51 protein-coding genes and 1 pseudogene (1 of these 52 running past the window's edge) are annotated in these 57,671 nt (G+C 40.8%); 10 read left to right on the top strand and 42 right to left on the bottom strand.

Features of this window, described 5'->3' with window-relative positions; all coding sequences use genetic code 11:
- From mmsB to GF867_RS04335, 18 genes and pseudogenes are all read right to left on the bottom strand, one after another.
- Nucleotides 1-214: the 5' portion of a multiple monosaccharide ABC transporter permease gene (gene mmsB, locus GF867_RS04420; RefSeq protein WP_153831910.1), read on the bottom strand. It extends 962 nt beyond the left edge of the window; only the first 214 of its 1,176 coding nucleotides appear in the window; the start codon lies at nt 212-214; its stop codon lies beyond the left edge, outside the window.
- Complete coding sequence (gene mmsA, locus GF867_RS04415; protein ID WP_153831909.1) at nt 207-1,748, bottom strand: multiple monosaccharide ABC transporter ATP-binding protein; 1,542 nt, start codon at nt 1,746-1,748, stop codon at nt 207-209. The genes mmsB and mmsA overlap by 8 nt, the downstream gene beginning before the upstream one ends.
- 67 nt (nt 1,749-1,815) lie before the next feature.
- The gene (gene chvE, locus GF867_RS04410) at nt 1,816-2,910 is read right to left on the bottom strand and encodes a multiple monosaccharide ABC transporter substrate-binding protein (protein ID WP_153831908.1); all 1,095 of its coding nucleotides are present in this window, start codon (nt 2,908-2,910) and stop codon (nt 1,816-1,818) included.
- Between the two features lie 193 nt (nt 2,911-3,103).
- Nucleotides 3,104-4,519 carry an L-arabinose isomerase gene (gene araA / locus GF867_RS04405; protein ID WP_153831907.1) on the bottom strand — a complete coding sequence of 472 codons (1,416 nt, stop codon included), beginning with the start codon at nt 4,517-4,519 and terminating at the stop codon, nt 3,104-3,106.
- A gap of 9 nt (nt 4,520-4,528) precedes the next feature.
- Nucleotides 4,529-5,227 (bottom strand): L-ribulose-5-phosphate 4-epimerase, encoded by a 699-nt coding sequence (locus tag GF867_RS04400; RefSeq protein ID WP_153831906.1) that lies wholly within the window; start codon nt 5,225-5,227, stop codon nt 4,529-4,531.
- A gap of 12 nt (nt 5,228-5,239) precedes the next feature.
- Nucleotides 5,240-6,838 carry a xylulokinase gene (locus GF867_RS04395; protein ID WP_153831905.1) on the bottom strand — a complete coding sequence of 533 codons (1,599 nt, stop codon included), beginning with the start codon at nt 6,836-6,838 and terminating at the stop codon, nt 5,240-5,242.
- 509 nt (nt 6,839-7,347) lie between these two features.
- Nucleotides 7,348-8,445, bottom strand: a complete 1,098-nt coding sequence (locus tag GF867_RS04390) for a GntR family transcriptional regulator (RefSeq protein WP_153831904.1) — start codon at nt 8,443-8,445, stop codon at nt 7,348-7,350.
- 959 nt (nt 8,446-9,404) lie between these two features.
- The gene (locus GF867_RS04385; RefSeq protein ID WP_153831903.1) at nt 9,405-9,608 is read right to left on the bottom strand and encodes a hypothetical protein; all 204 of its coding nucleotides are present in this window, start codon (nt 9,606-9,608) and stop codon (nt 9,405-9,407) included.
- Nucleotides 9,609-10,371: 763 nt separating this feature from the next.
- A complete protein-coding gene (locus GF867_RS04380) occupies nt 10,372-11,718 on the bottom strand; it encodes an FGGY family carbohydrate kinase (protein WP_366927751.1) in 1,347 nt (448 codons plus the stop codon).
- A gap of 17 nt (nt 11,719-11,735) precedes the next feature.
- Nucleotides 11,736-13,139, bottom strand: a complete 1,404-nt coding sequence (locus tag GF867_RS04375) for a 6-phospho-beta-glucosidase (RefSeq protein ID WP_153831901.1) — start codon at nt 13,137-13,139, stop codon at nt 11,736-11,738.
- Between the two features lie 3 nt (nt 13,140-13,142).
- Entirely contained in the window at nt 13,143-13,478 is a 336-nt protein-coding gene (locus tag GF867_RS04370) for a PTS sugar transporter subunit IIA (RefSeq protein WP_153831900.1), read from the bottom strand.
- 10 nt (nt 13,479-13,488) lie between these two features.
- Nucleotides 13,489-13,803 (bottom strand): PTS sugar transporter subunit IIB, encoded by a 315-nt coding sequence (locus GF867_RS04365; protein WP_153831899.1) that lies wholly within the window; start codon nt 13,801-13,803, stop codon nt 13,489-13,491.
- Nucleotides 13,804-13,808: 5 nt separating this feature from the next.
- Entirely contained in the window at nt 13,809-16,043 is a 2,235-nt protein-coding gene (locus GF867_RS04360; protein ID WP_153831898.1) for a BglG family transcription antiterminator, read from the bottom strand.
- A gap of 265 nt (nt 16,044-16,308) precedes the next feature.
- Nucleotides 16,309-17,010: pseudogene (locus GF867_RS04355) on the bottom strand (IS30 family transposase); the annotation flags it as partial.
- Nucleotides 17,011-17,240: 230 nt separating this feature from the next.
- Nucleotides 17,241-17,552 (bottom strand): PTS sugar transporter subunit IIB, encoded by a 312-nt coding sequence (locus GF867_RS04350; protein WP_153831896.1) that lies wholly within the window; start codon nt 17,550-17,552, stop codon nt 17,241-17,243.
- Nucleotides 17,553-17,571: 19 nt separating this feature from the next.
- Nucleotides 17,572-18,993: a glycoside hydrolase family 1 protein gene (locus GF867_RS04345; RefSeq protein WP_153831895.1), complete on the bottom strand. Its 1,422-nt coding sequence runs from the start codon at nt 18,991-18,993 to the stop codon at nt 17,572-17,574.
- An 85-nt stretch (nt 18,994-19,078) separates the two neighbouring features.
- Complete coding sequence (locus GF867_RS04340; protein WP_153831894.1) at nt 19,079-20,386, bottom strand: PTS sugar transporter subunit IIC; 1,308 nt, start codon at nt 20,384-20,386, stop codon at nt 19,079-19,081.
- Nucleotides 20,387-20,737: 351 nt separating this feature from the next.
- Nucleotides 20,738-21,193 (bottom strand): SixA phosphatase family protein, encoded by a 456-nt coding sequence (locus GF867_RS04335; protein ID WP_172973954.1) that lies wholly within the window; start codon nt 21,191-21,193, stop codon nt 20,738-20,740.
- A 188-nt stretch (nt 21,194-21,381) separates the two neighbouring features.
- Between GF867_RS04335 and GF867_RS04330 the strand changes: the two genes are divergently transcribed.
- Both GF867_RS04330 and GF867_RS13960 read left to right on the top strand, forming a co-directional pair.
- Entirely contained in the window at nt 21,382-22,068 is a 687-nt protein-coding gene (locus GF867_RS04330; protein WP_153831892.1) for a hypothetical protein, read from the top strand.
- Between the two features lie 20 nt (nt 22,069-22,088).
- Complete coding sequence (locus GF867_RS13960; RefSeq protein WP_253940729.1) at nt 22,089-22,286, top strand: hypothetical protein; 198 nt, start codon at nt 22,089-22,091, stop codon at nt 22,284-22,286.
- Between the two features lie 215 nt (nt 22,287-22,501).
- Here GF867_RS13960 and GF867_RS04320 read toward each other — a convergent pair whose 3' ends face one another.
- Nucleotides 22,502-23,260: an SDR family NAD(P)-dependent oxidoreductase gene (locus GF867_RS04320; protein ID WP_153831891.1), complete on the bottom strand. Its 759-nt coding sequence runs from the start codon at nt 23,258-23,260 to the stop codon at nt 22,502-22,504.
- Nucleotides 23,261-23,294: 34 nt separating this feature from the next.
- The gene (allD, locus tag GF867_RS04315; protein WP_153831890.1) at nt 23,295-24,362 is read right to left on the bottom strand and encodes an ureidoglycolate dehydrogenase; all 1,068 of its coding nucleotides are present in this window, start codon (nt 24,360-24,362) and stop codon (nt 23,295-23,297) included.
- A gap of 980 nt (nt 24,363-25,342) precedes the next feature.
- Between allD and GF867_RS04310 the strand changes: the two genes are divergently transcribed.
- Nucleotides 25,343-26,515 (top strand): IS110 family RNA-guided transposase, encoded by a 1,173-nt coding sequence (locus GF867_RS04310; protein ID WP_253940728.1) that lies wholly within the window; start codon nt 25,343-25,345, stop codon nt 26,513-26,515.
- 159 nt (nt 26,516-26,674) lie between these two features.
- On the opposite strand, the gene GF867_RS04305 is transcribed toward GF867_RS04310, so the two are convergent.
- The 8 genes from GF867_RS04305 to GF867_RS04270 form a co-directional block, all read right to left on the bottom strand.
- Nucleotides 26,675-28,135 carry a glycoside hydrolase family 32 protein gene (locus GF867_RS04305; RefSeq protein ID WP_253940727.1) on the bottom strand — a complete coding sequence of 487 codons (1,461 nt, stop codon included), beginning with the start codon at nt 28,133-28,135 and terminating at the stop codon, nt 26,675-26,677.
- Nucleotides 28,136-28,180: 45 nt separating this feature from the next.
- A complete protein-coding gene (locus tag GF867_RS04300) occupies nt 28,181-29,551 on the bottom strand; it encodes a PTS transporter subunit EIIC (RefSeq protein WP_153831889.1) in 1,371 nt (456 codons plus the stop codon).
- A 99-nt stretch (nt 29,552-29,650) separates the two neighbouring features.
- Entirely contained in the window at nt 29,651-30,640 is a 990-nt protein-coding gene (locus GF867_RS04295; RefSeq protein ID WP_366927746.1) for a LacI family DNA-binding transcriptional regulator, read from the bottom strand.
- Nucleotides 30,641-31,071: 431 nt separating this feature from the next.
- Entirely contained in the window at nt 31,072-31,953 is an 882-nt protein-coding gene (locus tag GF867_RS04290) for an Rgg family transcriptional regulator (protein WP_172973953.1), read from the bottom strand.
- Complete coding sequence (locus GF867_RS04285; protein WP_153831886.1) at nt 31,950-32,855, bottom strand: helix-turn-helix domain-containing protein; 906 nt, start codon at nt 32,853-32,855, stop codon at nt 31,950-31,952. Before GF867_RS04285 ends, GF867_RS04290 begins: the two co-directional genes overlap by 4 nt.
- Nucleotides 32,856-33,437: 582 nt before the next feature.
- Complete coding sequence (locus tag GF867_RS04280) at nt 33,438-33,773, bottom strand: four-helix bundle copper-binding protein (protein WP_153831885.1); 336 nt, start codon at nt 33,771-33,773, stop codon at nt 33,438-33,440.
- A gap of 250 nt (nt 33,774-34,023) precedes the next feature.
- The gene (locus GF867_RS04275) at nt 34,024-35,526 is read right to left on the bottom strand and encodes a LysM peptidoglycan-binding domain-containing protein (protein WP_153831884.1); all 1,503 of its coding nucleotides are present in this window, start codon (nt 35,524-35,526) and stop codon (nt 34,024-34,026) included.
- A 440-nt stretch (nt 35,527-35,966) separates the two neighbouring features.
- Nucleotides 35,967-36,467 (bottom strand): DNA-deoxyinosine glycosylase, encoded by a 501-nt coding sequence (locus GF867_RS04270; protein ID WP_153831883.1) that lies wholly within the window; start codon nt 36,465-36,467, stop codon nt 35,967-35,969.
- 428 nt (nt 36,468-36,895) lie between these two features.
- On the opposite strand from GF867_RS04270, the gene GF867_RS04265 reads away from it, so the two are divergent.
- The 3 genes from GF867_RS04265 (at nt 36,896) to fabV (ending at nt 39,720) form a co-directional block, all read left to right on the top strand.
- Nucleotides 36,896-37,741, top strand: a complete 846-nt coding sequence (locus GF867_RS04265) for a MetQ/NlpA family ABC transporter substrate-binding protein (RefSeq protein WP_153831882.1) — start codon at nt 36,896-36,898, stop codon at nt 37,739-37,741.
- Between the two features lie 90 nt (nt 37,742-37,831).
- Nucleotides 37,832-38,413, top strand: a complete 582-nt coding sequence (locus GF867_RS04260; protein ID WP_153831881.1) for a rhodanese-like domain-containing protein — start codon at nt 37,832-37,834, stop codon at nt 38,411-38,413.
- A 110-nt stretch (nt 38,414-38,523) separates the two neighbouring features.
- Nucleotides 38,524-39,720: an enoyl-ACP reductase FabV gene (gene fabV / locus GF867_RS04255; RefSeq protein ID WP_436718597.1), complete on the top strand. Its 1,197-nt coding sequence runs from the start codon at nt 38,524-38,526 to the stop codon at nt 39,718-39,720.
- A gap of 93 nt (nt 39,721-39,813) precedes the next feature.
- Here the strand turns inward: fabV and GF867_RS04250 are convergent, their stop codons facing one another.
- The 6 genes from GF867_RS04250 to GF867_RS04225 all read right to left on the bottom strand — a co-directional run bounded on the left by GF867_RS04250 (nt 39,814) and on the right by GF867_RS04225 (nt 45,290).
- Nucleotides 39,814-40,173 carry a hypothetical protein gene (locus GF867_RS04250; protein ID WP_153831880.1) on the bottom strand — a complete coding sequence of 120 codons (360 nt, stop codon included), beginning with the start codon at nt 40,171-40,173 and terminating at the stop codon, nt 39,814-39,816.
- A 202-nt stretch (nt 40,174-40,375) separates the two neighbouring features.
- The gene (locus tag GF867_RS04245; protein WP_153831879.1) at nt 40,376-40,900 is read right to left on the bottom strand and encodes a hypothetical protein; all 525 of its coding nucleotides are present in this window, start codon (nt 40,898-40,900) and stop codon (nt 40,376-40,378) included.
- Nucleotides 40,901-41,270: 370 nt separating this feature from the next.
- Nucleotides 41,271-41,498: a hypothetical protein gene (locus tag GF867_RS04240; protein WP_153831878.1), complete on the bottom strand. Its 228-nt coding sequence runs from the start codon at nt 41,496-41,498 to the stop codon at nt 41,271-41,273.
- A gap of 177 nt (nt 41,499-41,675) precedes the next feature.
- Nucleotides 41,676-42,689, bottom strand: a complete 1,014-nt coding sequence (locus GF867_RS04235) for a hypothetical protein (RefSeq protein WP_153831877.1) — start codon at nt 42,687-42,689, stop codon at nt 41,676-41,678.
- 24 nt (nt 42,690-42,713) lie between these two features.
- Nucleotides 42,714-43,421 carry a hypothetical protein gene (locus GF867_RS04230; protein WP_153831876.1) on the bottom strand — a complete coding sequence of 236 codons (708 nt, stop codon included), beginning with the start codon at nt 43,419-43,421 and terminating at the stop codon, nt 42,714-42,716.
- A gap of 126 nt (nt 43,422-43,547) precedes the next feature.
- Complete coding sequence (locus tag GF867_RS04225) at nt 43,548-45,290, bottom strand: alkaline phosphatase (protein ID WP_153831875.1); 1,743 nt, start codon at nt 45,288-45,290, stop codon at nt 43,548-43,550.
- Between the two features lie 331 nt (nt 45,291-45,621).
- On the opposite strand from GF867_RS04225, the gene GF867_RS04220 reads away from it, so the two are divergent.
- Both GF867_RS04220 and GF867_RS04215 read left to right on the top strand, forming a co-directional pair.
- Nucleotides 45,622-46,809, top strand: a complete 1,188-nt coding sequence (locus GF867_RS04220; protein WP_436718598.1) for an IS256 family transposase — start codon at nt 45,622-45,624, stop codon at nt 46,807-46,809.
- Between the two features lie 93 nt (nt 46,810-46,902).
- A complete protein-coding gene (locus GF867_RS04215) occupies nt 46,903-47,538 on the top strand; it encodes a hypothetical protein (RefSeq protein ID WP_153831874.1) in 636 nt (211 codons plus the stop codon).
- Between the two features lie 432 nt (nt 47,539-47,970).
- Here GF867_RS04215 and GF867_RS04210 read toward each other — a convergent pair whose 3' ends face one another.
- Nucleotides 47,971-48,843 (bottom strand): Rgg family transcriptional regulator, encoded by an 873-nt coding sequence (locus GF867_RS04210; RefSeq protein WP_153831873.1) that lies wholly within the window; start codon nt 48,841-48,843, stop codon nt 47,971-47,973.
- The gene (locus GF867_RS04205) at nt 48,840-49,715 is read right to left on the bottom strand and encodes a helix-turn-helix domain-containing protein (RefSeq protein ID WP_153831872.1); all 876 of its coding nucleotides are present in this window, start codon (nt 49,713-49,715) and stop codon (nt 48,840-48,842) included. Before GF867_RS04205 ends, GF867_RS04210 begins: the two co-directional genes overlap by 4 nt.
- Nucleotides 49,716-50,045: 330 nt before the next feature.
- Here GF867_RS04205 and GF867_RS04200 point away from each other — a divergent pair, with 330 nt between their 5' ends.
- Nucleotides 50,046-50,792, top strand: coding sequence for a hypothetical protein (locus GF867_RS04200; RefSeq protein WP_153831871.1), 747 nt, complete (start codon nt 50,046-50,048; stop codon nt 50,790-50,792).
- Between the two features lie 265 nt (nt 50,793-51,057).
- Complete coding sequence (locus GF867_RS04195; RefSeq protein ID WP_153831870.1) at nt 51,058-51,672, top strand: hypothetical protein; 615 nt, start codon at nt 51,058-51,060, stop codon at nt 51,670-51,672.
- A gap of 302 nt (nt 51,673-51,974) precedes the next feature.
- Here the strand turns inward: GF867_RS04195 and GF867_RS04190 are convergent, their stop codons facing one another.
- The 6 genes from GF867_RS04190 to GF867_RS04165 form a co-directional block, all read right to left on the bottom strand.
- Nucleotides 51,975-52,814 (bottom strand): cysteine ABC transporter substrate-binding protein, encoded by an 840-nt coding sequence (locus tag GF867_RS04190; protein ID WP_153831869.1) that lies wholly within the window; start codon nt 52,812-52,814, stop codon nt 51,975-51,977.
- A gap of 29 nt (nt 52,815-52,843) precedes the next feature.
- Entirely contained in the window at nt 52,844-53,599 is a 756-nt protein-coding gene (locus GF867_RS04185; protein WP_153831868.1) for an amino acid ABC transporter ATP-binding protein, read from the bottom strand.
- Between the two features lie 34 nt (nt 53,600-53,633).
- Complete coding sequence (locus GF867_RS04180) at nt 53,634-54,311, bottom strand: amino acid ABC transporter permease (RefSeq protein WP_153831867.1); 678 nt, start codon at nt 54,309-54,311, stop codon at nt 53,634-53,636.
- Nucleotides 54,292-54,951, bottom strand: a complete 660-nt coding sequence (locus GF867_RS04175) for an amino acid ABC transporter permease (RefSeq protein ID WP_153831866.1) — start codon at nt 54,949-54,951, stop codon at nt 54,292-54,294. The genes GF867_RS04180 and GF867_RS04175 overlap by 20 nt, the downstream gene beginning before the upstream one ends.
- Before the next feature lie 286 nt (nt 54,952-55,237).
- A complete protein-coding gene (locus GF867_RS04170; RefSeq protein ID WP_153831865.1) occupies nt 55,238-56,188 on the bottom strand; it encodes a LysR family transcriptional regulator in 951 nt (316 codons plus the stop codon).
- 860 nt (nt 56,189-57,048) lie between these two features.
- Nucleotides 57,049-57,671, bottom strand: a 623-nt coding sequence (locus GF867_RS04165; RefSeq protein WP_153831864.1) for an IS3 family transposase, incomplete at its 5' end; no start/stop codon positions are given.

Genomic DNA, 57,671 nt, shown 5'->3' with positions numbered 1-57,671 from the left:
GTCCTAATAATACAACCATCAACATCCCAATAGCCAATACTAGAATATGACTATTCTGAAGAACTAAGTTAGTCACGTTAACTGGTCTCAGTAGAATACCATTTGTTAAAAATTGGAAAATCAATAGTGTAACGATCAAAATAATGATCATACTATATTTCTCAAATATTTTTCTTAAAATTTCACCAAAGTTGCGTTCGTTTTTATCATTCATTATTTACACCTCTTAAACTAGTCATCTTAGACATTAATACTTCTTGGTCAGCATCTGCTCTTAAAATTTCTCCGGTCATCTTACCTTCATTCATTGTATAGATTCGATCACACATTCCAAGAATTTCTGGTAACTCAGAAGAAATAATACAAACGGCTTTTCCTTCTTGAGACATTTCTTCAATAATAGAATAAATCTCGTATTTGGCACCAACATCAATACCACGTGTCGGTTCATCCAAGAAAAGAACTTCTGGTTCAGTATATAACCATTTACTAATAACAACTTTTTGTTGGTTCCCACCACTTAAGCTTGTTACTTTATTTTCGATATCATTTGTCTTAATATTCATTCGTTTACGATAGTCTTCTGCTACCTGTACCTCTTGATCAAAATCAACCACACCTTTGTTTGATGCTGCATGTAAATTTGATAAAGTAATGTTATTTTTGATAGACATTAATAAATCTAAGCCGAGATCTTTACGGTCTTCTGATACATAAGCTAAACCATTTTCTATCGCTTCGCTTACGTCGTTTGATGTTACTTCTTTACCGTGAATATGCATTGAGCCCGAAATATTTGTTCCGTAACTCTTACCAAACATACTCATTGCAAATTCTGTTCGTCCAGCACCCATCAAACCAGCAATCCCAACAATTTCACCTTTGCGAATGTTGAAATTCACCTTATCAATAACCACTTTATTTTTATCGTTAGGGTGGTGAACAGTCCAGTCTTTCACCTCATATAAGATTTCTCCAATGTTAGGATTTCTCTCAGGGTAACGGTTCGTTAACTCGCGCCCTACCATGCCTTTAACGATAATATTCTCATCAATTTTCTTGTCTGCGTTGTCCAAGGTTTGAATCGTTTTACCATCACGAAGAATAGTAATCGAGTCCGCAATTTGAGTAACTTCATTTAATTTATGCGAGATGATAATTGAAGTAATTCCTTGGTGTCTGAATTCTTCTAATAAATCTAGCAAGTTTTGACTTTCTTGTTCATTAAGTGATGCGGTTGGTTCATCCAGGATCAAAAGCTTAACTGTTTTAGAGAAAGCTTTAGCAATTTCAACTAATTGCTGTTGACCCACACTGATCTCAGAGATAATGGTATTAGGATCTAAGTTTAAACCGACTGTTTTCAACAAGTTCATTGCCTTTAAGTCTGTTGCATTCCAATCAATAATACCTCGTGTTGCTTGTTCATTTCCTAAAAAAATATTTTCTTTGATTGATAAATAAGGGCTTAGTGCTAATTCTTGGTGAATAATTACGATACCTTCTGCCTCGCTATCATTCATATTCTTAAATTTCATTTCTTCATTGTTGTAAATAATTTTGCCATCATATTGACCAAATGGATATAAACCACTTAAAACTTTCATTAGTGTCGATTTTCCAGCTCCGTTTTCACCACAGATACTGTGAATCTCACCACGTTTAACTTTAAGATTGACATCATTAAGTGCCTTAACACCAGAGAAGTCTTTGGTAATATTCTCCATTTCTAAAATGTAATCTGCCATAACTGCCTCCTTTAAAAAAAAGAGGTATCCTAATAAAAGAGTTCCATTAGGATACCTGGTAATAAAATTAACGTGCTTCAATACCTAAATCTTCAGGTGTGTAGTAACCAGTTTGTTCAATTAATATTTCGTAGAAGTTATTAATATCAATAGAAATTGGTTCTGCCATGTAAGTTGGTACTACTTTTGAGCCGTTGTCGTAAGTTTCAGTATCATTTACTTCAACTTCTTCGCCAGCTTCTAAAGCTTTGATCATACCAGCAGTGATAATTCCCAATTCTTGCGTATTCTTAAAGATTGTTTGTGTTTGTTCACCTTTAATAATTGATTGTAAACCTGCAACTGTTGCATCTTGTCCAGTAATTACTGGTAATGGTTGCTCTTCAGAACCGTAACCGATACCTTTCAATGATGAAATAACACCTAAACTAATTGGATCATATGGTGATAATACTGCGTCTAATTTTTGGTCTGTATAGTTCGCACTTAGTAAGTTATCCATACGTGATTGAGCTGTAGAACCATCCCAACGTAATGTTGCAATTTGGTTAAACTCTGTTTGTCCTGAAGGAACAACTAATTGACCATTATCAAAATATTGTTGGAAGACAGACATTACACCTTCAAAGTTGATAACAGCATTGTTGTCGTCTGGTGAACCACCAAATAATTCAATGTTAAATGGACCATTACCATCTTGAAGTCCTAATGCTTCTTCAATATAAGTAGCTCCGATAACCCCAACTTGGAAGTTGTCAAATGTAACATAGTAGTCTACGTGCTCAGTATTCATTAATAAACGGTCATAAGCAATTACTGTAATACCTTGTTCCCCTGCTTGTTTTAACACTTCTGTTAAAGCAGATCCGTCAATTGATGCAATAACTAAATAATCCACACCTAAAGTAATCATGTTCTCGATTTGTGCCACTTGGTTCGATACGTTATCTTCACCATATTGTAGTGATGATTCATAACCTAGTTCATCTAATTGTTCTACTAAAAAGTTACCATCTGCAATCCAACGCTCTGCTGATTGAGTTGGCATTGAAATCCCTACGAATGGTACATCATCTTGTGCGAATGCTGTAGGTAAAGCAATAGTTGTAGCTGTTAATGCTGCTAAAGTAAACGTAACTAATTTTTTCATAGTCTTTTTCATGATTTTCCTCCTGGTTTAGCCCTCTAAGGCTAATGCTCAATTTTATTTTTATTAGCTTTAAGTCTTGACAACGCTTGCATAATTGCGAAAGCATAACGATTTATTATCGTCTGTTTACTTTGACTTTAACTCACTCGCATCACTTGTTGAGACAAGTGATGCTGAGTTATTGTCAAATCGATTAGTAATGAATCTAGTTAATCAGCACATAGTCTAAGTTGAACATTTTTGCTAAATCAATGATTTGATCACTGTCTGCATCCAATGAAACTACCGTGTGGTGTCCACCGCCTTCCTGAATCCATTTTGTCACTCCTGAGTGGAAGTCTGGTTTTACTTTCCACATTACGCGCGCTACGGGTAACTTAGGCGCTGCCACTTCTGGCGTAAATAATTCCACATCGTTAATTAATAATTTGTAGTGTGTACCGAAGTCAGCCATTGAAATAACTACCCCATCGCCGGCTTTTCCATCAAAGACAAGACGTGCTGGATCTTCTTTACCACCAATACCTAAAGGCTCTACTTTAACAACTGGCTTATTAGCTGCTAAACACGGGTCTACTTCTAACATGTGTGATTGCAAAATTGCTTCTTGGCCTGTCGCTAATTCGTAAGTATAATCTTCCATGAAACCAGTATTTTGGTTCAATGTCATTACTTTCAACAAGCGGTCAAGGGCAGCTGTTTTCCAGTCACCTTCTCCAGCAAAACCATAACCTTTAGCCATTAAACGTTGAACAGCTAAACCTGGCAATTGTTTCATGCCGTGTAAGTCTTCAAAGTTCGATGTAAAGGCATTGTAGCCACCTGCATCCATAAATCTTTCGAGAGCAATTTCAATTTTCAATTGTTCTTTAACGCTTGCATCAAAAGCTTCTTGTGTATTAGCACCTAAATCGAAGTCATATAAGTCTTTGATTTCTGAGTATAACGCCTCAACATCTGCTTCTGATACTTGATTCATTTCAGCAACTAAATCACCAATTCCGAAGTAGTCTACTGTCCAACCGAATTGGATGGCTGCTTCAACTTTGTCACCTTCAGTTACTGCAACATTACGCATGTTGTCACCGAAACGCGCTACTTTAATTGAATGGCTTGCAATATAGGCATTCGCAACTTTCATCCACTTAGCTAAATCAGCCTGAACTTTTTCAGAACCCCAGTAACCAACGATAATTTTATTGTTTTTCTTCAAACGAGCATTGATAAAACCATATTCACGGTCACCATGCGCTGCTTGGTTCAAGTTCATAAAGTCCATATCAATTGTTTCCCAAGGAATACTCTCGTTAAATTGAGTCGCTAAATGTAGTAAAGGTTTTTGTAATAATTTCATCCCTTGGATCCACATCTTAGCTGGTGAGAATGTATGCATCCAAGTAATAATACCTGCGACATTATCTTGGTAGTTTGCTTCTTTCACAACGGCTGTAATTTCATCCGCTGTCTTCACGATATCTTTTAACACGATTTCGAAAGGTGCTTTTTCATTTAATCCTGCGACAATTTCCTTCGCATGGTCACTTACTTGTTGTAATACTTCTTCTCCATATAAATGTTGACTTCCCACGACGAACCAGAATACTTTTTTATCTGCTTGCATAGTTTCCTCCTAATTTCCTTGCCCATAATAGGCGTTTTTTCCATGTTTACGTAAATAATGTTTATCCAAGACCGCTTGTGGTAACACACTCGATAATGGATTAATTGATTTAGCATAGTAGTTCATACGACACACTTCTTCAAGTACAACTGAGTTCATCACAGCTGCTTCAGGCGTTTTACCCCAAGTAAACGGCCCGTGTCCTTTTAAGAGAACGGCCGGCACTGCCATTGGATCAATCCCACGCTCTTTAAACGTTTCGATAATCGCATAACCCGTTTCTTTTTCATAAGCGCGATCAATTTCGGCTTCAGTTAAGAATCTTGCACAGGGAACATCTCCGTAGAAAGTATCCGCATGCGTCGTACCTAGTGCTGGCACATCAACGCCTGCTTGTGCCCAACTTGTCGCCCAAGGCGAATGCGTATGAACAATGCCACCAATTTCTTCAAAGGCATTGTACAGTACCACGTGAGTTGCTGTATCAGATGAAGGATTTAATTTACCTTCAACAAGATTCCCCTCGAAGTCGACAACTACCATGTCATCTGCTGTCATATTCTCATAGGCAACACCACTCGGTTTGATGACGATCAGTTTTTGTTCACGATCGACTGCACTGACGTTTCCCCAAGTGAATTTAACGAGCCCATGTTTCGGCAGTTCTAAATTCGCTTCATAAACCTGTTGCTTTAATGCTTCTAACATTCTTTCAACTCCTTAAATATACTTGGCTGCTTCTTGTTGTAACGGTAAAGCTTTTTCAAAACCTTCAATATATTGTTGGTAAGCTGCCGAATCTTCAGCATCCACTTCAACCGTCACAGACTCTGCCGCTTTAAACACTTCGTTTGCTAAGTACTCAGCTAAAGGTTGTGTTGCATGCGTTTGGATATAAGCAGCTAGAACTGCCATCCCCCAAGCACCACCCTCGCCCGCTGTCTCCATGACAGTAACGGAAGACTGCATCACCGAAGCTAAAACTTGTTGAGCAATCAATGGCGTTTTAAAAATTCCGCCGTGAGCCACAGTATTTGAAATTTCAATACCTTCCTCTTTTAATAAAATATTAATGCCAAACTTCATGCTGGCAAAAGCTGAATTTAAATTCGCTTGCATAAAGTTCGCTAAATTGAAGCGACCATTTGGATTTCGAACTAACATTGGGCGCCCATGTTCCACATTGACACTGTTTTCTCCTGAATGGAAACCATACATTAGGATTTGTCCTGTATCCGAATCAGCTTCCTGTGATTTATTAAAGAGCTTTGTATATAAATCGTTCGTCGAAACTTCCACACCCATCGTGTCGAACACTTCTTCAAAGAGCGACAACCAATAATTGATTTCGGATGTACAGTTATTAATATGAACCATTGCAACATCTTCACCGTCTGGTGTCGTCACAATGTCGATTTCTGGATAAACACCTTTAAGGGCTTTATCTAAGACCACCATCGCAAAAGCGGATGTTCCAGCGGATACGTTAGCTGTACCAGGCTTCACTGAATTCGTTGCGACCATTCCAGTTCCCGCGTCACCTTCAGGAGGCGCTAAAGGAATGCCAGCAACTAATTGACCTGATGGATCCAATAAGCTGGCACCAGCTTCTGTTAACTTACCTGCGACTTGACCTGCTAACAAGACTTGCGGAAGAAGGTCTGCAATTTGAACGTCATACCCCAACTCACGTGTCGCTTGATCAAACGCTTGCAACATTGATTGGTGATAATTTTTCGTTTGACTATCAATCGGGAACATTCCAGAAGCATCGCCAATTCCTAGTACGTGTTCGCCGGTTAATTTTTCATGAACATAACCTGCTAACGTTGTGATTTGTTTAAGTTCATCTAAATGTGCTTCTTGATTTAACATCGCTTGGTAAAGATGTGCGACACTCCAACGATGTGGAACATTAAATTTAAATAATTCCGATAAAACTTTTGTCGCTTCATCTGTGTTACCATTGCGCCATGTTCTAAATGGCACTAATAGTTCACCCACTTGATTCAAAGCAATATAGCCGTGCATCATGGCACTAAATCCGATTGAACCAAAAGAAGTTAACTCGTGATCATAAGTTGCTTTCACATTTGCTTTGAGTTGTCCATATGCCTCTTGTAACTTTTCCCAAATAAGCTCTTCTTGATATGTCCAAAAACCCGCTTCGTTCAATTCGTTTTCCCATTGCGAATCTCCACTCGCAATCACGTTAAATGCATCATCAATTAAGACTGCCTTCACTCGCGTTGACCCTAATTCAATCCCTAAACTAGTCTCATTTTGCGCAAGTTTTTGTTTGATGACTTCAATTGTCATTTCCTCACCTCTTAATAAGCGCTTTCATTTACAAACAAAATATACCATACAGATTTTTAAATAGCAACAATGATTATACGGACAAGTTGTGTGTTGTAGTATTTTGACCAAATCTTTCTTTCAAACAAAAAGCCGCAAAACACTTATCAAACAAGCTTTTATTCTGATAAAAACCTAAAATTTAAAGTTTTTATCTTTTACATTTTTATTATTTGTTAGCAATTATAACCGTACAACTATGGACTTTCCACATATCACATAACCATACAACTTGACTTTTTTAAATTCTAGTTAACAGTTTTTATTTGAGTATATCGCTTTACTTTTGTTGGAATACTTAACGTAGCTCAGCGACTTGTTTTCCAAAGCGGTACAAAGGGCAACCCTTCGTTATTAATAAAACAGCTTGCTCTGACTATGAGCGTAGTACAAAGCTTGATAAATCAACATAAAACTTATAAATTCTTATATAAAAAAAGCCTACCGCATCTGCAGTAGACTGAATATTCTTAATCATTATCCGTCAATTGCTTAACGGATGCTTTTTCCACAATGTGTGGCGCAAATAACATTTGATTGCTTTCTTTAACTTGTCCGCGAATAGCTGCGACAATCCAACGCGCAGCCTCTATTCCGAGGCGCTCTTTTGGATGACTGACACTCGTAATGGGTGGAATAAAATTATCACTTAAGATCGAATCATCATGGCTGACAATTGAAATATCTTCTGGAATACGGATGCCTTTCGCATTGAAATAATTGCCCACTTGTAAGGCGACTTCATCGTTATAACAAATAACTGCCGTATACTGGCTTAAATCGATTGCTTCAAGTTTTGCTTGAATGTCAAACTTATCTTCGGTTTCATAAGTGACAATCGCATCATTCGCAAAAGATAATTGGTGATCCGCAAATGCTCTCACATAACCTTTCAAACGGTACTTACCTTGTTTATCATCAATTTTCATAATGGCGAGTATCTTCGAATGACCTTTTTTGATTAGATATTCTGTGGCGATAAAACCTGCGCGTTCGTCATTGGAGCCGACGGAGTTTGTATCAAATTCGCTGTAGGTTGAATTCAACATCACAAAAGGAATACCTTTGGCGTTTAGGTCAAGGTAAAGATTGGTATTCGGATTGAAATAACTCGATTTAGTTGGCTCAATAATTAAACCATCGACGTTATTACTAATCATTTTACGCAAGGCGTTTTCTTCGTCTTCATAATTGTTATGGGTACTGGCAATCAACAAACCAATATTTTCTTTATTTAACTCTTTTTCAATCCCGCGAATAATCGATGGGAAAATATAGTCTGACAAATAAGTTGTAATAACGCCCACTAATAGTGGCTTCTCGTTTTGAAGCGACATATCTGCAGCATCAAAACACACGTAGGTGCCTGACCCTTTTTCTTTACGAACATAGCGATCTTTCACTAATAAAGAAATCGCTTCGCGGATTGTATGGCGACTAACGTCATATAGCTTCGTCAATTCATTCTCGGATGGAATCGTTTCGCCATACTTATACTCGCCATCTTCGATTTGTTTTTTTAGATTGTTTGCTATATAAACATATTTTACAACTCCATCTTCAAACATAGTAAACCTCCTAGCACTCAAAATATATGGGATTGTGTAAATGAGTTTGCTTCTAAGATGTTAAGGGAAGATAGAAAATATTCAAATTTTATATAGAAATACTAGCCCTATATGCACAACATCATAGCACATGCTTTTGACACACGCCAGAAAAAGATTCTAACTTAAACTTAACTTCCATTACTTACACAGCCTCAAAGATATTAGTTTTATTGACTTTTGATAGATTGGTTGCCTTTAAAACTATTCGTGCTATAATCAAGTTAATTAGAATCATTCTAAATAAAAAACGTGTGGCCGCTCATCCAATTAATTACTAGTTTAAACTAAAAACACAATTGAAGCTAGTTATTAATGGCGATAAAGCTTGAATTAACGTGCTTTCAGCTATACATTTGTGAATCATATCTCAAATGAGGGGGGTATGTTACAATATTTACTCAAAAACCGCCAAGGACAATTCCTATTGGTCGGTATCGTTCTGTTGTTAAGTGGCTTCGGTTTACTCTCTATGGGTCACCCGTTCAATCGCTATCTTTTTGTAGTCTGAGCCTAGACGATTGAGCTGGTAAAGTACGAGCGTCAGTGAAGACTTTGAAATTGGCCACCGCCTAGGAAAACAACAGGCTGAGCGAAGCACAAAGTTTGCCAAATTAATATAAAGCTTATATTATAATCCCTTGTACTAAAGAAAAAACCAAGGCAGTGTCGTGTCCATGGGTCACGACGATTAGATTAGATCAACAGGGCATTTATATCGTGTCGGCCTATTGGTCGACACTCCTTTTGCTCTTCGCTTTTCTTTTATTGAAGCAATGAATAGTGTTAATGATGTAAATAGACATCTTGAAAACCGGTTAGAATCTAGGCAATTGAACTGCCCCTGTCTACTTGACAAGGGCAGTTCAAAACTTGGTAAATCAACATAAAATTTACAAATTCTCAGACTAAAAAAACCTTCAACCACTACTAACCACCTTCACTTTCAAAGCTTGATAAGCTTGTATCGCAATCGGTGCCACCCCCAAGATGGACGCTAGCATAAACGCCAACGTGAATAGCCACTCATTCCCCAGTACTAACCGCGCGAAAAATCCTAACACAATTAAACTTCCACTCATTATCGCGATTCTATTCTTCTGACTTAAAATTGCCTTTTGCATCTTTATCGCCTCCATATTTTCTCTACACTCTTAGTATAGGGCGCCTCTCAGTAAAGCAACTTGATTTCCATCAACTTCAGCCACAATATTTATCTAAATCCAGCAACGTGGTGATTTAGATAAATAAATGCAGCTCATTTTAGCATAGTGTGTATTCACATATGATTGATAAACTCACCGCTTTCGTAAAGCATTATGTTAGTCAATCAAGGCGAAACTGATGATTGCTTTTAGAATCATGTCTCAGTTTCAAAAAGTGGAGCACGATAGCGTGCGAGTCGTGTCCCAGTTTTCAAAAGTCAAACACGATTTATTGAGAATCGTGTCTTAGTTTCAAATTCTCGCATATGATTAGGATTAGAACACCACGAACTCTTCCGAGACCCTGAAATTCTATTTAGCAATTTCAGGATGATAATACAGCGATACTTTTTTGGAACACTAAGTGCAACTCCGCGACTTGTTTTCCAAAGTGGTACCGAGACAGATAATGGACAATCGGCACAGCTGCTCTGATTTTTGAGAAAACAAAATTGACAGAGCTTAGCCGATTGAGCTGGAAAAGCACGAACGTCAGTGAGGCTTTGAAAGCGACCTCCGCATTGGAAAACAATTAGCTGAACGTAGTATAAAGCTTGATAAATCAACATAAAACTTATAAAACCTTAAATTATAAAAGAAAACCTTAAACCACTTACGTAGTCTAAGGCTTTGGATAGGATCTTATAATTGTTAACACGTCTTAGTATTCAATCTGCTTAAGTTAATTGTCACGGTTAGCTTTTTCCAAGTAACGCGCATAGTGTTCCTTGAAATCGCTAGTTGGATTGGGTTGGAGTACGCGATACTCATTCTGAAAGAGTTGATGGTGGGCGACCGAGATACTGCCCAGCGTTTCCGCATTTTCCAAGGTAGGTATATAGAGCGGGTAACCTAAAATATCACAGAGTAATTGGCTGAAATGCGGTAACTTCATCACGCCACCGACCACGCCAAGTGCAGAAAAATCGGCTAATTCAGCGAGTGCTTCGACGTTTTGCTTAATATTAAACATCATCCCCAGAATGATGGCATACAGAACACTTTCGCGACTACTGGTGCGACTCAAGGCGAAAAACTCAGCTAAAAGTGACTCGTCCCATTTCGGGGCGCGTTCGCCGTTGATATAAGGCAGAAAGATTTCCCGACCTTTAGGGCGTTGCGATGCCACTTGATCTAGCTCCTCAAAGCTACAATTAAAGATACGCTGGGCCCAAGCTAAAACATCGGCTCCATTATTGCTCGGCAAGCCTAATAAATAAGCGTCTTCCTTAATATAGTAGGCAAAGTTTTGATAGGCAGGATTAACGTTTGGTTTTTCAGCAATCACACGCACCGCATGACTCGTGCCAATCGATAATACGGCGACATCGCTTAAGTCCGCAAAGACATAATTAGATGAGATGCCATCCGATGTCCCAATCGTCACGCGCGCAGGTAAATCCGTAAGTTGTGATGCAGCACTGTAGTCGATTTCCACCAAACGCGGCAATTGAGCTGGCGCCAAGCCTAAGCGTACTAATGATTCCCAATCCCAATCAAGACTGGCTAAGTTCAGCAAGCCACTTGCAGCGGCATTGCTGCGGTCCAAAGCCCACTCACCTGTTAAGCGGTAGAAGATAACGTCTTTAAGCGAACCGATGAAGGTCGCTTCTGACAAATCCAAATCACGTAATTTATAGAATGGATTCATCGTATGGCTCGGCGTTCCGGTACGCATGTATTGCGCTTGGCGTTCGGCTAAAGAAGCCGAATTCAGGCTTACAGCTCCGCGTTGGTCCGCCCAAGTTACTAAGCCACCAATCGGCGCATAGTCTGCCGTCAATAATTGAACACTGTGCATTGCGGTAGTTAAGACTATTTCTAATTCGTCCAGGCCAAAGCGTTTTTTGAGTTTCAACAAGCCTTTGGTCAAATTGGTGTAGATTTCGTCAACGGACAGCTCGAATAGGGTCGTATTTTGGCTGATTTCAGAATGGGCATAGGTGACGGCGGCCAATAATTCATTAGTTGGCGTAAATAAGTTGATTTTCAAATTGGTTGTGCCGATATCGACACTCGCTAAATATATTACGATAATCTTCTCCCTTATCTCGTGGCGATATACTCTTTGAACCAGTCAAAAGAAGCTTTTTTCAAACGTTTTTGAGTTCCTTTTCCTGCATCATCACGGTCAACATAAACAAGGCCGTAGCGTTTAGACATTTCACCCGTTGAAGACGACACCAGGTCAATGAACGACCACATTGTGAAGCCAATTAACGGAATGCCATCTTCTTGCATCGCGATTTCCATCTCGTTTAAATGCGCTTTGAGGTAAGCAATGCGGTAATCATCCTGAATATGACCATCTGCTGTAACTTCATCCTTTGCGCCCAGGCCATTCTCAACCAACATCAGAGGTTTCTGGTAGCGATCCCAGATGGTGTTCATTACAATTCGTAAACCGAGTGGATCAATCATCCAACCCCATTCAGATTTGTCTAAATAAGGGTTCACCACCCCACCGGCCGCATTCCCAGTATTGAGTTCAACATCACTGGTATCGGCTTTAGACGTGCGTGAGGCATAATAAGAAAAAGAAATAAAGTCACACGGATATGCCGCTAAAGTAGCTAAATCTTCCTCTGTCATGTCTATGTCTAAACCTTCGCGTTCAAAGGTTCTCAGCGCCCATTGCGGGTAAGCACCACGTCCTTGGACATCTAAAAAGAAGAAGTTCTTTTGATTATTTTCTTGCGCAAGGCGCACATCGGCGGGATTCGCACTATAAGGATAGTAGTCACCGGCTGCCAACATCGCACCCAATTGTGCAGCTGGGTCAATTTCACGTAAACGTTTGGTGACTAAGGCACTTGCGACCATTTCATAGTGAGCCGCTTGATAAATAATTTCTTGGCGCTTTTCATCAGGTCCAATCGTGATGCCTGCCCCTGTAAAGGGTTTGTGTAGAATCATATTGATTTCATTAAAGCTTATCCAGTATTTGACTTTACCTTTAAAGTGTTCAAATAGTGTGACCGCATATTTCTCATAGTGAGCGATCATTTCACGACTGCGCCAAGAACCGCAAGCGTCTATCAAACCTTTAGGAACATCAAAATGACAAATCGTCACAATGGGTTCGATACCGTTTCGTAGTAGTTCGTCAATCACTTGTTCGTAAAATTGTAGACCCGCTTCATTTGGTGTCGCTTCAAGTCCCGTTGGGTAAATACGTGACCAGGCAATCGAGAAGCGGTAGGCATTCAGACCCGCTTCTGCCATTAAGGCGATATCTTCTTGATAATGATGATAAAAATCGACTGCTTCGTGTGAAGGGTAAAACGCGTCCGCATCCGCTTTATCATAAGCTAGATGGCCTTGGGCGATGGCTAGACGGTCTTTACCATGCGGTAACAAATCAATATTGGATAAGCCACGCCCATCTTTAAGATGAGCACCTTCAACTTGATTAGCAGCTGTAGCGCCACCCCAGAGAAATTTCGTCATGGATTAATTCGCCTCACTTTGTTGGGTCATATTCTGAATGGTATCATAAACGTCGACTAATTCTTTGGCCAAGTCTAGAAATGTGAGTGCAGTCATCAGGTGGTCTTGAGCATGAATCATCAAGAGCGTGATTTCCGCGTGGTTGCCATTGGCTTCAGCGGTCAAGAGGTCCGTTTGCGAGTTGTGCGCTTTATTGATTTTAAGATTGGCTTCCTTGATTTTCTCACGGGCACCAGTAATATCTTGTTTCTTGGCGGCATAAATTGCCTCCATTGCGCTACTCTTGGCATCCCCTGCGTTAATAATTAAGTTCATCACTGCTAAATTGTTATCTTCCATACTATTTCACCTATCCTTTGAGTAAATTAAATGCTTGTTGCAAGACGCTAGCGCCATTCATCCTACCGTAATCGAGCGGGTTAATGACCGCCATCGGAATGTTCTTTTCGGCAAGTGGCACGCGAAAGGTTTCTTCAAAAAATCGAACATGAGGGCCAATCAACACCACGTCAATCGTCGCTTGTTCCAAATAGTCCATCGCTTCAGTTGACGGTTTAGCCAAAACTGTCGCCTCAATGCCACTAATGCGTATCGCATCATTCATGGCACTCACTAACATACTGGTGCTCATGCCTGCTGAGCATACTAACATGATATTTATCATGGCGCTTAATCCCTCACAATCTCCATAAATATTTGTTTAAAATTATCGAACGTCGGTTGTTCCAGAATCGCGGTGACTTTCTCTTCGTGTTTAATTAGTTCGGCTAGACCACTATTGATTACGTCCAAGCCTTTGTTTTCAATTTTCGAATGCGACATGAGAATAACCATTTGGATCTCTCTGTGCTCCGCATCCCATTGCATGCCACCTGGAATTAGGCCGACCACGATTTCACTCGTTAAACCAACCGGTTGAGCTGGGTGCGGAAAAGCCACACGTTTTGTGAAGGCAACCGAACCAAAGCGTTCACGAATTTCAATCTGATTCAACAAATCCGTCACGAACGTTAAGTTATGTCGCGGGTCACTCAGTTTCTCAATCAGTTGAGCCAGAACCGTTTGGCGAGTAGGCTCACTTATTGGCTGCTTGTTGTTTGCGGTGTTTGTCTCAGCCACTTCATTCGTCTCACTTAGTTCAACAACTCCACTCGTTGCATCCGTATCGCCGATTATAATAAACCGTTCTGGACTTAAGTAGCGGTTAAAAATATTCTCCAATTCATCTTGTGTAGATGGGGTATGTTTACTTATGGCTGACAGTGATTGAGTTGTCTCAGGTCCTCGTTTCATTCCACTGCTCTCAATACCTCGTCCTTGTCTTTCAATATGTAAATTCAATGCTTCAATGTCTTGTTTATTTAGAAAGACACTCACTTTCACGACGGGAATGTTGTAAAAGCTCGTTGAGATATCGATAGTTGAAATAATCAAATCAATATCCGTCAACATTTCATCCTTTAATTGATAGTAAGAAATGACATCAACAATCACTAAGTTGGCTGCGAATTCATGTTCAAGACGACTTTTTAACATTTGCGCACTCCCTAGTCCTGTTGCACAAATCACTATCGCATTCACTTTATGGTCATTTTTATACCGTTCACATGCGGCCAACATATGCAGGGAAATATATGCCCATTCATGATTGTTGACCTCGTAGTCCTGTAAGACCTGTAGATTCTGCATGCCTTTTTTAGTAGCCGTTAACACTTCTGGGTATTTAGTCGTTAGCTCATCATACAATGGGTTCTGTAAAGAAATCCCCGTTTTCAATCGAGTCAACAAAGGTTCAAAGTGAACCATCAAACCCATCAACAACTGTTGATCTAGATTAAACTGAATGTCACCTTGTTCTTGCATGACCATCAAAGCTAATGTCAGTTGCTTTTCGAGTGTCAAACTAGTTTGATTCAATGCCTGCGTCGGGCTTGCCACGCTCGAAGCTGGCTGATTGGTTCCAATCTCAGCACCCGCTACCGAATCAGTTCCAGAATCAGTTTTCGCTACTGAGGTGTCCAAGCGATTGGCCTTGGATTTCAAATGCAAGGCGATATATTTCGCTTCATCTTCTGGAAACTTGATATCTATGAGACTTTCAATACTATTAACGATTTTCTCCGCTACAAATAACTCTTTACTGTATTCAAGTTGCTGGTCATCAAACGTTTTATTGATAACAAAACCTTTCTCATTACGTTTAATCGCTAACGCAATATGCAGCACCAAATTCTGTAAGACATAATCCGATAACCGCACTTCAAACTCACGGCATTTTTCTAACACGATAATAAAGATGGTTTCTGTCGAAAAACCGTCAAATTTATAATCAATTAAATCCGCATTCAACGAATCCACTGACTTCGGCGCGAAAAAATAATTCAAGATAAACCGTCGTTTATCAACTTCCTGCCCGACAACTTGAATATAACCGTCGGCATCATAAGCAATATTCAGCGCATATTTTCGAATTCGATTTTTAATAATTTGCACGACCGTCGAAACAGTCGACTTACTAATGTATAATTGCTCTGCTAAGTCTTCAATGGTCACTTGACGATTCTCCAATAGAATCGCATTTAACAAATAACGCTCACGGTCCTGATTATCTGCCAATAAAGAAGAATCCTCAAATTGGTGCCTTTGATCACGAATTGCCTCAATCAATTGATAGAATACTTGATTATCCTCAACAATCAAACGATAGCCGCTACCCTTTTTCATCTCAATGCTCGCACCATAAGCCGCTAATACCGATTCCAACTCGCGAATATACTTGCGCACCGTCTTATCCGACACTGCCATCTGACTCGCCAACACCTTACTCGACTGATAATCATGAGCATGTTCAAACAAAAACTGAACAATCGCTAATTCCGTTGGATTCAATTGTACATTTGCCACGTTGAAACACCTCCTAATGGCCTCTTTCTACTTAAATTGTATTGCTTCCCAAGCCAAGAGTAAAGGTTTTCAAAAACGAACTTCTTCCTCTTCAAAGCGGAACCCCATAGGAAAAATATGATTCACCACGCTACGCTCAAAGGTTGTGATAGTAGCTGAGGCACGTGCAATCAATCATTCAATGTTCAAACTCAAACTCCGAATTTGAACATTGAATCCCTTTTTTATAAGACGAATTGCAATAATTATTGCGACAATTTTTTATTTACTCAATCAATGAAGTTTCGTGCATGAATTTTTCTAAAGGTGTTTGATAATTCAGACATTTTCTTGGTCGATTATTCATTATCCATAAAGCCGTGAATAATTCAGTTTCACTCACTTTAGCTAAATCAGTTTTCTTCGGAAAGAATTCGCGCATTAAGCCATTCGAATTTTCGTTTGTCCCTCTTTGCCAAGCGCTGTAGGCATCCGCAAAGTAGAAATCAATGCCTGATGCCTCTACTTCTGGATAGCAAGCGAATTCTTTCCCGCGATCGGAAGTAAATGATTTTAAGGCGTGCTCAGGCAGATTACTTGTTAACTGCTCAATTACATTGTGCATCGCATCTTTAGTGCGGTTAGGTATCAGAAAAGCAAGGAATAAACGACTTTTACGCTCTGCAAAAGTCGCTAAACAGCCTTTACTCTTTCCACGTGAAGAAACCATTGTATCCAATTCCCAATGTCCAAACTCTTGTCTGTTTCTAACTGACTTAGGTCGTTTGGAGATAGGCCGACCAATATTGAACTTACCACGTGTTTCTTGAGGTTGGCGACGTTTACCTTTGTGTCTTAGAACTTGTAAGGAAACATTTAAGATGCCTTCATAAATCCAGTTATAGATTGTTTTAAAGGATAGTTTCTCTTGATAATCGCGACCCACAATCTGTTCGGGTGACCAGGTCAGTGCTAATTTATATTGAATATCCTCTCATCATAAATATAATTACAAAATAGAGTTAATATCTTGATACCCTACACAACTACATTCGATTTCTTCCGAGCTTTTAATTTTCCTCACTAACTTCCCACTCTTTGATCCGCCTTGATTAAATCATCAACATTAGATACCCTAATCGTGTCGGTCTGGAGACCGACACTCCTTTTATACTACAAGAAAAGCCCCTCTCCTATTAAAAGAAAGGGACTTGACTATTAACCGATTAAGCTAAGTGCTTGATCTAATACTTTTTCGCCGTTCATCATGCCATAGTCTTGAGGACTAATCATCGCAACTTCAATTTCATTGAAACGTTTTTTGTAATCAGCTTCTAGAAAACGGACTTGTGGGCCTAACAATAAAACATCTGCGGGTGTATCTTTCAATGTATCCACCGCAACTGAAGAAGCGATCGCTTCGATATGGGCATCTAAGCCACGCGCTTCGGCAGCTTTCTGCATCTTAGTTACAAGCAAACTCGTACTCATACCTGCAGAACATACTAAAATAATATTTACTTTACTCATTTCCTTCATCTTCTTTCTTTTATTTCGGCTCGTCAGATAAGTCAGCTACTTGTAATTGGCGCTCACGTATTAAAGTTGCGTACCAATTTGCAGATGCTTTCTTAGAACGAGCACGTTGATTTTCTAAATCAATAGACACTAAGCCATAGCGATTTTTGAAAGCATTCATGGGTGACACACAATCGGTAAAGGCCCATAACATGTAGCCTTCACAGCGAGCACCTGCTTCAACAGCTTTCAACAAATAGCGTAAATGTTCACGAATAAACTCTATGCGATAAGTATCTTGAATGACGCCCGTTTCATCTGTAAAACGTTGTTCATCCATTTGACCCATTCCGTTTTCAGCGACAAACCAATCTAAATCAGGATAGTTTTCCGTTAAATACATTGCCATGTCGTACATAATACTTGGATAAATTTCCCATCCACGAGAGTTATTCATCTGTTTACCTGGCAAATCAAACTCTTCATAATATTTCGTCGGATGGAAAGGCTGACCTTCCGCCCAAGCAAACCGCTGTGCTTTGACCCGCTTAGGATAGTATTGATTAACGCCTAGAAAATCGACGGTATTCTCTCGAATCAGCGCCAACTCTTCTGATGTTGGCTCAAACCAAATATCATTTTCACGACACAATGCAAGTAACTCTTCCGGATACTGACCTAACACCAACGGGTCAAAGAATACGCGATTATACAATAAGTCATAGTAATGTGCAGCTGCTTGATCTTCTTTCGAACTAGAACGTGGGTAAACCATTTCTGGATTCAAGATACACCCAATGCGCCCTGCATAACCACCAGCTTTATACACTTCAACGACGCGCGCTGTTGCCAGTACTTTATGGTAATTCCATAACATCCATTTCTTGGAATTCTGTTCATGCGGCCAACGAATCGCATCTAAGTAAACTCGAGTTTGCACCACAATCGGTTCATTAAATGTAAACCAATGTTTCACACGGTCGCCATATCTTTCAAAAACAATCCGTGCATACTCCACAAATAAATCAATCACGTGCTTAGAGGACCAGCCATCATAGCGATCCATCAAAGCTTTCGGTAATTCATAATGTTCCAAGCAAAACATCGGCTCTACACCGGCTTCTAATAATTCGTTAATCACATCACTAATATGTTGGGCGTAAGCTTCATCGACAACCAAATTTTCATAATCAGTAAAGAAGCGTGACCAGTTAATGGACGTTCGATAATGCGTCAAACCGATTTCTGCCATCAAGCGAACGTCTGTCTTATATTGATTCATAAAATCGGTGGCAACTGCTGGGCCATAGCCTTGATGCCAAACAAAGGGTTCGGCTTCATACCAGGCATCCAAATAGGAATCTTGCCCCGCTTGCTTGCCAGACCAACCTTCCGTTTGCCAAGCAGATGCCGCAGCACCTAAGATAAAATTTTCCGGTATCGAATAATTCATGTTGCCTCCTTCTCTCCACTGCCAGAATACGTCCTATTATCATCATGTATTTTAATGCGAGAAGTGTCTAAATTAGTATTTTGGCTTAGGCTTCTTCTTTAACCATACGGTCTGCAACTTTTACGAATGGTAAGTAAATTAAAACTGCGACAACGATACAAATAATTTGCGTAATCACAGCACCAATATTCCCAGCGGTTGCGATGTAGGCGTTAATAATCGGTGGTGTTGGCCAAGGAACCATCACAACGGCCTTGCCTGCAAAACCAACGGCAGTCGCGAAGTAACCAATCGCGCCAGTTACCATTGGGGTTAAAATAAATGGAATCGCTAAAATTGGGTTCAACATAATCGGTAGGCCGAAGATTAAAGGCTCGTTGATATTGAAAATACCTGGTGCTGCAGAAATTTTCGCAATTTGTAAGTAATCTTTACGTTTCGTTACAAGGAAGATGGCGATTAGTAAACCAATCGTTACACCTGAACCTCCGATACTCATGTACATGTCCCAGAATGGCATTGTAATAATATTTGGTAATTCTTTACCTGCATTGAATGCGTCCGTATTGATCGCAATTGCGCCTAGTAAAAGTGGTTCGCGAATTGGTTTGACCATTTGGTTTCCGTGAATCCCGATTACCCAGAATAACTGTGCAATAAAGATTAAGAAGAGGATTCCTGGTAAACCTTGAATGATGCCTTCAAGCGGTTCTTGAATCATCTTGTACATAATGTCATAGGCGTATAAACCTGTGGTAGCTTTGATTGCAAAACCTAATGCAGCCATCGCCGAAACGGTTAAAACAGTTGGTAATAATGCTGAGAACGATGCAGACACGTTAGACGGCACATTGTCAGGCATTTTAATATTCAAGCGATCTTGGTTTTCTAACCAGCTATATAATTCAATCGAAATAATTGCGACAAACATCCCTAAGAATAAGCCTTTAGTATCCGTATATTGTTTACCTAGGACATTCTCTACAATATGCATGGTGTCGCCATCCGCAAACTCTACGAATGTTGGGTTAATCGCCAAGTAAGACATAACCGCAACAATCCCTGGGAAGACCCCTTTGACATTGTTCAATTTAGCTAATTCAATCCCAATCAGGAATACGGCATAAATGGTTAAGAAACTTAAAGTGACATAACTGATCGATGCGGAAATTGGCTTCAATTGTTCTAACCAACTTAAGAAGCCGATACGTGCTAAACCATTGGTTGAATCGAAGACCATCGCTGAGAATAGCGTTCCAAAGGCTCCAGCGATAATCACCGGTAGTAAAGCCGCAAATGCATTTTTAATTACTTTGATGTAACGCCAATTGTTAATACGATTCGCTACAGCCCCGAGCGAATTTGATAATTTATCCAGAAAATTGTTTTCCATCTTTTTTCCTCCTAAACAAACCTGTTAACTGCTGACCACCTATTTTACTTTGCGTCTCCTCCTCATAATACTTCTGAGCTTTCAGTATAGTTAAAATCAGTTCTCTTTGTAAACGCACTCAGAAATCGTCTTTTTCCTCTTCGAAGTGGAAGTCCACTTAGGTAAATCTATTACCCTTTGGCTGACCTAATCATATTGCCAAAGTTTACCCGTGTAAAGGTTTTCATAAACAGTCATTTTCCACTTTGAAGTGGAAGCCTAGGAATATAAGACCTCGAAAAGCCCCTAAACCAACTACTTAGTCTAGAGGCTTTAGCCAAAATATGATTTTATATCGCGTGCTATGTGGGGTCATATTTTGCCGGAATAATTGGCAGTGAATGGTGATTCTGAGGTGAGGTAGAGGCTGGCCATATCGCCTTTCTTCATCTTGACGTGTTCGCCGGTCAGCTTGTGAATCCAGTCGGATAGCGTCGGTTCGTGACCGAATATTAAGAGTTTCGCATCATCTGAAACATCTAAATCAACAAGAGCTGCTTCAAATTTCGCAAATTCTCCTGTATAAATAAAGTCGTGTTCCGTTGCCGGTTCTAAGTCGAGTGCTTCTATAATAACCGTTGCCGTTTCGCGCGCTCTGACTGCTGGGCTCGTCCACAGCAAGACAGGCGCTGTGCCTAAGTGAGCTTTCAGAGCTGGAACTACCGCCTGCATCGCTAGAACACCGCTATCTGTCAGGTGGCGTTCGCGGTCCGTCTTTCCTTCTTGAAGTGCTTCCGCTTTCTCATGACGTATCAAAATAATTTCCATCTTCCTCTTCCTTTCCATAGTGTTGCTAGTATGTACGCTAGTTTAAGTTTACTGGTTATGGCGCCAAAAAGCTTGTCTGAGCTCGTTGTTTGGTGAAATTTAGGATAAGTTTAAATTTTTATTGATTTGAAACAAACTAGCAGGAAGGAGGTATAATGAAGAAAAGAGATAAAGTGAGGTGCAGTGTGATGAAAAAAGTTTTAATTTTCGTGTGCTTATTGCTCGGTTTCGCTTGGTCAGCTCCTATAATGGTGAATGCTCAAGCAGATGACATAGCTACTTTGACAGAGGACATCGCGAGTCTTGAAGCATCGCTTAAGGAAAAGCGTGCTGAATTAAAGGTATTACGTGCGAACACAGAAGGTTTATACACACTTGAAACGACCAATGCGACACTCGTATTCAGTAATTTACGTATTGAAGACAATCGTCTGTTGATTGATTTGGATTATACCAATGATTCGAAAGGTCCTTTGGATATTTACAACGAAATGTGGATGATTACCTTTGCGCGCGAAGATGAAAGGACGATTAAGCAACTGTGGTTGGACAGCGAGCGTGCTTTTGAAGTAGAAGGTCGCGAGACTTTCTTAAACAACATTCGCTTAAAGAGTGGCGCAACGATTCCGTTGACGTTGGCTTTAACCGAGAATGCTTACTATTATTACGCTGAATATGCGATGGAAAACTATCCGACTGATGAAATGATGGAAGCAGAAAACCTTGAAGAAACGTCGGGTGAGGCGGTGGAAGAAGTGACTTCCGTGAAGGAGCCGATTATTGAAGATACTGAGTCTCCTTTGATTATTCGCATTGACGCTTACTATACGCCAAGTGGCTTGTCTGAAGAAATCGTCGTACCTTTTGCACAATAAAGATAGCGGTGTCGTTCACTGTGGAAGATAACGGCACACACGAAACGCCGATTATGCATCAAGACCGCATTTATCGCGACATGTTATATGGCGACAAGCCAGAGTATGACGAACAAGGCCGCTTGCGTCCAGATAATTGGGAGTTGGATCCCCAAACACAAGCTGCAACGGAAGCTCTCATCAATACCATTACAGCTGAAAATTTCAACACCCAGTGACAGGTTACGATACTTTTATTAAGGAGTTCAATGTTAACTCTGGTTTCGACGTGGATGGCTATCAGGCCGAAGCCGTGACACTTGAAGAGTTAATCGCGCTTAAACCTTAATCCCTTCACCCTCCAGACAAAATAGGCAAAATAAACAATAGACAAACAGACAGACCGGCCCTCATTTACAAAGGACCGGTCTGTTTAAATCGCTAGTTAGACTGATTATTTAGTTGCTGACCAACCACCATCAACTGGTAAAGTCACAGCTGTGACATAAGCTGCTTCTTCTGAACCGAGGAAAATAGCTGCGGCATTCAATTCGCCTTCTTTTCCATAACGTCTCATTGGTACCGTGACATCCATATAACCTTGAAATTCTTGTGTATCTAACGTTCCAGAGGTTAATTCTGTTTCAAAGTAACCTGGGCAAATTGTGTTACATGTAATATTGTAAGGAGCTAATTCAGCCGCTACAGCTCTCGAGAAGTTGATGACGGCAGCTTTTGATGCATGATAAGCGGTTTGCAATTGGTTCGTTCCAACCAAACCATACATTGACGAAATATTGATAATTCGGCCATAATTCGCTTCTTTCATTACTCTCGCATAAGCACGTGTCATTTTAAAAACGCTGGTTAAATCTAAATCCATCGTGAAGTTCCAAGCATCGTTAGTCATTTCAGTGATGGCGCCACCTTCACTAGCACCGGCATTGTTAACTAATACATCGACTTTACCGTACGTATCTAGAATGGTTTGCAATGACTGATCGATTTGCGCTTCATCTGTCACATCTAAAGCAACTGCTAAAGCGTCGGCACCGGCTACTTTTAATTCATTTGCTAATCCTTCTAAACGTTCCACACGTCTAGCCATTAACACTACTTTTGCCCCTTGAGCGGCGAAACCTTTGGCCATTTGCACACCTAACCCACTTGATGCACCTGTAATAGCGACTACTTTCCCTGCGTAATTAAACATAATATTTTCCTCACATTCCTTAGATTTAAATAGCTTAGTCAGCAAAAGCCCCTAGGCCTTCATAATTGTTATAGTGAATATCGTCTGATTTTAGATAGTTGATGATACTTTCTGGAATCTCAATGCCGTTCTTCAAATGCTTCTCATAACGTTGGTTAGACCCTTGACCAGGGTAGCGAACGCTTGAGTAACCTGTTGCTGGTTTGATGTCATTTAATTCTTGCATGGTTTGTGTGATATGTTCTTTGAACATCTCTGCATTACCGAAACGAGCTGGGTCCAAGATAATGTATAATTGACCCAAATTACGGCCGGCATGTAAATCATGATACATTGAACTAACGTGCTTGCCGAAGGGTAAGTTCATTATCATACCTGAGAAAATATCTACCATCATCATCAAGCCATAACCTTTTGGTCCAGCAATTGGCATTAAACCTCTCACCGCATTAGGATCCGTCGTCGGCTCCCCTTTGTCATTAACTGCCCAGTCCGAAGGAATGTCACGGCCTTTAGAACGTGCATCTAAAATTTTACCCCATGCTTGAACCGTTGTGGCCATGTCGAACACTAATGGCGTTTCAGTCGAACTTGGTGCACCGAAACCGATAGGGTTGGTTCCATAGTAAACTTCCGCTCCACCGAAGGGCACTGCCATTGGATCCGATTGTGTCATCGCCATACCGACTAAACCAGCTTCAGCAATTTTACGTAAGTAATAGGATAAAGTACCCGTATGTCCACACTTAGATACGCCCACAACTGCCACACCTGATGCCTTTGCCATTTCAATGGCAGGCTCTAAAGCTAAATTGGCTGCATATTGCCCTTGCGAGTTGTCAGCATGCAAGACAGCTGAACTTTCGCCAGTTTTTTCAAATTTAATTTCCGGCTCACGTGTAATACCGCCTTTATTGATGCGTTCAGAATAATATTCCACCCGGACCGCACCATGTGAATGCACGCCGCATAAATCGGCATAAACTAAATGCTTGGCTGTTTCAACCGCTTGAACTTCCGGCAAACCTGCCAACTCCAACTTAGCCTGAATCAAATCCTCTAATTCCTTTGCACTGACATTGATTAATTTTTCTTCTGACATATCGCTCGCTCCTTTTTAATTTAAACTGACTATCTGTTTCTTCTTTACATGTTCATAATATCACGTATGCCCACAAGCTCAATTAGTCATTTCTGCTAAAATTACGACGAAAATTAGTTCTTTTATCCAAAATATAACATATGAAAAATCAGCTTACGGATACCTATTAATATAAGCAACTAAACGCTTTCACAAAACAGTGATATCATCCAATTGTCTGGAAGCCTTACATTGTGAATAATATTCATAAACGAGCGTAAACCCTCTAAAAGCACTTGTCATCTGATGACACTGGTATTTAGAATTCTATCTGCACCTGTCACTGGACGACACTGGTAGATAGAACAGTCCGCTGCCGTCCAGAAGAACAAATCGTCCGTAAGGAAACCTCGGACAAAACCCGAGGTCTCTTTAGATTTGCTTGTTTTCTTTAACCCCCACACGACTGTCATACTATCCCCGTATGACTTCTAAAATATTGCGCAACCATTTGGGTTTGACAGTTTTGAAAACAAAGTTTTGGTGGATCCAGGGGATCCCTGCCATCTAATAAATCAAAATGTTCCACTACATTCTACGGAATCAGCTCTTCTTCTTTACAAGAGTGACAGATATAGTTCACACTCCCGTTCGTTAAGGCTTCGGTAGAGCGCCTCCCAATCGAAGCGACTTGTTTCAACTAATATAAAAATAAGTTCTACAAAGCTTGACGAATCAACAGTAAACTTCTCATCCCTTATAGCATAAAAAATCATGAGATTGCTTCGCAATCCGAATGACATTTAAAACACTGTGCACCATTTTCTTGTTATAATTTAAGTGAAAGCAGACAAGTGCGTGCGTTTAGTGGTGTTACCGCACCCGGATAAAAAAATGGACGAAACATTCTTTGAGATGAATGGACTATGCTTCGAGCATTTAAATAAAAATACACTTTACCAGAATGTTTCCCTGCTTTTAATTCATTTTTAGGAGGAATTATGATGGAAGTGATGGTTAAAAGATGTGCTGGAATTGATGTGCACAAGAAGACAATTACCGTCTGTACGTTAGTTGGTTCCCTTAATCGATCTAAACCGAAGAAACAAACTAAAGAGTTCGATACCACGACAAGAGATTTACAAGCCTGTGCGCAGTGGCTTGAGTCGCTAAATATTACCACCGTGCTGATGGAAAGCACGGGACAATATTGGCGACCGGTGTGGAATATTCTGGAACCTTATGGGTTTAAGATGATTCTCGCGAATGCCCAACATATTAAGCAAGTCCCTGGGCGGAAAACCGATATGAGAGATGCCCAATGGATCGCGGAGTTAGGCCGTTGTGGACTCGTGAGTGGCTCGTATGTGCCTGAGCGAGACATTCAAGATTTAAGACAACTTACGCGCCACCGCTCATCGTTGAAAGAAGATTTGACGCGTCGTAAAAATCAAGTGCATGATATTTTACAACGCTCAAATATTAAGTTGAGTAGTTATTTATCGGATATATTTGGAGCGACGGGTCAGCGGTTATTAAGCCTATTTATTAATGGTGAAGTCATTAATGAGCAGTTAATTGAAGAGACGATTTCCAAAAGAGTTCACGCGAGTCCTCGGCAATTATTTGAGGCGATGAATGGCTCCTTAACCACGATTAACCGGCAACTTCTCCAGCTTGAATTAGCGACCATTCGACGTTTGACTGATGAAATTAAGGAATGTGAGCAACTCATTGAAGAACATCTTCAACCTTATGAAGACCTGTATCTTCGGCTCCTAGAAATTTCTGGCATCAGTCAAACAACGGCTCAAGTGGTCATCGCAGAAGTTGGACCGACCGTGGAGGCCTTCGAAACCGTTGAGCGACTCGCTTCGTGGGCGGGCTTATGTCCAGGGAGTTATGAATCAGCTGGCATTCAATATGGGTCAAAAACGACGCGAGGTAATCGCTATCTCAAAGCGGCTCTTTGTCGAGCGGGACTGACAGCTGGTCGATCGAATCACCAAGAATTCCGAGCGATTTATTTTAAGTTTAGTGAGCGCAAACAGAAAGGCAAAGGAGTGGTGGCTTTGGCCCATAAATTACTCAGAATAGTCTACATGCTCATCAAAACGGGAGAAACTTACACCCCATGGCAACAAAAAAAGACTCCAGCTACGGCAATAGCATAGGAGTCCCCAAAAATTAAAAATTTTCCACCTTCATTATAACATGAGGTAGACTTTTTTTTTTGTCTTTTTTTGAGAATTTGTTTTAAATAAAAGAATCCTATGTAAAATAGGATTCCTCTTTCATACATCTGTTCCACTCATGAATCATGACTGTGGCGCCTAAAGTTTTAAGTCCCAATAAGTAATTTGACCTTGAGCATCGCCCTTGACGTGAATTAGCTGCTGATCTTGTTTTGGGTAAACTCGGCTCGTCATAACGTATTCACCATCGTTGATGAAAATTTCCAATGATGATGTATCCGAAAAGATTTGTAGTTGTGATAAGTCAGCCAATGGGATCATTCGCTTGCGTCTTCCGAAGCCACTCTCTCCATGTTTTAAAGTTAATAGGCCATCTTGATAAGTCAGTTGGGTATCTTGACGTAAGGTTAATTCAAAAGAGCTAGGCGTTTCATCAAACTCTAATATCAATTCGTATACTTCGCCTTTTAAGGTTGACTCGTCGATTTCAGACAAGCGGTGCGTTTTAATATTGTGTCTCAAACACTGGTACTCCGGTAGAGGACGTTGTAACAAACGCCCATTTTCCAAGGTCAACTGACGAGGTAAAGCCATCGCATGTTGCCAACCTCTCGCAACCGTAGGATTACTATACTCAGGTTCTGTATCGCCAATGCCCATCCATGCCCATAAGATACGTCGCCCACTTTCGTCTTCAAATGTTTGGGGAGCATAAAAATCAAAACCATGATCCAATTCAATAAATTTTGTTTTGGGTTCAAAGGTGTAGTCATCCCAATTAACTGCTCCAGTCAAATAGCCAACTGTATGTGGGTTATGATAGTGATAAGTCGTCGGTAAGAGCCCTTGCGGTGAAAATAGTAATACCTCACGATCACCCAACTCGAAATAATCGGGACATTCCCACATAAATCCTTGATCTTCATTACCGGCTAAAAAGACCCCTTGGTATGACCACTCATGTAAATCATCTGAACGATATAAAAGAATATGTCCTAAGTTATTCCGTGTACGAGCACCTAAAATCATATAATAAACACCTTCATGCTCAAAGACTTTAGGGTCACGTATATGATCCGTGTAACCGGAAGGATAGTCAGCATGTGCAATGACTACCTCGCGTGATTCCACTGTGAACCCGTCAGGCGAGACAACATGAATCGTATTCTGTTCACGTCCACTGTAGGTGTAGTCGTGGTCTCCTTCATGTTTAACATTGCCTGTATAAAAGAAGTGAATCTTGTCATCATGGACAAAGGCGCTTCCAGAATAGACACCGTCTTCGTCAAACAGTTGGTCAGGCGATAGAAAAATCGCTTCTTCTTTAAAGTGCACCATATCCTTAGAAGTTTTATGCCCCCAATGTGTCGCTCCACCATTGGGCGTTTCGGGTACATACTGGTGATATAAATGGTAAGTTCCATTAAATTGAACGGCACCATTGGGATCATTCAACCATCCAGTTACTGGCATTTGATGGTAAGTAAAACGCCAAGGATCGGCGGTAACTTTCTCCTTTAAAACTGATTGAACTTCTGGCAAAGACTCCCAGTAAGCTTGCATATCTTTCTTCATCTTCACATTCTTCGTCATATTCATTACCTGCTCCTTTATTATCGCTGTTCTTCCACCTAGAAAAATTGTCTAAATTTCAGAACGAATTTGTTTAGCTTGAAGGCGAACGCATAAGAAACCAACACCGAAAGCTACTAGAATAACTACAATATATTGGATTAACGCTGCGATACTTCCTGTATACAATAATAAACCTGGAATGAATGTAATGCCCATTCCCGTCGCTTTTAGGCCGAAGAAGTAAGTTAAGAAGCCACCTGCAGCTCCTCCCACAATACCTGCAGCAAAAATTCTTAGCGAACGTAAGTTAACACCAAATAATAAAGGTTCTGTAATACCGAATAAAGTCGGTACAGCTGCACTAATCATGTTTGAACGTTTTAATTGGTCACGCATTAAGAATGCAGTCCCAATAGCTGCTCCAAATTGGCCTGCCATACTTGCGGTTCCTAGTGGTTGAAGCACATTATAACCGGTGTCACTCAATAAACTAATTTCGATTAAACTTAAAGAATGATGTAAGCCAGTTACCACGATTAATTGTTGGAGTCCAGCATAAACAATATAGCCGATCCCTAATGGCGCATTAATCAAACCAATAATACTGTTGATTACAGAACTCTCAGCGATTTGAATAATAGGACCTAATAGGAATAATATAATAGAAATCGAAATAGTGATTGTTAAGAAAGGCGTCAAAATTAAATCGACGACTTGAGGCACCCAAGTACGCAACCAGCTTTCTAACTTACTAACTAACCAACCGGCGATAATCGCTGGGAATATTGATCCTTGGTAGCCATAAACATCAATTCCGAATATCGATAATGGATCGGCCGTCTCACCGCGCACCGCATAGGCATTCGGTAATTGAGGAGCCACCATCATTAAACCAACTACTATCCCGATTAAAGGATTCCCACCGAATTTACGTGTGGCACTATAAGCAATCAGAACAGGTAAGAAAGCAAAGGCCGTATCCGTCAACATCGCAAATAAAGCCGTTACATCATCTGTCATGGTCATACCTAATTCCACCAATAAACCACGGATTCCCATTAATAAACCGGTCGTGACTAATGCTGGTATTAGAGGTACTAAGATGTCTGCAAGAATTCGCACAAATTTCTGAACAGGATTTAAGTTCGCGTAGACATCGTCTTTCATACTAGTATCTGTTGTGGTTCCTTCGCCTAAATAATCACGTAACTCTGCAGTAACTTCATTGACCTTGCCTGTCCCAAAAATAAATTGGTGCTGCCCTGTTGAAAAGAAATAACCTTTACTTTCTGGAATGGCTTCTGCTTTTGCTTTATCTACTTTGCTGTCGTCTTTGAGAATCATCCGTAAACGTGTTGCACAATGCTCAAAATTCTTAATATTGTCTCTACCACCAATAACTTCCAATAATTGCTCAAGTGTTTGATCGTATTTACCCATTTTTACAACCTCCATTTTTAGAATTAAACCGCTCAGAAGGAACCGGTTCCATTACAGTTTAAGACAAACGCTTGCGAAATGCAAGCGTTTTATTTAATTTTATTCTTTTGCTTTCATATTCTGAGTGGATCGCTTAACGTGTAACTTATTGGCCATCGTATGGACCATGGGTATAGGGGTCTCACGAATTAATTCTTCTAATAATTCTAAAGACCGCTGACCCATCTCGTAAAATGGATAATCGACCGTCGTAATCCTTGGATAGGCATACTCAGTCTCACTATAACCACCAAATCCTGATAGCGAAAAATCAGCCGGAATCGAAAGCCCCAGTTCCTGTGCGGCATTCGCAATTCCTATCGCAATCTGATCCGTCGCCGCTGCAATATAAGAGGCTCTAAGCTCTGGTAAATAATTTAATGCCTGCTCATAAGCCACCTTACGCGAAAAGTCCGTTTCGATTACTGTTACCCTTGCTCTAGCTTGACTGGCCGTTTCGATAAATCCATCACGACGTAAGACCCCTACCGCATTATCGTCTTGGGTGACCCCAACATATAATAAATCGCGGTGCCCCAAAGCTAAGGCATGTTCGGCAATCTGTACTCCCGCTTCATAATCTTGATGAACCAAACAAGGCACCCCCTCTATTTTCTGACCAATTATCAGAATCGGTACCTGCAAGTTCTTCACCTGCTCCATCATCGCATCATCAAAAAAACTCGCAATCCAAATAATCCCGCTAACCTTTTGACGCTCTAATAAAGCTATATTCTCTTTCTCGCGCTGACTATCTAAATTCGAATTAGTCAGGACCAACTGATAACCCTTCTCATAGGCTAATTCATCAATCCCTTTCAAGACTTGGTTCGTCGAAGGTGAGTCAAAGCGCGGCAACACAACTCCAATCATATTCGAACGTTGTGCTTTTAGACTTTGCGCAAACTGATTGGGTACATAGCCCGTCTCATCAATAATTTCCTGAATCTTGATCCGCGTTTTCTCACTGACCGGCCCATTATTCAAGAAACGCGATACGGTACTTTTGGCAACCCCTGCACGTTGAGCAATTTCATTTAAAGTAACCACAGTACTCCCTCCCCATAAAAGTATTCTATCACAGAATATTACCGATAGAAATCTAGTCAAACTCTTTGATCTAGCCTAGCGTACGCCTCAACTCCGCTGTCTACTGAGTCGTTTATTCTTTATCACGCCATCATTCAAACCGCTTAACGACAAGCCACCGACAGATTACCTTGAAGTCTGTCGACACCGCATGCTTTTACATCTTCTAATCAGTCGCCTGTGTGCCGTGATTCCGGTCAATTCACTTGTTAACTTATTATTAAATTGCATAATCTTTAACTTTTAGCAAATCGTCCATACAGATTTACCTTCGGTTGAATGTCGATGGCCTTAACCTAGCTTAGACAACTTTTTAACCATCTCCTTTAATAGATAAAATACTGAAAAAGACTGCCTATTCATAAGGCATAAATCCCATTGATGACCAATTGTTAAAACTGGTCGCTCGTAACTTGCCAGTTAATTTCTGGTAATTGGTAAATGCTTTGGAGCGTTTGATAGCCGCTCTGTAATAATCTTGCATAGATATTCGCCTCGATGACGATGAAATTACGGTAGAGACGTTCTATTTTCTGAAAATCTTCTGGTCTGTTTTCTTTCAGAATATTATGTAGCGCTTGTGAAATCGTAAAGCGCCCTTGAACACTATGAAACGTACGATTAATGGTAAGAATTTCAAGTTTATCTAACATGTTCTGGGCATGATTGGTTTCTTTTCGTTTTAAGAACTCGAAATGCGCCTTTTCAATCAAGATAATTAGATTTAAATTACGTTCAAGAAAATAAGGGGCAGCCGCTCTATCATAAGTCCGATTGACATGATGGAGGATGACAGCACTCTCCATGCGGTCCATGATAAAAGTAAACAAATACATCTCTTTGAAATCCCAATTTTGGACATTAAAAAGATAGTCTTTGAGTACCTGTACTTGTTGGTCAGCCGTTTCGCCTCCCATTTTAAGGCGTAACTGAATCGCCAGCATACCATATATATCATAAGTGCGCTTAGCTTTACTGGCAAAGAGAGTTGCTGTTTCGCTCATCCGTTTAAGATCATGACTGGCCACAACTTCTGCCATCAACACCTTATCCTCATTAGAAGTTTGGATATTATGATCAAACAAACCGGCTTCTCGGAAACTTAAATCCATTCGCCGCAAGATATAAAGCAACTTGTCTATCGCCAACGTTTGGCCTTTATTAACAAAGCGAGAATAAGAAGAATGCGAAACATAATCTCCGCAGATATCTTGCATGGATAAAGCTTTCTTCTTACGTAAAGTCTCAATTAAATCCTTGTGGCTAGTTTTCATCTCATTGCCTCCACTTCTTGATGCGGAATATTTAATTCTCGACATGTTTGAACAATAAATCGGGACTGATGGGGTAAATTTAAGTCTGTATAAAAGAGACTCAGCTTATTTAGTTGGTCAACTGCTATATCAGTATCACCCGTGAAATAGAGATGAATATTCTGATATAATTTTCGCGACAATTTCCAACCTAAGTCGAGCGAATCAAGGTATATCTCATCTAACATTTGATAATAGTCATCCGCTTTCTGTAAATCTCCGGCCGCCAGATATTTGATATATAAGATGCCACAGACATAAAATAAGTTTTCGGCTAAGGCAGGGTCCTTAAGACTTGTTAGTTGTTTCATTGGCTTTTTAACAATGGCTTCGGCTTCTTTGATTGTCATATAAGGCAACAAAAGTTTCAATCCAAAAAAATCATTGTCGCTTAAACCAGTGTATTGGATCATGTGTTTTTGGAATATTTCAAGATGTTGTTGACGATCCAGACTATTTGTCAATTGTTTAACCAAGGCAGTTGCGACCATTAAAAAGCGTTCATCTTGCACTTGCCATGTATGATTAGTATTAGGTTTCTTTTGAAAAGCTGCAAATCTGGCTTGATAGTCATCGATTAGCTCTAGAACTGAACTAAGCTCTTCGTAAGATTTGGCATTATTTAAAATGGCATAATGATGCTTAATTCTGAAGAAGTCTAAGTAATCTTGCAAGAACATCGCAAAGGTCATGTGAAGACGAAATACCAATTTCAAAAACGAATTTGATGCCAGAGACGTTTTCCCATTCACAAATCGAGAGTATGTCGAAGGTGAAATTATCCCTTCACACAACGTTTCAACCGTCATATTACGGTTACGTCTGATATCATCAATCACTTTACCTACATTTTCATCCTGCATAGTTGACCACCCTTTAAAAAAATTCACATCAATGTGTTCATTGATGTCTTTACCCCTTATCTTAACATTGCTTTGAATGTTTGGATGCCTTATTAGACTATTTTATTCACCACTTTATCAAAAGTTGGATAGGTTAGGCTAATTGAGATCGAAATGTTACACTCTAGAATACTCAACTAAAGAACCTGCAATGGGCGATTTCGATCAGATTTCAATTCGGACGCGTGGAACCTTTACACACAATTTTGTCTGAAGCTCCCTCCAGTTTCCACTTCTCAATGGCCACCCTTGCCCCCAACTTTATGCTTACCTCTACCGGTCGCTTTCAGGACTGGCCTTACCTCTGTTAGCTTTGATCATACTACCCAAGGCCATATGCCCCCTTTTATGCAAATATACTGCCCCCAACCAGTTAGAGTTTTAATTTTCCTGATTATATTTTAACTTGGAGTTGAAGTTTAGCACCGATACGACGTATTGATGATGTAGGTCAAATTAGTGAGCTACTAATTTACAGTAACAAAATACCCTTAACCAAGCGTGTGTGTATTGAACACTTCACTTTGGTTAAGGGTTTACTATTTATGCCAATGAGTCTAGATAAGTTTGACAGGCCGCTTCACATTCTCTGCAAGCTTTAGCACACGCTTGGCAATGATCATGGTCATGTTGTCCACATTCAGAAGCACACAGTTGACAAGCTTTAATACATGCAGTGATGAGTTCTGGTAAAAGGCGACTTTCACGTTGAGTGAAACTTAAAACGATACCACAAATATCTGCGCATTCACGGTCAGTTCGGATACATTCAGCCATCATTTGGACATGGTCTTCATTTAAACAAGCCTCAAAACAAGTGTTACAAGCTTTCTGACAGGCTGCTACTTTGTTAGTTAATACCTCGATTGCTTCAGTCATTATCCATCTCTCCTTTATTTTTCTATTTTAAGAGTAAATCTCACAGCTGCTCATTGAAAATGTTATACATTGTTTGGTGATTGTGAGCTTAATTTAACTTGTAGGAGGCGTTAAAGAACTAAGGCTGGCTTTCTACTAGCTTAGTTTGTATTCTAGCCGATTATCACGGACATTCGGCTAGTTTAGGGAAGCAGGTTACGGTGAATAATATTTTGTACAAAAAGCCCCCTTTATGCAAGGGGGGTGGTGGTTAATAATTGAATGAAACGTGGACGTGGTCATAATGGTTAGCCGTGATGCTGCCACGGTCTTCCATTGGGACCCATGAATAACTCCAGTCTCCGTAAATTTGTTGTTCCCAGATGACATAAGAAATGCCATAAGAGCCCATGTTTGCAATCGCAAAGTTCGCAATTGCATCGCCTAATTCTGAACCAACTGGCACCATAAAGTCAACTGCAAGTCCTGTTCCGTGGTCGCCACTGTCGCCTGAACGTAAGCCATAAGCTGTGACACCATACATGCTAACTACCAAATCACGGAAAGCTGCTGCGTTAGCTGATAAGCCTGCTGGATCTCTTTCGATGACTTCTGGCTCCACGTATTCTGGTTCCTCAGGTTCCACGTACTCCGGTTCCTCAGGCTCCACGTATTCCGGTTCCTCAGGAGTTTCAATTTCCTCTTCAGGAATAGCTACTTCTTCCTCTGGTACCGTTACTTCCGGAGTCTCAACTTCCTCTTCAGGAGCTGCTACTTCTTCCTCAGGAACTTCTACTTCTTCTTCTGGTTCTGTAACTTCTGGAGTTTCAATTTCCTCTTCAGAAACTGCTACTTCTTCTTCGGTTTCTGTAACTTCAGGTGTTTCAATTTCCTCTTCAGGAACTGCTACTTCTTTCTCCGGTTCTGTTACTTCAGGAGTTTCAACTTCCTCTTCAGGAACTTCTACCTCTTCTTCTGGTTCTGTAACTTCTGGAGTCTCAACTTCCTCTTCAGGAACTTCTACTTCTTCCTCTGGTTCCGTTACTTCGGGAGTTTCAATTTCCTCTTCAGGAGTCACCGCACCCGCTTCTGGTTCTTCTGTAGGCACATCTGTTTCAAGATTACCTTCGCCTACTTCAGGCGTCGATGGTAAAGTTTCATCTAGCTCAGGTATAGATTCTTCAACAATGTCTTCAGAAACCTCTTCTTCGATAATTTCCTCTGCAATCTCTTCTTCCACAACTTCTTCAGATTCAGCTGGCGTTGCTTCTACCACGACAACCTCAATCTCTTCAACTGCTTCAACAGGTGATAAGTTTACTGGAATATAAACTTCAACACTCTCACCACTCGGTGCATTAACACTCAAACCATCGACTTGATGATTATCGTCAAATTGAGCTGTTAACAATGTATCGGGAAAAATTAAATCAACATTATCAATTTCATTAATGGCGGCTAAATATCTTAAATCAATATCCATCGCTTCAGAGATGACACTCAATGTATCTCCATATTTTACTGTATATTTAAGGGCATTCTCTTCGGTTACTTCAACCTCTGACAATACTTCGTTTAAGTCTCTTGCTTGCCAAGTAACAGCTGTTACCTGTGCTGGTACTGCTAATGCATGACCCGCTAAAGCTAATACTGAACAACCTAACCACAACTTTTTCCTAAAATTCATTAGACGTACCTCTTCCTTCATTTCTGATAGACCTACATTAGCACGTCCATTAGACCATGCCAACCCCTCCACGCCCAACTTAAACAAACTGAATCTTCCCTGTAATATTTCTATCACACAAACTCTCAAAGATTACAATTACGACAAAATATTACACATAACCCACTTATCATTTTTCACTCGTTCAAATAGAATAGTGGGCCACCGGCCCACACCTTATTGTTTTTCTTACAATTTTAATTACAAAATGTGGGCGTCCATCTTTATGTTCGAGTAATTGTTGTTCGAGCATAATAGCTTCCGAATCATGTTTCACTTCCAGAAACTCGAGCACGATTACCTCCGAATCATGTTTCACTTCCAGAAACTCGAGCACGATTACCTCCGAGTCATGCTCCACTTCCAAAAACTGGAGCACGATTACGACCGAATCATGTGCCAGTTTGCAGAACTGGAGCACGATTATTTATGGGCGCCATTCAAGGTTGGCTCAAGCTCTCAAATCGATTAACCCAGGCCAGCCAGCTCTACTTCTTCAACCCTTCGTGTAAATAGTCATGCCATTGGGCCATTCGTTCTTGTTCACGTCCATTATTTAAACCGCTGGTAGATAAGGCGCTTTTCACGAGGTAGTCATTAAAGATTGGGTGGCGTTGGGTTTCGTTATAGGCAGTTTTTCCGTTCGCGATTATCAGTTGAATCGGACATTGCGCTAACAATGACTCGAAGTCATTGAGGACATTATAGGTGATTTTGTGATCATAGCTGCCTTCGCGTTCAACTTGGGCATAGACATCCCAGAGGGCAATGCCGTTAGCTAGTAATAAATTCAAGCGACTTTGGTAATCCAGCGGATCGTCTACATTAAGTGCTGAGAAAACCACGCGCCAAAAGGCATTGCCTGGATTACCGTAATATTGCTGCTTCTTCAAGGATGGCACACCGGGGTGACTCCCTAAGATTAGCACGCGCGATTCGCTATTATAAACTGGCGCAAAGCCGTTGGTTAATCGTATTCTGTCCGTCATGTGATCAGCTCCTTTATTGGTCTTTCTATCATATACTATATCTGACGAATTATGTTGACATTTGCCGTGAACCGTCGTATACTCTCATTAATATCTAATTTAAATTTCATTTAGACATAACTGTGAAGAGTTAGTAGTTTATTGAGGATAGCTAAGAGAGCTCGGATCGCTGTAAACGGGTCTATCGCAATAAATGAACATGAGCTTGGAGTTACTTGAAGGTTTACGCTTTCTGGTCGGCGGCAGCCGTTAGCCTGCATGTTTCAATTGAAACACTGAGGTGTAGTCCGCGAGGGCTGCATGAATCTGGGTGGTAACACGGAGCTTTCCGTCCCTTTATCATACATAAATGTATGATAAAGGGACTTTTTTGTGTTCTGAAAAATGAAAAATAGTAGATAAACAAAAATAGAATAGGAGTTAGACACATGAAAAAAATCTTAACATCATTATTATTATCTGCTTTATTATTGGGGCCAAGCACGACCGCCTTTGCACAGGAGCAAGTTTCAATTGGTGTGGTCGGTGAAGAATATGAACAAGTTTGGTTGTATGTTGCAGAGAAAGCTGCGGAAGAAGATATTGAATTAGACGTTATCTTATTGACAGACTTCAACATTCCGAACATCTCTTTAGCGGATGGTACCCTTGATTTGAACGCTTTCCAGCACGATGTATTCTTGGAAAACTGGAACAAGGAAAATGACGGCGACTTAGTAACCATCGGTTATACGGTTGCGGTACCGACACGCATTTATTCAGAGAAATACGATTCATTAGATGATCTACCAGATGGCGCGAAAATTGCGGTCAACAACGCTCCAACGAGCTTAAGTTACAACTTGCAGACATTAGAAAAAGCCGGCTTGATTTCTTTAGGTGATACAGGTGAATTATTACCGACGCCGGACGATGTGGTTGACAATCCTAAGAACATTGAGTTTATCGAAGTCGATGCGGCTAATATTCCTGCGATTGTGCCGGATGTTGACGCTGCATTCATCGATAATTCTTTCCTAGGCGCAACAAATTTCCAACCAAGCGATGCGATTTATGTCTTTGGTGATACAGCTGAAACCATCAATATTGCGCGTGTGAACAATATTGCAGCGCGTGCTGAAGATGCTGACAACGAGACTTACTTAAAAATCGTTGAATTGTACCAACAAGAGGATGTAGCAGAAGTCATCAACGAAGTAACAAATGGCGGCAGTATTCCAGCTTGGGATATCGTCCGTGAAGCACAAGAAAAAGCTGCGGAAGACGCAGAATAGACTATTTTAGACACGCAAGCGGTAACGTTTGGGTGTCTTTTATTCCAATTTCAGAAAGATATTGTATACTGATAGAAAAGGAGGGATTTCATGCAACACTTAGCTTATCAAGCAACTGCACCCTATCAATGGATCGATATGCGCTCACAAACCGCTTTTCAAGCGGGTCATCTTAAAGGTGCTTTAAATTTAATTCCTGGAAATTTTAAGAAATACGCTGGCGACCTTTTACAAGCGAAGCAACCCATTGCGCTAGTTTTAGATGCCGATTTGGAAAATCAACTACCTGAATTAGAACGACAACTTGACTCACAAGGTTTTACACAACTTGCGGGATATTTATTGATAGCGGATGTTCCACAAGCAGACCTACAAACTCAAGCAACGATTACAGCAGCTGATTTTATTAATTTACCAGCCGGAGACTTTACCTTGTTAGATGTTCGTCATCCAGATGAAATAACGCGTCCAGCTCCAGAAAAGCAACTTCAAAACATTGCTTTAGAAGAACTCGCGTTTAACTACGAAAGACTCCAGCCTGGCCAAACAATTTATACGTTATGCGGTTCGGGTAATCGTGCTACGGCTGCGGCTTCATTTTTAGCCGTTAAAGGCTATCAGTCGGTTGTCATTGAAGGCGGTATGAAAGCCGTACAAGCACTCAATCCCTAAGCCAAAATACGAACTTTAAAACCGGGACCCGTTTCCAAGGGGGTTCTGGCTAACCATTCGGGGCCATATTTTGGTATGCTTGGATTATTAAGAGTAAGTTGGAGGGAACTATGCTGAATTTTGAACCTAAACTGCGTGGAAATGTGTCCTTGGGAGTCAATCCGATTGGCTTGAAGCAGGACGTGGCGAATCAAATTAACTATGTGAAGAAACAAGGCCGTTATGAAGGTCCTAAGAAAGTCTTGATTATCGGGGCTTCTTCGAGTTATGGCTTGGCGACGCGAATTACTTTGGCATTTGGAGCTGGTGCGGATACGATTGGCGTTTCGTTTGAAAAAGAACCCAAGTCAGAGCGTAACTTGGGGACGGCTGGTTGGTACAATAATGTGTACTTCAAGCAAGCGGCAGAGGCTGAGGGCTTAGTGGCAAAAAACTTTGTTCAAGATGCGTTCGGTCATCAGTCGAAACAAGATGTGATTGAGTACATTAAAAGCGAGTGGGACGGCAAAATTGACTTGGTCGTGTATAGTTTAGCATCGAGTGTGCGCGTTGATCCGGATACGGGCGAGCGTTTCAACTCCGTTATCAAGTCGATTGGTCAAACAGTTGAAGGACCGCATGTCAATATTCAGAAAGCTGAATTCCATGAACATGTGCTAGAACCGGCAACGGACGAAGAGATTGCGGATACCGTCAAAGTCATGGGTGGTGAAGACTGGGAATTATGGTTAAAAGCCTTGAAGGAAGCCGATGTCTTGGCGGATGGCGTATTAACTGTCAACTATTCTTACCTTGGCTCTGAATTGAACCGTCCTTATTATGGTGGCGGTACCTTGGGACAAGCTAAAGCGGACTGTGAAGTAAAAGCAGATAATATCAATGAATTATTGGCTGATATTGAAGGTAAAGCCACAATCGTTGTCGCGACAGCTGTCACAACTAAAGCCAGTTCAGTCATTCCATTCTTCCCTGTTTACTGTCTAGGTCTTTACCGCGTGATGGTCGATAATGGCACGCACGAAACGCCAATTATGCATCAGGACCGTATTTACCGCGACATGTTATACGGAGATAAACCGGAATACGACGCCCAAGGTCGTTTACGTCCCGATAGCTGGGAACTAGATCCTGAAGTGCAAGCTGCGACCGAAGCATTGATTAAAGAAATTAGCGCGGACAACTTCAATACGGAGAAAACGGGTTACGATATCTTTATCAAGGAATTCAATAATTTATCAGGTTTCGACGTGGATGGCTATGAGCCGGAGTCGGTGACAATTGAAGAATTATTAGCCTTAGAACCATAAATCGATAGAATAGGTCACACTACTTTACGGTCCTAACTCAAAAGCACCCACAATTTTTTTGTGGGTGCTTTTTTATGGATAAATCGCGAGAGTTCACGCTGTCTCTGATAGCATTCTTGCGACCATACTGATTGCTTCAACTTTTACAATGTAAGTGTCCGACTTCTTTTTATCAACTGTAAATTCCACCCAACCTTGATCAACCAGTTGAATGGTTGCTTGGACTTTTGTCGGAAGAGACATTAGGTAGAACTGACTACTTTCTAACTGACAGACTTGCCCTTTCAATTCTTCCAGCCGCCTTGCAAGATCCAATTGTTGTGCTAATTGTTCACGCTCTTCAAGCTGCTTTTTCTTCTGATAACCTGGATCACTACTCTTGAAGGCATCGATGATATCATCCAATTTCGGATATAACATTAACAGTCCCATAACCACAAAGAACCACCACATCTTAGTCCTCCTCCTTTTTAAAACCGATAATATCTTTCAAGAAAAACAGGCGCTCCATTTGTCAATCGCAAGGGTTTGGCCGTTTTTCACGAAGCGCGAATAGGACGAATGCGAAATACAATCGCCACAAATTTCTTGCATTGATAAAGCTTTCTTCTTGCGTAAACTCTCGATTATTTCCTTATGGCTTTTTCTCATAATGTCACCTCAACTTCTTGGTGGGGAATGGATAAGTCGCGACAAGTTTGCGCGACATAGCACGATTGGTAGGCCAGATTGAGGTATTGTAAAAAATACTTAGTTTATTGATTTGGTCGACTGCACGGTTTTTATCATCGGTAAAATACAAGTGAATGTTCTGAATAAATTGTCGCGATAGTTTCCAGCCTAAATCGATTGAATCCAACTGGATTTCGTCGATTATTTTATAGTAGTGTTCGGTTCGTTTGTATTGCTTGGCAGCCAGGTGTTTAATGTAAAGAATGCTGCAGACATAATATAAATTTTCAGACAAACCCGGTTCTTTCAAATCGGTTAACAGCTTCAATGGTTTTTTCACAACCGCTTCCGCGTCCTTGAGCGACATAAAGCGGAGGAGGAGTTTCAGGGCAATGTCGTCATTGTCACTAAATTGCTTGAAGCTTTTCAGACGTTCTTGGACAATTTCAAGATCTTGTTGGCCCTGAGGGCTTTGCGTCAGTTGTCTAGCTAGAGCTGTGGCGACCATTAAAAAGAGTTCGTCGTAGTTAGACCAACCTTCTTGATTATCGGCATTTCTTTGATAAGCAGCCTGTTTGTTTTGATAGACATCGATGAGATCTTGTACAACCGGACACTTGGCCCGACCGATACTCTTTTCAGATGAACCAATGGCTGCTTAAATCTTATCAATGCGCGACAATATTATGCTGAAAAAAAGCCAAAGTGACGAAGCACTCTGACTTTCTACAGCTACCAACACTCAAAACTTTACAGCCCGTATTTTGGTCAATAAAAAAAGAAGGTATCCCAGCACTACGTTCAGCGATGATTTTAGAAAAGATAACTTTCTTTCAAATCGCCCTGAACCAAGGGTGAAGAACGCCTTCTTCGGTTACTTATTCTTTGTTACGAGGATGCGACGGATCATGCGGGTCATGGCTCAAGCTGGCAACAGACTCGCTAGAGGCATTATCATCCGCCCAAACTGCCTCACGGTTACGAGGATGCGACGGATCGTGTGGATCATGGCTCAAGCTACTTACAGACTCGCCAGAAGCATTATCAGCCGCCTCAACTGCCTCACGGTTGCGAGGATGTGACGGGTCATGCGGGTCGTGGCTCAAGCTGCTGTCAGTACTTAATCTAGCGTCTTCTTTGCCGGTTGGCTGCTCTTCTTTTCTACGATCGTTCGCAGAATGCTCGAGCGGTTTTGGGCGGTGAGGATCCTTGCTCGCTAAGTATTTTAACTTTTTGCTGTCTCTATAAGAGTCCTTTTGTCTCATGAGAATGCTCCTTTGTTTCTAATTGGTGAGCCATTCGTTGGCTGTGTACTGGTTCGTGTCGTTTTGGCTAAAGTCAGTGGCCATGTACAGTTTCTGGTTGTCGGCGTCGTAGGCGTAAAGAAGTTCCTCATTAATCAGTAGTGCGTATGTGGCGTCGCTGTCTTCAAGGCTTGCGTCAACGCTTGTTACCTGTGTATCTTGTGGGAAGCTTGCGTTCGTTTCCAGGTGCATAGCTAGGACTTTTTGGACAAAATCGTTGGGTGTGTCAAATGCCATCCGAAAGTCGTTGTGGTCCTCAAGGTAGGTGTCAAAGTTGTGTTGCAGCAGCTCAAAGGTTGGTGTCGACACTAGCAGTTCAGCCTCGTGTTGGTCGCTTGCTTCAAAGGGCACCAACAAGTCTTCCTCGGTGTCGAGGCCAATCAAGTGTGGCACGTCGATGGTAATTTGGCCGTCTTCTGAAATATACAGGCCGACACTTTGGTAAACGCGGGCATTCTGGTAATTTTCGCGCAAGCCGTAGGCCATTTCTTGGTAGGCATAGAGCTCTTGTGCTTGACCAGTTTCGTCCAACAGTACCACTGGCGCTAGCGTTTCGCGAATTAAGCCGGACCCTAGGCCGTCTTCTATCTCACGCAAGGCTCCCGTTAAAAGAGTCAGGTCTTGATAGATGGCGCTTGTTTCTTCAATTTCGCCCGCCGGGTTAGCATAAAAGCGCAGGCCTTGGCTGTCAGCGTCGTTTTCAAAGTAGTAGGCTAGGTTAAACAGGCCATCCTCTTGAATCCGTAACAGCAATGTCAAGTCGACACCTAAGACGTCAATCGCCGTTTCTGCGGTGTAGAGGCCGACATAATCAGCAGTCTCCGCTGGGGCCACGTAGTCACTGTCGTCTGGGTTAAGAATTTTATCTGGAATAAAGTTTGCAAAAGACGTCCCATGGTCGTGGTGATGGTCGTTTTCTTCTGCCAATACGTTCAGCAATAAAACTTGGCTCGCTAAGAGGAACGAGAGGGTAAATGTCAGATACTTTTTCATTGATCATTCTCCTTTATGTCGGAATCAATAGGGATTGATGCCTGGTATATAGTCATAGGTCACGCCTGCTTGATCTTGAATCATTGTTTGATTGTCTGATGATTCAAAGGTATACAGATGTTCACCGAACAGATGAATCTGATAACTATCCCCTTCCATGATAACGGTTGGATTCGCAATTTGATAGTATTGATAGTCATTTTTCTCTGTATAGTAGATGCCTGGCACCCGATTGTCAATCATGCGTTTAATATCGGCTTGTGACATATCTGGTGTAATTTGTTCGGCAATCTCTTGATAGACCACTTGTAAATCATAAGGTAAATCAAGCTCTTCTAAATAGCGCTGACGCACACTCTCAGAGTAATTTTTCAAGTCTGGATGAGGGAAAGAATGCAGTTCTTCCAAAGTGTCTAGCCAGTCTTGGCCTAGAATATCCTCAGCCTCATGCCCAACATGGTAATCGTCGTCATCATCATCGTCGTGCCCGTGGTCGTGTCCAGGGTCATCATCCAACAGCTGGTGATTCACGTAAATAAACAGTTGGTTTTCTTCAAACAACAATCCTTCTACCGCATAGTCACTAGTCGCAACGAAATAGCCTTGAAAGGGCAAATCAGACAGCGTCATCGTGTCTGCTTCCGCTTCGGCTTGGGCTTGCGCTTGGCCCGTCTGACTAGGCACAAACATCGATAAGACGAACACTAATTTGATTAAATATCTTCTTTTCATATAATTACCTTCATCCTAGTCTATTTTTCATTCATCATTGAGTCTATCATATCAAAAAGCACAGCGTGTGAGAGGATACGCTGCGCTTCTTATTATAATCGTTTAAATCGGGGCTTAGTTGGGAGATTATTCTGCTGATTCTTCTTCAGTTGTTTCTTCTTCAGTTGTTTCTTCTGTTTCTTCAACTGCTTCTTCGTCAGTTGCTTCTTCAGTGGCTGCATCAGCTTTTGCTGTGACTTCGATACGAGGAGCTGTTGTGTCGCCACCTTCGTATAAGCCCATTGCCGCTAATAATTTGTAAGCAACGTCAGTGTTTTCGAAGTTTCCTTCAAACATTGCTGCACCAGCACCAATTGCGTACACAGGCACACGCTCAGGCGAGTGGTCAACTGTTGTAAAAGCGAAACCAGCTTTGTTAGCTAATAAACGGGTCGCTGCAATTGAGATTGGTAAGTAAGAATGGTAACCTTTGATGATATCAGCTTGACCAGCATTACGATCTTCGTAAGCTAACATTGATTGGTCAAAGGCGTAACGTAATTCTTCTAATTCCATCGCAGTAATCGTCATCAAATCAACTTCTTCAGCTTCAGCTTCAGCTTTTTGACCATGAGTCAATACTTCTTCAGTCGCTTCTAAGTCAAAGATAAAACCAAAGTTTTCTTCTAAAGCTGGCACGAAATCTTCGAATGTCATTTCAGGATTTTCTTCTTGGGCAGTAGCAAAGATGCCGTCGAATACTTCTTGAGAGACTTGTTGGTTATCGATTAAGTGGAAGTAACTGTTATAACCCGTTTCAGAGTTACCAATTGTGAAACCACCTGTTGGATGGTCAGCAGTTACAACGATTAACGTTTCTTCTGGATGCTCATAGTAGAAATCAACCGCTTCTTGGATTGCATCTTGGAAATCAATCACTTCTTTGATAGCTGCCGCAGCATCGTTCGCATGTTCTGACCAGTCAATTTTTCCTGATTCAGTCATCATGAAGAATCCTTCTTCGTTTGTTTCTAATACTTCGATCCCTTTAGCAACCATTTCAGCTAAAGTTTGCTCGCCTTCTTCACGGTCCATCGCATATTTCATCGCAGTACCTGCTAACGCTTCAGCTGGTGCGTATACTTTTTCTGTATCAGCCGTAATCGCTTCGAACTCAGCTTGAGTGTCAGCCACTGTATAACCATATTCTTCCAACACTTCATATAAATCTTGCTCAGACCCATCGCTACCCGTACGTGCTCCTAAAGAACCACCCGCGAAAAAGTCAAAACCAGAAGCAGCCATTTGTTGACCAATTTCGTAATAGTTATTACGGTGCTCAACGTTAGAATAAAACGCAGCTGGCGTCGCATGGTTTAACGTCACAGTAGATAAGATACCCACTGACTTACCACTTTCTTTTGCTTTTTCAGCAATCGATTCCGTCTGCTCAGTAAAACCAGGCGTTAAACCAATCACGTTAGAATTAATTTTTACACCATTACCAAACGCAGTTGCAGTTGCAGCCGAATCAGGCACATAGTGGTCAGCATCTGTAGGATTTTGTAAACCAATCACTGGAAACTGAGAGAAGTTTAAAGGCTGAGCTTGAGCCACACCATTACCAGCATTACCATTATCAGGACCTAAGTAATACTCTGCAGCAGACACAGGAATGTTCCCCATCCCATCACCAATAAATAAGAAAACATATTTCGCTTGGTTTTCACTCACTAATGATAAATCTTCAGTTAACGCACGACCTTCTTCTAACGTGACAACTGGCAATTCAGCAAATTGACCTTCCTCTTGCTTAGCAGACGATACAACGGGCGACACAACAGAAAGTAAAACCGACGCACACATCGACAATAAAAGTGATTTCTTCATTTTACAGACGCTCCTTCAAATATGTGATATGAATTTCTTCAATTCAAATACTAACAAAACTTTGTAAAGAACATGTAAATTTTACCCACCGAAATGTAAAGATTCCGTCAACTTTGTGTAAATCCAAACAAACGAAACTCTCCAGGCAAAATAGTCCCTCAACATTCACGCACCCACCACCTGCTCCCCCATTTATGCTGAGCCTGCCGCTGTACCACGCTTCTAATAAAAATAATTATTTAACTACCTTGTGACTTTCAGGTAATGTCCATCTAATTATGTAAAAAGAAAAACCATGATAATCTCTAGACAATGAAAGTTCCTACACTACATTGAAAAAGGAGATTATTATGGCTCAGTTAAATATTACCTTAAATTAGACGAATTAACAGACGCAGTCTTAAATAGCGATATGACTTCTATGATGAAATCACTCACAGTGACTGGATTTAACGCCTATATGGAAGTTGAACGTGATCGCTTTATTAAAGCAGCGAATTACGAAAGAACTGATCACCGCATGGATCAACGCAATGGTTATTATGAACGAGACTTTATGTTGAGTGCTGGAAAAGTAAAGCTACGTGTTTCTAGAACACGTTCTGGCGAATTTCGTACGGAAGTCTTTGAGCGCTATCAACGTCAAGATAAAGCCTTTGTGTTGAGCATGGCAGTAATGGTGGTGAACGGCGTCTCAACAAGAAAAGTCACGAATATCGTGGAAAAACTTTGCGGTGAACAAGTGTCGAAGTCATTCGTATCAGACGTGATGAAAGAACTCGACCCTGAAATTGAAAAATTTAAGCAACGTTCGCTCTCTCATTCAACATTCCGTTATCTATACGTGGATGCGATGTACATTAAGATACGTGAAAATAACCATGTGATATCCAAAGCAGCTTATATTGCACAAGGTGTTAACGAAGAGAATAAACGAGAAATTCTAGGCTTTATGGTCGCTGAAGAAGAATCGACTACCGCTTGGTCCCGATTCTTTATGGGGTTACGAGCTCGTGGTTTACAAACACCTAAAATGATTATTTCAGATGCTCATGCGGGCTTAAAAACCGCCATCCGTGAAGTATTTGTAGGGTCTATTTGGCAACGTTGTACGTTTCATTTTTTACGTAATATTGTCGATCAAATGCCTAAAAAGAATAATAAGACTGAACGTAAATTAGTCGAAGAGATTCTGCGCGCCCCTACACAACAACATGCTCGAGAATTAAAAGCCGTATTTGAAGAAATGGTACAAGATAATCCTAAGTTTGAAAAAGCACTTGAGATTTTAGATTACGGTTTTGAAGATGCGATTCAATATCAACTTGAACCGCAAGCGTATCATGTTTCACTCAGAACCACTAACTCGGTTGAACGATTAAACCGTGAAATACGTCGGCGTGATAGAGTCATTGGAATTTACCCAAACGTTGCTTCTGCAGAGCGACTTATCGGGTCATTGTTGTTAGATTATCATGAAGAATGGGTGAAAGCTGGAAGACAGTTTTCAAGAGATTAATTGTCCGTTGCCCAGTGCCCTTGACCACGAGCCTCCTGAGGCATGACTACTGAGCTAAGCAAGCAACAAATTAGCTTGTCTAAATAGACTACCATGCCTCAGCTCATGGTCAAGGGTACGCTACGCCACTTCGGTGAAAAAACTAAAGGGAGACTATCAAACAAGACTAGAGAGCATCTGGACTATTTTACACAATACTTTGGACTTGACAATAATCTAGCCGTTTCCCATGGATTTTCGGCTAGATTAATGCCTATTCTAGCCGTTTCTCTCGGACTTTCGGCTAGAGTAATGCCTATTCTAGCCGATCATCGCATACATTCGGCTAGAGTAACGCCTATTCTAGCCGTTTCTCACAGACTTTCGGCTAGTTTAACGCCTAATCTAGCCGATTCTCACAGACTTTCGGCTAGTTTAACGCCGAATCTAGCCGATTCTCACAGACTTTCGACTAGAGTAATGCCTATTCTAGCCGATTCTCTCGGACTTTCGACTAGAGTAATGCCTATTCTAGCCGATTCTCTCGAACTTTCGGCTAGTTTAACGCCGAATCTAGCCGATCACCGCAAACATTCGGCTAGTTTAAGCCACTCGCGCCAGTCATTTTTACTCGTAAGAAAACCAAAGCGGTGTCGTTCTCTCTCGTTCACGACGATTATACAAAAACCGCAAATCTTTGAATTCGTGTCGGTCAGTTTGACCGACACTCCGCTTGCTCTTCGCTCATAGAAGCAAGTAATTGGAAGTCTTGAGAATCATGAACAATGTGCAAACAATCGATTACCGTTGAATTATTTTAGGGTTCATTTTATGCCCGGTATCGATCAGACTCGCCTGTATGATAAAGGGTCATATTTTGCAACAAAAAAGGACCACAACTGAAGGGGTTCAGTGTGATCCGAGAGCAAAATTTGACTACCAACATTCGCGTTTCCGGCTTAAGTCCTATGCATAACCTAACCGAAAAATTACAGGCAGAGTCCTACATGCTGTTTCAAGTTACCAGCTCGACACAGCGTTCGCAGGTGCCTCATCATTAGGTAGCAGAGCCGACTGACTCTTCTTTTATCATAACCTAATTTTCAGCTTTTGGTTTTTTTCATTGCATAAATGCACAATTTGATGAAGATGGTCCTTTGCGGGCGCAGCTACACCGTACAATCATTGTTCCAAAGTCAAATCTGGTAGTTGATAGACCGTCTGTAGCGCTGTGTATCGCGATTTCAATCGTAAGGCTAGAAAATCGGCTTCACATAATAAAAAATTATGATACAAAGCTTCAAGCCGTGGCAGTGTATCAGGTTGTTCATCCGTTATCAGTTCGTGAAGGAGGCGATTAACCGCGCGAAAGGCTTGTTGCCCAATGTAAGCTTTATTGACGTAAAGTTGGTCCAATTTGTCAAATATTTCTTGTGCTGCCGTGAGTTCTTGGCGTTTCAATAATTCCAGGTGAGCCGCCTCTAATAATATAATCAAGTTTAAATTGCGCTCTATATAATACGGGTCGGCCGCTCGTTGAAAGGCTCTTCTGACACGCAATAATATAATTTGCGTGCTGACTTGATCTAGAATATAAGTGAACAAATACATTTCCTTGTAAGTCCAATTGTGTACTTGGAATAAATATCTTTTCAGAGAAGCAATTTGTTTATCCGCCACCTCTCCGCCCATTTTTAAACGGATTTGAATCGCCATCATGCCATACGCATCGTATTCACGGTAAGAAGCTGCTTCAAAACGCTCGACGGTCGCCGCCATCTCGGTCAACTCCCCCTCTTTTAACAAGCGTTCCATCAATAACCAGTCTTCGTTAGCAGCCTGGATGACATGATCAAACAATGTTGCTTCCCGAAAACTTAAATCCATTCGTTTCAAAATATAGATTAATTTATCGATTGACATCAGTTGTTGATGGTTAATAAAGCGCGAATAAGAAGAGTGCGAGACATAATCACCGCATATTTCACTCATCGAAAAACCTTTGCGCTTACGTAATTCTTCTACCACTGACTGCTTAGTTGTTAGATCATTCATCTTATCACCTCGCCAATGGGTACGCCTAACGCCACACAGGTTTGGCGCGTTTTTTCTTGTAAATGCAACAACTCCAATTCACCGTATAATTCAAATAATCGCTGCAAATTCTGACAAGCTAAATCCTGATCACTCGTAAAATATTGCCAGATTGACTGATGAATTTTACGTGATATTTTCCAATTAAAGTCCGTCGGATCAATATAAATCTCAGTGAGTTTCTGGTAATAAAATTCTGCTTGTTCGATATTATCTGCTATTAAGTGGCGTGTAAATAAATCACCACACACATGGTACAAACCTTCTGGCAAAGCCGGTTCTTGTAAATTAGTGACTTTTCCCAAAGGAACCTGCAAGATTTCGTCAGCCTCCGTTAAGGCCAAGTAAGGGAGTAATAAATGAAAGGCCGTAAAGTCGTTATCTGTAAAATGACTCAAAGTCGCTAATTCTAACTTGACTGCTTCCAAACTGCTTGCGGCATCTGGCGACTCCTGTAATTGATCCAACAAAGCGGCCGTCACTTTCAGCAAACGTTCATCAAAGTTATTCCAATCTTTATTCTGTTCTTGTTTTTGATGATAATAAGTTTCTAATAAAGCTGATAACATTTCAGTATCCTCGTATGCTTGCGCATGTATCAGCAAGGCGTAGTCGTGCCTATTCTGGAAGAAGTTATGGTAGTCTTGAAGGAACATTGCGAATGTCATGTTTAAACGAAAAATCAAGGTCATAAAGGATTTGGATGACACGAAGGTTTTTCCGTTAACGAGACGTGAATAAGATGACGGCGACATGACGCCCTCACACAAAGTTTCTATCGTCATGTTGCGGTTACGCCTCACCCAATCCAAGGCCTGTCCTAAGTTTTCCATCACATCACCCCTTTATACTTATATCCAATTATAACATTTTTCCCCTTTACAACATACAACTTTTAACATTCTAACTGAGCAATAACGCTTTCCTTAACAAAAGCTGGGGACTATTTTCCGAAAAATTGTGTTGGATTTAAGTTTACCTAACAAAATAAGCTTTAACAAAGCTTAAGCCTTAAGGATATTAAATAGTTACGGAATCGATTATAATTAAAGTAGAAAAACATAACTCTCCTGAAAGGGGGCGATGACTAAATGCTATTACTTTTTTTCTGTCGCCACTTGCTTATCGCTTGATCTTTAGCCTAAACATTAGGAGGTGTCCTCATGAAACATTTAAGACTACGGACCTTAGTCAGTCTTTTGTTGCTTACAATTCTGCTGCCACAAGCTTCGTCGGTAGCTGCCCAACGTTTTAGTAATTTGTCTACACAGAATTCTTCAACCATCGATTACATTTTAGATGCTGTTGTGTCGGAAGATACGGTGCAAAATGACGACTTCATGACCCTCTATCCAGATTTTGTCAGTCTAACTCAAAATTTTATTTTCCATGATATTTACTTAGAAGAAGCGAGCGGATCGACTGTTGAGGATGCATTAATCTTCTTCGAAACAGCGACCGAACCTACTTATAATGAGTTAGAGCCCGGCGAAAGTTACTTGAGTTATTTGCTTTTCACAGAAGATAATACCAATGCTGCTGAAATCTTGTTGTATTACATTGATGATGAAATGTATTATGCCGGCCTCACCAATTTAGATTTAGATTTGAGCGCTGGAATTATTGACGAAGAGTTGCTGATTGAGTGGGTTAGTCAAGAAGCAAGCATTGAAGAAGTTGCGGCAGCCACTCCACGTGTGGCGGGGATGTCTCACGTACAATACAATGGCGAGTTCTTCCAAATCTTGATGATTCCGACCAGTGATGTCGAAGGTAATCTGATGATTGATTTCATGGTGATTTATAACGGCCAAGTTTTCGACAGCTATCCGGTTGAATTAAATGAAGCCCTCAGTGCGCCACAAGACTACATGATCAATACGTTCGTTAGCTATTTCAATCCTGAATAGAATTTGCAGAAGTTGCCTCTGGTGAAGGGGCAACTTTTTTGTAATATAAGAGTTTATAAGTTTTATGTTGATTTATCATTCTTTGTACTTCGCCGAGATACGTTAAGTATTTCAACTAAAGCCAAACTCTATTATAAAGTTAAAACGGCTCAATGGTATATAACGTCCTCGGCCTCGTCCCAGGTTTTCTTGGTGGTTTGTTTAAGTATTTTGGCAGTGTTTGGTTTATAATAGGCATACAAACTTATAACAAGGAGTGAAGAATATGTCCAAGCAACCACAGATGATTGTTGTCGATTTCGAAATAGAATTGGATAAGTATCAATTGACGGATTACGGAATTAGTGAGGCGACGTCGATTTATTGCTCATTAATTACGGAAGAAAAATATTCAAACTATCAGGAAATGGATAATCTCGCTCTTTTAGAATTAAGTGCGAAAGAAGATAAAGCTTTACGACGGTTTGTTGATAAGGATTTAAAGACAAAAATTCTCCAATATAAGAAAAAACAAATGCGTCCCCTGTTAATGTTAGATGCGATTATGGAGACGGTTAAAGAATTAATCATGAACTATTCTGAAAAGCATTCGTATCTATCGCTGGCTGAAATTGCTGTGACGGGTGATGTTACGACCTTCCAGAATCCGGAATTTGAAAATACGCTCAATTCATTGACGCTTGAAGCTAAACAAGCTTTGATTGATTCACTTGGCTTTGAATCGGATGATGAATTGGTAGATTATTTGATGAATCTGTACGACGATCCTTTCGGTCTTGATTTTGACGCGTTTGATGATGAAGATGACGATGCTGACGATGAAAATGACGATGATGATGCTGGAAGCGTGATTTTCCATGACTTTGGTGATCATCACTGAGTTTTCGTTAAGACACGACGTAGAATGATTAGCCAACTAACAAAAGCAGCAGTCCCAAATGATGTTGGACTTGCTGCTTTTATTGTGTACGTTTAATGGTCTGTGGCTTGGCGCGTATTGTGTTCGTCTAGTTGAAACGCCGACTTGTTGCTCCAGATGAAACACAAAAGATTTTTCGGAAGACAACCAAGGCGGTGTCGTGTCCCATAGTCCAGGACGATTGAATTAGAACCGCTAGATAGTTGAATCGTGGCGGCTTTTGGACCAACACTCCTACGTACTGTTTCAATTTTTTCGAATGATTAGTCGACTTCTCCACCTTCAACGACGATAGAATCAGCATCAGCCGCATCTCCATAAGCTGGTGCTAAGGTTTCTTCATAGTTTTTATGGAAGAATTCTTCTTCACCGAGAGCTACAATTGTTTCATTTAACCAATCCAATAATTCTGTGTTGCCTTGTTGGACAGCTGGTGCAATCGTATCTAGGTTTCCGAATGATTCAACACCTACTGTAAAGCCAGGATTTTCAATTGCCCACGCCAATACTTCCGTATTATCTGTTGAGAAAGCATCACCACGACCATCAAGTAGTGCACCATAGGCATCACTATATTGATCATATTTCTGCAAGGTTACTTCTGGATATTTTTCAGTAAAATAAATATCCGCAGTTGTTCCTTTAGCCACAATCAATGTTTTGCCATTTAACGCTTCAACATCTGTAATAACTGCACCTTCAGGTGATACAATCCCTAACGATACTTTCATGTATGGTAACGCAAAATCAACTTTTTCCTTGCGTTCCTCAGTTACTGTGAAATTTGCTAGAATAATATCCACTTTAGCTGTTTCTAAATATTCTACACGGCTAGCTGGATCAACCGCTACGTACTCTACCTCAACACCCAATTCTTCAGCAAGCCGATTTCCAAAATATATATCATAGCCCTGATATTCGCCATTTTCATCGACATACCCGAACGGTTTCTTGTCACTAAATACACCAATGATTACTTTACCACTCTCTTTTATTTCATCTAAGTTTCGAGCTGTACCATTGGCTTCTGCGACGGTTCGATTAGACAATGTGAACGTTAAAGTGACCAGTGCAGCAAGAACGATTTTAATCCATTTTTTCATTTATATTTCTCCTTTTTGATTAGCCTTATTTAGATAACTACTGAGAACTCAAACATATTTAAAAATTGTTTGGCGCGTTCTGTACATGGTTGATTAAAGAACTCATTTGGTTGATTTTCTTCGACGATTTCCCCCTTATCCATAAAAATAATTCGGTCTGCTACAGCACGAGCAAACTGCATCTCGTGAGTTACGATAATCATCGTACTGCCTTCCTTCGCTAATTCCAGCATCACATCCAAAACCTCACGAACCATTTCAGGATCCAATGCAGCAGTCACCTCATCAAACAGCATCAGTTCTGGCTGCATCAACAAGGAACGTACAATGGCAACTCTTTGTTTTTGACCACCAGACAATTGACGTGGATAAGCATCTTTTTTATCTAACAAACCTACTCTAGTAAGCAATGCTTCAGCTTCCTGAATGACTTCCTGTTTATTGCGTCTTTGAGCTTTTACTGGTCCCAGTAAAAGATTATCTATTATGCTTAAATGTGGGAATAAGTCATAACTTTGAAAGACCATCCCAATTTTTTGTCTAACCAGGTGCATATCTTTTTGACGGTGACTAATTTTCTCACCATTTAAATGAATGCTGCCAGATTGAATCGCTTCTAAGCCATTAATACAGCGAAGCAACGTACTCTTTCCACACCCTGAGGGGCCAATAATTACAACAACTTCCCCTTGTTTCACTTTAAGTGATAATTGCTTCAACACTTGATGTTGATCGTAACGCTTATTCAAATCAGCTATTTCCAATAATGATTTTTCTTGACTCATACTTGCCTCCTTTAAGATCTCGTTTCTCAATCCTCTATGTCTGCCAATATTTTTCTAGTTTCGTGGAGATTAGTGACAAGGGATAACAAATAGCGAAATACATAAAGAAAATCGTCCCATAAATCCACAGGGAAGCTGTAGGGTTAGTTAACCGCGAGGTCTCAATAATTTGTTGACCAACCTTCACAACCTCCACCACACCAATTAATACAATCAACGATGTCGTTTTAATCATTCGCGTTATCAAGTTCAACACTAACGGCAACAAACGTCGAAATATTTGTGGCAAAATAATATAAAACATCACCTGCTGCTTGGTTAAACCAATCGATAAACCACTTTCTTTTTGATGCTTAGGAAGAGATTGAATCGCTCCATGCACCAAATCTCCCATCTCAGCAGTTCCCCAAATTGAAAAGACAATAATCGCAGATACTTCACCAGATAGATTAATACCAAATGAGCGCGTTAAGCCAAAATAAACCAAAAACAATAATACTAATTGAGGCATTATCCGAATGAACTCAATATAAAGGCGAGTCGCCCACTGAATCAAGGGATATCGAATTGTCATGATAAAGCCTAACACTAAGCCCAATATTAACGAGATTAGGACGGATACTAAGGAAATACTTACTGTGACCCATAACCCTTCAAGTAATCGCACAAAATGACGCCCTTGAAATAAAACATTAATGCCCGAATCCAGCATATCTTAACCTCCTTTCAGCGAAATGAAAGATGATGAGAATAGGTAATAAAATAACCACATATGCAATCACTAACATCAATAAAGCTTCATCTGTATTGTAATAAAGACCTATCAAATCCTTCGCTACATACATCAAGTCTGGTAAAGCCACCACACTAAAAACAGAAGTTTCTTTAATTAAGAAAATAACATTCGCTAGTAAAGCTGGAAACGAAATTGTAAGTGCTTGAGGTAATAATACATGCCGAAGCACTTGGCCTTTCGTCAAGCCAATACTCAAGCCAGATTCAAGCTGAATCGCTTCAATGGCTTCAAGTCCACTTCTAAAAGCCTCCGACATATAGCTTCCTCCAAGAAAGGTCAAGCCAATAATCCCACACGTTTGTGAGCTCAATAAAATGCCAACCTTAGGTAAGCCAAAATATAAAAAAAACAATTGAATTAATAGCGGGGTATTTCGCGATAACTCAATATACACACTACTTACTTGGGCTAGTACCGGCACTTTGAAATATCGTAATAAGCACGTGATCAGCCCCACGACTATCGCTCCAACTATCCCAATCAAAGCAATTGTGAAGGTTAATTTGGCTGCTTCAATATAAAGTGGAATATATTTGATGATAAACTCTAAGTCCATATCGATTCCTTTCTTATAATGATAACAATGGATTATTTCTAATTTCTATTTAATCCTTTTATCATATTATACGCTCTTTCGTCTTTCTGTGTATTAGTTATAACTTGATGCTAGCCTTGAGTTTTTCTAAATGCAGCTGACGAAAACTTTCATAAACTTAAAATAACCAAACGATTCCAAATACTCCCAACTTTCTTTTTCCCACTCAATTACGCTCGGCGGTGTCGGATCATATTTTGAAAGGGTGCAAAAAAACCACCTTCTCGATGAAAAGGTGGCTCAACATTTAGATTGAATAATAGTCAGGCGAGTGAATGGATTGGAGTACTTCAACACGATTGCCAAGCGATTCCTCAGCATACTTCAGATAGTTCTTGGCTTGCTCAGACAGTTTCTGATTCTTCGGTGCAATCCAACAAATGTAGTGACTCTCCGACGTTTCGAGCGGTATCGATTCGACATGGCGCTCAGTCATCAAGTTGGTCATAATCCGCGAACCGGTCAAATAAGCATCCGATCCCATAATAATATTAATCGCACTCATCCGGTCACTCACGACCACCTTGCGATGGTTGGCCTGCACTTCCAACGGATGCTCGGTCAAATAATCATTCTGATGATCATTGTGCTCAAAGGTAATTGCCGGAAACTCCATCAAATCCTTGTATTGGACTGATAAACGACCCGCCAAAGGATGACCCTTGCGAACAAACACTTGCGGTTGGAATTCCCACATCACATGATGCTGCAAATTCTCCTGCTCGAACAAACGCATCAAGACACGACGATTGAACTCACTTAAATATACAAAACCTAGTTGACTCGTGTTCTGAGCCACATTCTTAATGACCGAATACGTATCGACCTCAAAGAAACGATACACAAAACGCTGACTATTCTGAGCCGCAATTAACTTACTAAAAGCCTCCGAAGCAAAATCATAATGTTGACTCGACACCGAAAACCACTGACGCTCCGACTCATTATCCACAAAGATATCCCGCATAATATCCAGCTGATTCAAAATCTGTCGCGCCTGCGAAATAAACTCATACCCCTCATGCGTAGCCGTCATCCCACTACTCGAACGCACAAAAAGCTGCTGCCCAACCTCCTGCTCCAACTCCTTCAAAGAAACCGAAATCGTTGAAGGCGACACAAACAACAACTCCGCCGCCCGATTGATCGAACCCGTCCGCTCAATATAATCCAAATACTTCAACTGCTGAATATTCACACACGCCACCTCACTTCTCTCCACCTATCATACAAGATTTTTCCAAACATTCAAATACCCTAGGCGAAATAAGTTCCCACAACGCCCCCGTAAAAAGGCGCCCCTTTCAGCCACCATCCGTAAACCACTGACGAACGACCATGGGGAGGCTGTTAAGTAGGGGCTCGTGTAGGGGCTGGGAGGTTCGTGACTTAGGTCTGGTAGTTTATAAACGTTGTGTAGTCCTGGAAGTGAATCGTGCTTGAGCTTCAAGAATAGGAGCACGATTAAGGTGGTATCATGACCCAGTTTAAAAAACTCGAGCACAATTAGAGTGGTATCGTGTTCCAGTTTGAAAATCTCGAGCACGATTAGAGTAGTATCATGCTCCAGTTTGAAATACTCAAGCACGATTAGGGTGGAATCATGCTCCAGTTTGAAATACTCAAGCACGATTAGGATTGAATCATGCTCCAGTTTGAAATACTAAAGCACGATTAGAGTGGTATCATGCCGCAGTTTGAAAAACTCAAGCACGATTAGGGTGATATCATGCCGCAGTTTGAAAAACTCGAGCACGATTAGGGTGGAATCATGCCGCAGTTTGAAAAACTCGAGCACGATTAGGGTGGTATCATGCTCCAGTTTGAAATACTCAAGCACGATTAGAGTGGTATCATGCCGCAGTTTGAAAAACTCGAGCACGATTAGGGTGGTATCATGCTCCAGTTTGAAAAACTCGAGCACGATTAGAGTGGTATCATGTTCCAGTTTGAAAAACTCGAGCACAATTAGAGTAAATTGGACCCTTAGTCAAGGACATTTTTCAAAACGGCCTCTCTTTTTTAAAAACCTCCCTTTTATAAGGTTTAACCTTCAATTTACATTGCACTTTCATTCACATCACAAGTTCTGACTGCTGGAATTTCTGGTGTTTCAATTAAATCAGCTAATGGATAATAGCCTGTTGTCACAAATTCATAGTATTGACGAGGAGCTAATTTAGCTAAGCCCCATTGGTAGCGACCATGGTTGTAATAGTTCATATAGTGATCGATAGCTGCTTGTAATGCTTCAAATGTCTGGCATCCTGCGATATCTACTTCGTCTTTCATATGACCATAGAATGATTCTTGAGGGGCATTATCCCAACAGTTACCACGTCGAGACATCGATTGAATCAGGTCATGATCCTCAAGTAGTTCTTGGAATCTCATACTCGTGTAGTGTGAACCTTGATCTGAATGGATAATCGCCTCATGATTCAACGTCATGCCTTCTTCTTCAATTAACTGATTAATCGTGGCGAGGACGAATTCAACTTCTAAAGAAGCGCTGAGTTGGTACGCTAAGATTTCATTTGTATAAGCATCTTTGATGGTGGATAAATAAGCTCGCTTATCCTGACCATATAAGCAATAAGTAATGTCTGTTAATAAAACAGTTCGTGGACCAAAGGCTTTGAACTGTCGTTGAACGAGATTCGGTTTGATGGAATGTTCTT

Origin of the sequence: Fundicoccus ignavus (assembly GCF_009659375.1) — a bacterium.
In the GTDB taxonomy this organism is placed as follows: Bacteria; Bacillota; Bacilli; order Lactobacillales; family Aerococcaceae; genus Fundicoccus; species Fundicoccus ignavus.
Note: the sequence above shows the minus strand (reverse complement) of the source record. Positions and strands in the feature narration are given on the sequence as shown.

Coding starts and splice junctions, on each gene's coding strand:
- mmsA (WP_153831909.1), bottom strand. CDS start 1,748: ATGGCAGATTACATTTTAGAAATGGAGAATATTACCAAAGACTTCTCT.
- chvE (WP_153831908.1), bottom strand. CDS start 2,910: ATGAAAAAGACTATGAAAAAATTAGTTACGTTTACTTTAGCAGCATTA.
- araA (WP_153831907.1), bottom strand. CDS start 4,519: ATGCAAGCAGATAAAAAAGTATTCTGGTTCGTCGTGGGAAGTCAACAT.
- GF867_RS04400 (WP_153831906.1), bottom strand. CDS start 5,227: ATGTTAGAAGCATTAAAGCAACAGGTTTATGAAGCGAATTTAGAACTG.
- GF867_RS04395 (WP_153831905.1), bottom strand. CDS start 6,838: ATGACAATTGAAGTCATCAAACAAAAACTTGCGCAAAATGAGACTAGT.
- GF867_RS04390 (WP_153831904.1), bottom strand. CDS start 8,445: ATGTTTGAAGATGGAGTTGTAAAATATGTTTATATAGCAAACAATCTA.
- GF867_RS04385 (WP_153831903.1), bottom strand. CDS start 9,608: ATGCAAAAGGCAATTTTAAGTCAGAAGAATAGAATCGCGATAATGAGT.
- GF867_RS04375 (WP_153831901.1), bottom strand. CDS start 13,139: ATGACGAAATTTCTCTGGGGTGGCGCTACAGCTGCTAATCAAGTTGAA.
- GF867_RS04370 (WP_153831900.1), bottom strand. CDS start 13,478: ATGGAAGATAACAATTTAGCAGTGATGAACTTAATTATTAACGCAGGG.
- GF867_RS04365 (WP_153831899.1), bottom strand. CDS start 13,803: ATGATAAATATCATGTTAGTATGCTCAGCAGGCATGAGCACCAGTATG.
- GF867_RS04350 (WP_153831896.1), bottom strand. CDS start 17,552: ATGAGTAAAGTAAATATTATTTTAGTATGTTCTGCAGGTATGAGTACG.
- GF867_RS04345 (WP_153831895.1), bottom strand. CDS start 18,993: ATGAATTATTCGATACCGGAAAATTTTATCTTAGGTGCTGCGGCATCT.
- GF867_RS04340 (WP_153831894.1), bottom strand. CDS start 20,386: ATGGAAAACAATTTTCTGGATAAATTATCAAATTCGCTCGGGGCTGTA.
- GF867_RS04335 (WP_172973954.1), bottom strand. CDS start 21,193: ATGGAAATTATTTTGATACGTCATGAGAAAGCGGAAGCACTTCAAGAA.
- GF867_RS04330 (WP_153831892.1), top strand. CDS start 21,382: ATGAAAAAAGTTTTAATTTTCGTGTGCTTATTGCTCGGTTTCGCTTGG.
- GF867_RS04320 (WP_153831891.1), bottom strand. CDS start 23,260: ATGTTTAATTACGCAGGGAAAGTAGTCGCTATTACAGGTGCATCAAGT.
- allD (WP_153831890.1), bottom strand. CDS start 24,362: ATGTCAGAAGAAAAATTAATCAATGTCAGTGCAAAGGAATTAGAGGAT.
- GF867_RS04310 (WP_253940728.1), top strand. CDS start 25,343: ATGATGGAAGTGATGGTTAAAAGATGTGCTGGAATTGATGTGCACAAG.
- GF867_RS04305 (WP_253940727.1), bottom strand. CDS start 28,135: ATGAATATGACGAAGAATGTGAAGATGAAGAAAGATATGCAAGCTTAC.
- GF867_RS04300 (WP_153831889.1), bottom strand. CDS start 29,551: ATGGGTAAATACGATCAAACACTTGAGCAATTATTGGAAGTTATTGGT.
- GF867_RS04290 (WP_172973953.1), bottom strand. CDS start 31,953: ATGAAAACTAGCCACAAGGATTTAATTGAGACTTTACGTAAGAAGAAA.
- GF867_RS04285 (WP_153831886.1), bottom strand. CDS start 32,855: ATGCAGGATGAAAATGTAGGTAAAGTGATTGATGATATCAGACGTAAC.
- GF867_RS04280 (WP_153831885.1), bottom strand. CDS start 33,773: ATGACTGAAGCAATCGAGGTATTAACTAACAAAGTAGCAGCCTGTCAG.
- GF867_RS04270 (WP_153831883.1), bottom strand. CDS start 36,467: ATGACGGACAGAATACGATTAACCAACGGCTTTGCGCCAGTTTATAAT.
- GF867_RS04265 (WP_153831882.1), top strand. CDS start 36,896: ATGAAAAAAATCTTAACATCATTATTATTATCTGCTTTATTATTGGGG.
- GF867_RS04260 (WP_153831881.1), top strand. CDS start 37,832: ATGCAACACTTAGCTTATCAAGCAACTGCACCCTATCAATGGATCGAT.
- fabV (WP_436718597.1), top strand. CDS start 38,524: ATGCTGAATTTTGAACCTAAACTGCGTGGAAATGTGTCCTTGGGAGTC.
- GF867_RS04250 (WP_153831880.1), bottom strand. CDS start 40,173: ATGTGGTGGTTCTTTGTGGTTATGGGACTGTTAATGTTATATCCGAAA.
- GF867_RS04245 (WP_153831879.1), bottom strand. CDS start 40,900: ATGGTCGCCACAGCTCTAGCTAGACAACTGACGCAAAGCCCTCAGGGC.
- GF867_RS04235 (WP_153831877.1), bottom strand. CDS start 42,689: ATGAAAAAGTATCTGACATTTACCCTCTCGTTCCTCTTAGCGAGCCAA.
- GF867_RS04230 (WP_153831876.1), bottom strand. CDS start 43,421: ATGAAAAGAAGATATTTAATCAAATTAGTGTTCGTCTTATCGATGTTT.
- GF867_RS04225 (WP_153831875.1), bottom strand. CDS start 45,290: ATGAAGAAATCACTTTTATTGTCGATGTGTGCGTCGGTTTTACTTTCT.
- GF867_RS04215 (WP_153831874.1), top strand. CDS start 46,903: ATGCCTCAGCTCATGGTCAAGGGTACGCTACGCCACTTCGGTGAAAAA.
- GF867_RS04210 (WP_153831873.1), bottom strand. CDS start 48,843: ATGAATGATCTAACAACTAAGCAGTCAGTGGTAGAAGAATTACGTAAG.
- GF867_RS04205 (WP_153831872.1), bottom strand. CDS start 49,715: ATGGAAAACTTAGGACAGGCCTTGGATTGGGTGAGGCGTAACCGCAAC.
- GF867_RS04200 (WP_153831871.1), top strand. CDS start 50,046: ATGAAACATTTAAGACTACGGACCTTAGTCAGTCTTTTGTTGCTTACA.
- GF867_RS04195 (WP_153831870.1), top strand. CDS start 51,058: ATGTCCAAGCAACCACAGATGATTGTTGTCGATTTCGAAATAGAATTG.
- GF867_RS04190 (WP_153831869.1), bottom strand. CDS start 52,814: ATGAAAAAATGGATTAAAATCGTTCTTGCTGCACTGGTCACTTTAACG.
- GF867_RS04185 (WP_153831868.1), bottom strand. CDS start 53,599: ATGAGTCAAGAAAAATCATTATTGGAAATAGCTGATTTGAATAAGCGT.
- GF867_RS04180 (WP_153831867.1), bottom strand. CDS start 54,311: ATGCTGGATTCGGGCATTAATGTTTTATTTCAAGGGCGTCATTTTGTG.
- GF867_RS04175 (WP_153831866.1), bottom strand. CDS start 54,951: ATGGACTTAGAGTTTATCATCAAATATATTCCACTTTATATTGAAGCA.